The sequence below is a fragment of the Vicinamibacterales bacterium genome (assembly GCA_036504215.1).
Classification (GTDB): domain Bacteria; phylum Acidobacteriota; class Vicinamibacteria; order Vicinamibacterales; family Fen-181; genus FEN-299.
This window is the reverse complement of the sequence record DASXVO010000030.1, coordinates 1-57,671: the sequence shown is the minus strand read 5'-3', so window position 1 is coordinate 57,671 and position 57,671 is coordinate 1. Positions and strand designations below refer to the sequence as shown.

Here is a 57,671-nt window from a genome sequence, read left to right as displayed (position 1 = left end):
TGACGTGATTCTGTCGGCGATCGATCTCCAGTTCGCGCGCGTGCGCCTCCTCACGCAGGGCGTTGGCGTGCGACTCGGCCTGCGCGAGATCCAGACGGGTACGCGCGAGGGATTCCTCCGCCGCGGACAGCCGGCCGGCGGCTGCGGCCTCCTCGGCTCTGCGCTCGGCCAGTCGCTGGCGCGTCGACTCGATCGACGCGGCCAGCACGCGGTAGCGGCGCGCGAACAGCACCTTCTCCCACCGCCGCAATTCCTCACGCAGTCGCTTGTAGCGACGCGCCTTGGCAGCCTGGCGCTTGAGCGCCGCACGCTGCTTCTCGACCTCGAAGATGATGTCGTCGATGCGCGTGAGGTTCTGTTCGGAGGCCTCGAGCTTGAGTTCGGCGGCGCGCCGGCGTGCCTTGTACTTCGTGACGCCAGCAGCCTCCTCGATCAGTTGACGACGGTCGCCAGGGCGCGAACTGAGGATCTGCCCGATCTTTCCCTGCTCGATGATCGCGTAGGCCTTGGCGCCGAGCCCGGTGTCCATGAGGAGTTCGTGGACATCCTTCAGGCGTACGATCTCACCGTTGATCAGGTACTCGCTCTCGCCCGACCGGTACAACCGCCGCGTCACCTCGACATCGCGCGCGATGACCGCGTCCGAATCCTCGCTGTCCGTCTCCGCGGGCGTCTTCGTGCTCGACGTCACCCCGGACAGCATCAGACGCACTTCCGCAGCGCCGGTCGCCTTGCGCGCCTCGCTGCCGTTGAAGATCACGTCCTGCATCTGGTCGCCGCGCAAGCTCTTGGCGCTCTGTTCACCGAGAACCCACACGATCGCGTCGGCGACGTTGCTCTTGCCGCACCCGTTCGGTCCGACGATCGCCGTGACACCGCGATCGAAGGCGAGCTCCGACCGATCGGAAAAGGACTTGAACCCGGAAATCTGCAACTTCTGCAAACGCATCGGAAGTGACCTGAACGACAGCACGCCACGCCATGGGCACCGCCCCGGAGGGACGAGGCGCCCGCAATTGGCGCCGCTCCGGGAACCCGTCATCGGCGCCGAAAACGGCGACAGCCGCCAGGAAGGGCGGCTGTCCACCGTCGGTTCGTCAGTCTAGCAAGTACAAGCTCTTGTGGCAAGCACCCGAAAGAACACCATACCTAGGGGGAATGCCTACTCGACACCCGGCTTCGCCGGCTTCGACCGGCGGAGTTCGGCCAGCCGCTCGGCGTCAGGGAACAGTTGCAGTGCAAACTGCGCCTGGGGATCCTTCGCAATCAGGTTGCGCCGGGCCTCGGACAGGCCGAACAGCGCCATGTCGATGTCGTAGTGGATCATCGCCCGGATGAATTCGCGATCCTGTGCGAACGCCACGTCGTCGACCTTGACCCGTTGCGTTTTCAGGAAATCCTTGAACTCCTGCACTGTCGGGTCGTCGACGACGAAGCCGCGCGCAACCTTCTTCTGGTCGGGGCGTGGCGCGATCCGCGTGTCGCCATCGGCCACGTACCGCTCCGCGAATACGCCGAACACCTGGCGCGCATACAAGATGCGACCGAACCTGGTCGGGTTGAAGCCCTCGACCGGGCCGTCGAGCCGGCGGTCCGGCTCGATGCCGCCGCCGCTGAACACTTTCCGCCCGCCCTCGGTGTACCGCAGGTCGGTCGCCGGGTGGGTCTTCGGCGTCTGATCGCGCAACGTGTAGTTCAGGTACTCGTCGAAGGTGCCGTCCCACGGGCGCTGGATCAGCCGCTTGCTCGGCGTGTAGTATCGCGCGGTCGTCAGGGCAAGTCCCGCGTCCTCGTGGATGCGGTACACCGACTGCACCAGCGCCTTGCCAAACGTCGTCTCACCGACGATGAGCGCGCGGTCGTGATCCTGCAGCGCGCCGCTGACGATCTCCGAAGCGCTCGCGCTGTTGCGATTCACCAGGACGATGAGCGGCATGTCGGTGAACTCGCTCCGGTCGGTCGCCACGTAGTCCTGCTCGGAGTTTGGCACGCGCCCTCGCGTGTAGACGATAAGTGCGCCCTGGGGCAGGAACCTGTTGGAGACCTTGATCGCCTGGTCGAGCGGGCCGCCCGGATTGCTTCGCAGGTCGAGCAGGAGCCTCTTCATCCCGTTGCCCCGCAGTTCGTGGAGCGTCGTCGACAGGTCGCGGTCGGTGTTCTCCGCGAAATCCTGAAGCCGCACGTAGCCGGTCTGGCCGTCCACCATGAACGCCGCCGGGATCGACGGGATGTTGATGTCGTCGCGTGGGACCTCGACATCGATCAACTGGTCATAGCCGGGCCGCCGGAGCGACACCTGGACCAACGTTCCTTTGGGTCCGCGCAGTTTCTTGACGGCCTGATCGCTCGTCCAGCCCTTCGCGTCCTCGCCGGCGATTCGCGCGATGATGTCGCCGCGACGGATACCCTTCTTGTAGGCGGGGGTCCCTTCGAAGAGAGAGACGACGGTGATGTCCCCGTCCACGACCACGATGGTGATACCCAGGCCGTAGTAGTGGCCTTCCTGACGCTCGCGCATCCGCGCGTAGGTCGCCGGATCCATGAAGCTCGAATGCGGGTCGAGCGTCTGCAGCATCCCGTCGATTGAGCGGTAGACGAGCCGCGCCGAGTCGACCTTGTCGATGTAGTTCGCTTCGACCGCGCCGAGCGCCGCGGCGTACGCGCGGTAATCCTGGAGGCGGTCGTCGGTGGCGAGTGCCTTGCGGCCGAACAGGCCGCCGACCAGCGCCGAGACGACGATCGCGAAGAGGGCGGCCGAAAAGACTCCGTACCTGCGCATGAATTCGATGCTAGCAGATAAACCATGGTGCCGCAATGAGTTCGGGCGCGCGGCTGGGCGCCCCTGCCTTGACCGTGCGGGAGGCGACCCCTATAATCCGAAGAAGAGGTTTCCCCGACACCATGAGACCCGTCGAAGCATGACAGTGTGCCGCCTGACCGGGCGGTGTTCCTTTCGCGTCACGGTCCATCAGCGCGGCGCGTGGAAGGTGAAGGAGCAGGTTCGATGTTTGGCTCAATCGGCATGCAGGAACTGATCATCATCTTCGTGATTGCGCTGATCATCTTCGGACCGCGCAAGCTACCAGAACTTGGCAAGTCGCTGGGCAAGAGCATCGCCGAGTTCAAGCGCGCGTCGAACGAGTTGCGCAACACGCTCGAGGAAGAAATCCGCGTGGATGAGCAGCGTCAGCCGCGGCCCGCCGCCCAGGCGCCGGCGCCGGCCCCTGAGCAGACCGTACAGGCCTCCACGACGGAGCCCGCCGCGGCGCCCGTTCAGCCCACAACTCCCGTCGCGCCGAGTGACGGTCCGACGCAGCACAGCTAATGGCGCTCGTTCCGTTCTTCGGCCATGGCGGCGTTCCGGCGCCCGGTGGACAGGACCCCGAGTCCGACCCCGAGGATGGCGTTGGCGCCAAGATGACGTTTCTCGAGCACCTCGACGAACTCCGGAAACGGATCATGGTCGCGGTGGCGGCCATCGGTGTCGCGTGCCTGATCTCCTTCGGGTTCGTCGACCGGATCTACCAGTTCGTGATGGATCCGCTGTCACGGCTGCTGCCGAAGGGAAGCACGTTCATCTTCACCGAGCCGACCGAAGCGTTCATCCTCTACGTCAAGATGGCGCTGCTGGCCGGCATCATCATCGCGATCCCCGTCGTGATGTGGCAGGCGTGGCTCTTCATCGCGCCTGGTCTGTACCAGAAGGAGAAACGGCTCGCCTTCCCGTTCGTCTTCCTGGCCAGCGTCGGCTTCATCGGCGGCGCAGCGTTCACCCACTACCTGCTCTTCCCGTGGATGTGGACGTTTTTCGCGAGCTTCGCCACCGACAAACTCCTCTTCGCGCCGAAGATCGAGCCGGTCTTCGAACTGTACGTGAAGATGATCCTCGGCATGGGTCTGGTGTTCCAGATGCCTGCCGTCATCTACTTCATGGCGAGGATGGGGCTGGTCACGGCACGCTTTCTGATCAAGAACTTCAAATACGCGATACTCATCATCTTCATCGTCGCCGCAGTCGTCACCCCGAGCGGCGACATGCTGACGCAAACGCTGTTCGCGGCGCCGATGATCGGCCTGTACTTGCTCAGCATCCTGATTGCCTGGCTCTTCGGCAAGAAGCGCAAATCCGCGCCTGCTGAAGAGGAGGCCTGACACTCGCGGGGGTCGCTGCCCTCGTTCATGCCGTTTGCGGTAAGCTACAGCCGTGGTCATCAAGCGATCGTCCGCCCGGGAGGTGTCGGGCCTGCTGCAGGACATCGAGGCGGGCCCTGACGTCGCGCGCGAGGCCGCCGTCGCGAGGCTGTCGGTCATCGGAACACGGGCGGTCGAGGGCCTCCTCGCGCTGCTGACCTCCACCAGGGTGCAGGCCGCCCGGGTTGCGGCGCTCGCCGCGCTCGAAGCCATCGGCGACCATCGGGCCATTGAACCGGCCCAGGCGTGTCTCGAAGGTCCGGACGACCTGCTGCGAGGACCAGCGGCCGGCCTGCTTCGCCGGCTTCTCGACTCGCCGCAGGGGACGGCCGTCCTCGACCGGTTGACGGCGGTGGTCCTGGACACGCGACGGCCAGCCGCCGTTCGGCTGGCTGCGCTCGACGCGCTGCGGAACCTCCCGGCTCCGACGCTCGAACCGCTCAGGAACCGCCTCCGAGAGGATCCGGACGAGGGCATGCGCGCAGCCGGGGCCGAGGAGGGGGGAACCCCAGCCGCGCAGCCCCCCCTGGAAGCGCTGGACCAGGCGGCTGCGGCCGGCTTGCCGGACGATCCCGCGCGGTTGAAGCGGTGGCTCGCGGCGGATGGTGAGCGTGCGTCCCTGCCTACGCTGCACCGGCTGATCGAACGACTGCGCGAAATGGAATCGCGGACCGGCGATCCCACGCGTCGCGGCGAGTGGATGCTGGCTCGCGCATCCGTCCACCAGGCGCTCGCGGCGCAAGGCAGCACCGTCGCGCTCTACGATCTGCGCGAAACCATCGAGCAGACCGACCAGGCACCCGTCGAAATGCTCGCGGCAGTAGGGGCGATCGGCGACAAGTCGTGCCTCGAGGCGATTGCCGCCGCCTGTGCGCGGATGGCACCCGCGCATCCCCCCGACGCCCGCCGCGACTCCTCCAACGCCCTGCCGACCATGGCACAGCGCGGATCGACGAACTGGTGGCGCGACCATCTCATCGCGGCGTTCCGCGCCATCGCGGAGCGGGAGCGCCTCACCGAACGCCACGCCCTCACGCGCCGCATCAGGGCGCGGTGGCCCGACACGGCGGCCGAGCTGCTCGGCCCACCGAAACGGTAGCTGTCGGGCAGGCTGCTGGCGAAGCTTCGCCTCACACCACCGAACTCGCTTCCGCCCCTGGAAGATGTCTAGTACGACTTCGCGAAGTGCGCGCGGGCGATCCCGGGCTTCCCGCAGCAGATACACTCGCCTCCCGCGCTGTCCTCAATCGGCAGGTTGCGGATCGTCGCCTGGGTCTCGGCCTTGATCCGTGTCTCGCACTCGCCGCTGCCACACCACGGCGCGATGACGAAACCGGGGCGGCCTTCCAGGGTCTGCTTGAACTCGTCGTACGACGTCGTCTCGGTCGTATGGTCCGCGCGGAACTGGATCGCGCGCTCGAACAGCACACGCTGGATGTCCGCCAGCAGATCCACGATGCGCCCGGCGAGCCCGTCGCGTGAGGCCGGCAGCTTCTCGCGCGTGTCGCGACGCGCCAGCATCACCTGGCCCTTCTCGATGTCCTTCGGCCCGATCTCGAGCCGAACCGGCACGCCGCGCATCTCCCATTCGGCGAACTTCCAGCCGGGCGTGTAGGCGTCGCGGTCGTCGAGCATCACGCGCACACCCTGCGCCGTCAACTCGTCGAAGATCGCCTTGGCGTGCGGCAGGACCGTCTCGCGCCAGTTGCCGCGCGGGATCGGCACGATGACGACCTGGTGCGGCGCGATCCGCGGCGGAAACACCAGCCCGTTGTCGTCGCCGTGCGTCATGATCACGCCGCCGATGAGGCGTGTGGTGATGCCCCATGACGTGCCCCAGATGTGCTGCAGCGACTTGTCGCGCGCCTGGAACTGGATCCCGAATGCCTTCGCGAAGTTCTGGCCGAGGTTGTGCGATGTCCCCGCCTGCAGGGCGCGGCCGTCCCCCATGAGCGCCTCGATCGAGTAGGTGCGCGATGCGCCCGCGAACTTCTCGCTCTCGCTCTTGCGCCCCGCGATGACCGGCATCGCCAGCTCGGTCTCGCAGAACTCCTTGTAGAGGCCGAGGATCTTCAGCGTCTCTGCCTCGGCCTCCTCGGCGGTCTCGTGCGCCGTGTGGCCTTCCTGCCAGAGGAACTCGGTCGTCCGCAGAAACAGCCGCGTCACCTTCTCCCACCGGACGATGTTCGCCCACTGGTTGATGAGCACCGGCAGGTCGCGCCACGACTGGATCCACTTCGCGTACATCGTCCCGATGATCGCCTCGGACGTCGGCCGGATGACGAGCGGCTCCTCGAGTTCCTCGTCGCCGCCCTTGGTCACCCACGCGACCTGCGGCGCGAAGCCCTCGACGTGGTCGGCTTCCTTGGTCAGCAGGCTCTTCGGGATCAGCAGCGGGAAGTAGGCGTTGACGTGCCCGGTCGCCTTGATGCGACGGTCGAGTCCTTGTTGAATCAGCTCCCAGATCGCGTAGCCGTACGGCCGGATGACCATGCAGCCCTTGACCGGCGAGTAGTCCGCCAGTTCGGCCCGCCGGATCACATCGGTGTACCACCGCGAGAAGTCCTCCGATCGAGGCGTAATCTCGGTCACCTGTGCCTCGCCGCCACCCTTCTTGTCGCCGCCGCCCTTCTTGCCGTCGCCGGTGTTCGTCATCGTCGTTCCTTCGCATGCGTGCGCCGTTCCCCAGGAACCGCGCGAGAATCAAACAGTGTAAGCTATCCTACCTGGCTTCGCCCGCGGAAGTCCAAAGGCCGGGCTCGAGAGGACCCATGCACCCCGTTCGAATCGATGTCACCACGGCCAGCGGGGCGTACGCCGTGCTGGTCGGCCCTGGTCTCGCGTCGCAGATCGGTTCACTGCTCGACGAACGGCGCATCGGCCGCCGCCGGTTCGTCGTGACCAACCCGCTCGTCTGGCGCCTGCACGGCGAACCGATTGCCGCGGCGCTGCCAGGTGCGGAGGTCATCCAGATCCCGGACGGCGAACGACACAAGCACCTGCAGACGGTCGGCCGCGTCTACGACCTGCTCGTCAAGGCGCAAGCCGATCGCGGCAGCGTCATCGTGACGGTTGGGGGCGGCGTGATTGGCGATCTCGCCGGATTCGTGGCCGCCACATTCATGCGCGGCATCGGTCTCGTGCACGTGCCAACGACGCTGCTTGCGCAGGTCGATGCCTCCATCGGCGGAAAGGTCGGCGTCAACCTCGCGGCCGGGAAGAACCTCGTCGGCGCCTTCTACCCTCCACTGCTCGTCGTCGCCGATCCCCGGTTCCTCGGCACTCTCCCGCGACGGGAGTTCCGGGCCGGCATGTACGAGGTCGTCAAGTACGGGATGGCGTGCAGCGAGACGCTCTTCACACGGTTGCAGCGCGACCGCCGCAGTCTGAGGGACGCAGCCTCCGAGACGCTCGGACCACTGGTCGCGGAATGCGGGTCGATCAAGGCCGCCATCGTGTCCGCCGACGAGCGCGAGTCGGGCCTCCGTCGCGTGCTGAACTTCGGCCACACGGCCGGACACGCGATCGAATCGGTCACCGGGTACCGGCGGTTCAGGCACGGAGAAGCCGTGGCCTGGGGCATGCTGGTCGCGGCCGACGTCGCCGTCGCACGCGCGCTGCTCGCGGACGACGAGCGGGCGCAACTGAGCACGCTCATCATGCAACTCGGCCCGCTACCGCAGGTAACGGACCTCGCGATCGGCGACATCCTGGACGCGATGCAGCGCGACAAGAAGGTCACCGACGGCGCGCTGCACTTCGTGCTGCCCACCGGAATCGGCAGGGCGTCGGTCGTGACCGACGTCAGGGTCGAAGAGTTGACCGCGGCGTTGCGGCGGGTGGGATTCCGGGCCTGATTCGATCAGCCGTCGCCCAGACGATGCTCCTTGATCTTGGCGAGCAACGTCCGGTACGCGATGCCGAGCATCTCCGACGCGAGACCGGCGTCGCCGCTCGCCTCGGCCAGCGTCCGCACAATCTTCTCTCGCTCGGCGTCACGAAGCACCCGCCCCATCGCGCCGGCGAGCGAACCGGACAGGTCGATCGCGCCCCAGGGGTCACGCGCCTCCGCCGCCCCGGGGGCCTCCGCGCCCAGGAGGTTGAGGTGGTGCGGATGGATGACGGGGCCGTCGGTCAGGATGACCGCCCGTTCGATGCAGTTCTGCAGTTCTCTGACGTTGCCCGGCCAACCGTATTGCATCAGCGCGGCCTGCGCGTGCTCGGACAACGACATCCCGGGCTTCTTCATCTCGCGGCAGAAGCGGTCGATGAAGTGCCGCGCGAGCAGCACGACGTCTTCGCGACGGTCGCGGAGGGGCGGGATGGATATCGGGAATACCGACAGCCTGAAGAACAGGTCCTGGCGGAACTGCCGCGCCGCAACCGCGGCCCGAAGTTGACGGTTGGTGGCGGCCACGACGCGCACGTCCACGCGAATCGTCGCGGTCCCACCCACACGATCGAATTCGCGCTCCTCGAGCGCACGCAGGATCTTTCCCTGGAGCGCCAGCGGCAGGTCACCGATCTCGTCGAGGAACAGCGTCCCGCCGTCCGCCAACTCGAACTTGCCGAGCTTCCGCACCCCGGCGCCGGTGAACGCGCCCTTTTCGTGGCCGAACAACTCGGTCTCGAGAAGTTGTTCGGGAATGGCCGCGCAGTTGATCGCCACGAACGGACCGCCGCTGCGCGGACTCAAGGCGTGGAGCGCGCGGGCGAACAGTTCCTTGCCCGTCCCGCTCTCGCCCTCGAGGAGCACCGTCGTCTCCGTGCCGGCTGCCCGCTGAAGTGCCACCGACACCTGCTTGAGCGCCGGAGCATCGCCGACGATCTGCGGCAGCCCCCGGTGGGACGCCAGTTCCTCCTTCAGCAGCAGGTACTCGGCCACGAGTCGCCGCTGAGCCATCGCGCGCTCGACAATGAGCAGAAGATGATCGGGATCGACGGGTTTGGCGAGGAAATCGAGGGCACCCTGCTTCATGGCCGCGACGGCGTCCTGAATGCTGCCGTAGGCGGTCATGACGACGACCGGCAGATCGGGATCGAAGGCCTTGGCGACCTTGATGACGGCGAATCCGTCGCCGCGGGGCAGACGCAGATCGGTGAGGACGAGGGCGGGTGCTGCGGCGCGCAACTGCTCGGCAGCCTCCGGCTCGTCACGTGCCTCGACGACCGCATGGCCGTGGGATTCGAGCGCACGACGGAGCATCGTGCGGAGCGAATCCCGGTCCTCGACGATCAGGACCGGGGCGCGGGCCACAGGAGGCGAAGCCGCACGGACTGCCATGCCGCTCCTACCGCAGCCAACCCGGCGGCACGCCGGCACGGCGCGCGTCATCCTGGATCTTGTTCAGCTGTCTGGTGGAGTCCGCGATGTCCTTCTTGAGACGCTCCATCTCCTCGAGCGCCTTGGTGCGCTGGTTCCAGAGCTGCGTCCGCTGTGCGGGATCGTCGCGAGCGTAGAAGTCGGCGGTGAGCCCGTTGACGCGACTCTGCAGCGCCTCGAGGAACGACTGGCTGCGCTCGAGCTGGGTGCGGGTCTGGGAGAGCAGGTTCCTCCAGTACGCTTCGCCCTTCTCTTCGGTGGCCGCCTGCTCCTTCGCCTGCGCTGCAGCCCCAGCCTTGGCGTCAACTGCGCCCTCGGGCTTCACTGTCGTGTTGCCCGCACCTGCAGCCGCCTTGTCGCCCTCCGAGGCAGGCGCGGTGGAGACTGGATACCTCTTCAAGTCGTCGTTCGTGTACACCTTGCCCGACGTCTTGAGGGCCTTCCGCCGTTCTTCTTCCTTCCGCGCAACGTCTGCAAGCGTCTGTGCCCGGGCCACTTCCGTCACTCCCAGCGCGGCAAGCAACACCCAGGCAAGCGTCGAGATCCTCATGGCGACTCCCAGCCGGCTCTTGCCGACACTCACTCGTATTCTGTATCGGCCGATCCCGGCAATACTGCAGTCCCCCGTCGCCCATCCTACCGCACCTCGCGCCAGGAGAGAATCCTGAGCCCCGCGACGCCTGCCTCCTCATTGTAGTGCTCGGGATCGCCGAACACCTGGATGGTGTTCCCGGTTGCCAGGAACAGATGGCGGTCGGCCACGACGGGAGCCGTGGCTCGCCGGCGGGGAACCACGGCGACTGGTTGCCTGTCACCGGCCTTTGTCCGCGGTTTTCCCCCACGCCCGTAGGCAGTACCGCCGTCATACGTGAGGGCGTACAGCCGGGCCTCCGGTTCGATGCAACGAGTCCCCCGAGGAATTCCATTTGTCGTGAAGAACACCACATCACCCGCGAGTGCCGGCAACGCGGTCACCCGCTCGTCCACGCCGTTCACATCCGCGGTCTCGAGCGGAATCTCGAACCCGAGCCTGCCGGCCCCATCCGACTCGGTCAGGCCGAACATCCGGTAGGCGTGCGTGGCCCCCGTGGCCGGGAGCAGATCGCTGCCGCTCCCAACGAACAGGAACGACGCGCCCGCGCCAATCTCGACCCGCGCAACGGCGGCAAAGAACGGGTGGTCGGCACCGGCGTCGAAGACCAGACGGGGCGACCCGGCGAACGCAGGCGCGCCGCCGTCACCTGACTTCAGGTCGAAACGCCACAGATGGCCATCGAGGTCGCCGAGATAGGTGCTCGCCAGGGAGGTTCCACCGACGCGAGAAACGGCCAGGGGATCGCCGTGCAGGGCATTCTTGAGCCGGTCACAGCTGGAGGCCGCGCATCGATCCTGGTCTTCCGCGACACCGTCCTCACCCACATCGCGCACATCGAGGGGCGCGCCCGTTTCGACGTCGAGCAGATACAGGCGAGTGCCGGCCTTGGTGCCGCCGCGATTGACCTGCCGCTCACGGCTGCGCGCGAGGAAGCCGGAACCAACGATGGCAACAAACCGGGCGTCGGGCCCAACGCCGACGCGGCCGATGGCCGGCGTGGACCATGTTTCACCCACGGTCTTCTCGAGGTCACTCGCGTTGGAGCCGATGTCGCCGTGGTCGGGCAGCGTGGCGTCGAAATGCGCGTAGTCCGGGAAGCTCCACCGAAACGGTATTCGCTGCGGATTACTGAACCACTCGAGCAGATCGTTCGGTCGATCGACGTCCGGCGGCACGGCAGCGGGCAGACCTTCCAGCGTGACGTCGAAGGCTTGATAGAACGTCCCTCCCGGGCCCTCACCGAACACCAGCAGCGTGTGCCATCTGTCCGACCACCGAACGTCGGCAAGCTGCGGCGAGCCACCCACGAAGAAGTGGAAGTCGTCAACCGGCTGGCCGCCCATGAGCGCACCAAGCCTCGGCAGCAGGTTGAACGGAATGACGGCCCACACCTCGAGTCCCGTTCGGGCGTCGAACGCGTGCAACATTCCGTCATCGGCACCGACGAAACAGAACGCCCGGCGGTCGCGCAGCGAGTCGGCAAACACCCGATAGTCGGCATCCGCCAGCCCCGACGACGGCGGCGTGAGCACGGCAGGTGTGGAGGTGGTCACGGCACCGGGCGGCAGCGCACGGACGAATTCAATCAGCGCGCCGACGTCGTCCACACCGAGATAGGGCGCGAGCGCCTGCGCATTGCCACGGGCGAAGGGCACGACACCGCGGCCCGGCAGGACGGTGAAGACGTTGCGACGATCCGCGGGAGGAGCGTTGGCCGTCCAGATCGAGGTGCCGTCGGCCACGAAACGATAGCCCGTGGCGGATGCCCGGTCCGCCACAGGGTGATGAACTCTGGATGCGCGGACCCGACCGTCGAAACCCGGCAGCCCAAGGGCGGTCGTGATGACGACGTTGGAGCGCTGGAGCAGCACCGTACCGTCCGGTGACACGATACGCGTCCCCTGAAGCAGTTGCCCGTGTGCATCCATCGCGTTCGCGAGATTGACCGTGGCGACCACGGGGCCTGCGGTTGGGTACTCGGAGAGTGGTCCGAACGGCAGCAATGGCGTTGGGCCGGTGTTGAAGTCGGTGAACGTGACGAAGGCATGTTGGACGGCGGTGTTCAGCGCGCGCACGATGTCCGGAACAACCGGAGGCGCCCCGGCCGCGTCGATCTGGCCCGGTGTGATCTCAACGTACCGCCCGCCGCTCTCGCTGGCCACCCGGCGCAATTGCTCCACGGCATCGGCAGCGGGTGCCACGGCGACGACGTAGACTGGGACGCGTCGAGCGCCAACCCGTGCGAACCTGGCGGACCGCCTGGACAGATCCGGGACAGGCGGAGGCAACTCCCCCCGCCGACAACCAGCACGATCACGGTGTTGCGGCACGTCGTATCGGCCTTGATGAGACGCTCGGCCTCAGCATAGAGGTCGTCGAGCAGCCCGCCCAACGGAGCGTCCTCCGACGCCGGCGTGTCTGCCCCCGCCGGCACGAGGCCGCCGGCATCGCGCACGTCCTTGCCAAGGAGACCCAGGATGACCCCGTTCGCGTTGGCAGCATCGGCGCGGACGACCGGTGCACCCGGCGGCGCTGAAGCCGCGGCGGCTGCGACCACCGGAAATCCGGCGCTCCAGACGCCGGACTCGCCGGTATCCGTCGGACTGGCGCGACGAAGGTCGTCCACGAGCACGCGCGGACGATCGTCGCCAGCCGGCCGCAGGGGCAGCCGGGTCGTCAGCAGGCCGAAGCGTGTCGAGTCGCGGTTCCCCTCGATCGCCCGAATGACGGCCCGCCGGGCAAGGGACCACCTGGTGCGGTCGTCAAAGCCGGCATAGCCAGGTTCCTGGTCGCCCAGGACCTCGATGCTGTCGGCGGTGGCCCTCGGCCCATCGAAGGGGTCAAGCCACCGCAGCCCCACGTAGCGCCGCCGGTATGCAGACACGGCGATCGCGCTGTTGAGTCCGAGTGTGGCCTCGAAGGCTTCGCCCTGCCGGCGGTAGACCACGGGGTCGTAGTACCGCTCGTGCTCGTCACGCAGCATGCGACTCGACAGGTCGAGACCAATGAGCACGTTCGGCCGAGTGCCCTTGAGGAACAGCAACGGATCGAGCTGAGCGAGCGCCGGGCGCGCCGAACAGCCCACCACCACGAGCAGGACGGTTGTCCGGATGCATCGTCGCGTCATTGTCCGCCGGGGCCTCCCGCCGGCACGGCCCATTCGGTCCGATTGATCGTCCCGCCAGGCACCTGAACGGACTGCCTGGCCGCGCCGTCGGATGACGACCGGCCCGCGCCGCGCTGCCCTCCGTACCCGACTTCTGGCGCATCGCGGTTCAACCGCGCAATCGTGGCCTCGACCACGCGGTGTGCGTGGTTCGGCCCGAAGGCCTCGGCGCGAACCATCAGCACCCCCGCACCCGGGTTTCCAGGCCCGCGTCCGTCCCGCACTGGATCGTCGTCGTTCTCGGACGGATCGTCGGCAACGAGCACGACCAGGTACCCGTCGTCCTCCGCGCCACCCAGAGCCGAGAGCGGCGCATGCGCGAACAACTGCCATCGCGGGTTGTTGTGCCCCCACGGCCTGTCCTCGCTGACCATGTCGAGCATCGACTCGGAACAGCCCGACGCCACGCTGCAGTTCGCGAGGTTGACCAGCGACTGCAGGTCGAGCGTTCGACCGTCGGAAAGCTGTCGCGGGCCGGACGAAGGGCCATCCTTGAACCCGGATGTGATGGCGCCCGACAGTACGGCGTCCCAGTCCGGCGCCCGCAGCAGGTCGGGCAGCACCCGTTCGACGCCTGCCTCGGCGGCCCACAGCGTCACACGGGCGCTGCGCACGTTGGTCGTGGAGAGCGTCTCCACCATCGTCGCGAGCAGCATGGACAGGGCCATCGCCGACAGCAGCAACAGCGCCATCAGGACGACGATGAGCGCGCTGCCCTCGGCCGACCCGCTACCTTCCAGTCGCCAGCGTTCGCGGAACCACATCGAACACCACCTGTTGCTCGGGGACGAGACTGCCAGACGCGCGCGGCGAACTGGAGGCAGCCTCGACGCGCAGACACACGCGGATCCGCCGGATCCGCAGCACGTCGGCGTCGTACCGGTTGGCCGTCGACCCATCGCGGCACCATGGGCCGTCGGTCAGGTTCGCCGACGAGAGCGGAACCAGCGCCGGCCGGCCGCTTCCCAGGAGGGGAAGGCGCGGGACGATCGCGCCGCTGGCGGCCGTGAACGTGCAGTTCTCGCCAGCCTGCCAGGCATCCTGGTCATCGTCCACTCCGAAGGGAGGCGGCGCCGGTCCGTAGGTCGTGACCGGCTCACCGGCGCGCGGCGCGACCCGCATGCGCGGGGGCTGTGGCTCTCCGAAGTACTCGAAGGACAACCAGGCGACGTGGTCGATCTGAGGCATCTCCGGCTGCTCGCCGTCGCCGTGCACGAGTTGCCGCCCTTCCTCCGCGCCACCGGTGCGCAACGCATAGACGTCGATGCCAACTGGCACGACCCAGGACCCGGCGGGAAAGACCGCCCGTGAAACGGCCCCTCGAGGCGCGAGTTGCAGCCGGTCGGACGACACGTCCGCCACCGAGAACAGGTCGGCGTGGCCGTGGCCATCGACGAGTATCACCGCACTACCTGCCTTCACGCCGCACGCTGGATCGCCCGCCGGACAGGCGGGTACCCAGTCGAGGCGCGCCCACGACGTGGACCCGGAGGCGAACGGGTCGCGCAACGGAACCGCGGCCGCGCCGGGCAGGGCGGCGATGACGGTGATGGCATCCGATCGATCGACACCGACCGGATCGCCACGAGATCCGACCCGATACGGCAGTACCGACGGAACGGTGTGCCCAAGAGGAGCGCCGAAGAGCCCGTTGACCGGCCCCGAGCCTGCCTGTGACAGGTCTGCGATCAGCACCTCGGCCGCCGTGCGAAGGCGCTGCTGCATGTCGAGCTCTGTGGGCTGTGTCCGGAAGGCACGCTGCGACGCGCTGGCAACCCCGAAGAGGCCCGCCATGATCAGCAGCATGATCGTCGCGGCCAGTAGCAATTCGACGAGCGTGAAGCCGGCAGTTCTTCGCACCATCAGGCCGTCCTCCGCGCACGCACCGCGACGACGCGCACGGTCTGGCTGGCATGGGCCGTGTCGCACGGATTGCCGGATGCCCGGCAGGCGATCACGAGCACGCGGAGGACGAGGGTGTCGGCCGGACTCTCGGCGAGCGGCTCGATGGACCATCGGCGGACGAACCCGGTGCCGAATGGTGGCGAGGCCCCGTTACCAATCCATCCGCCATCTGCGTCGAGGTAGTCCACGAACCCCGGCGTGTCGCGCGACAGCGCGTCGGGCGGCGACGCGGTGAGACCCAGCCCGCCGTCTGGCCGATCGGGCCACACGGAGATGTCACTGGTCGTGTCCTGTGCTCCCTGGCCGTCAACGTCGTATCCCCACGCCAGGGCGCGCAACTGCTCGCACTTTTGTGAAGCCAGCGCGGTCGCCACGCCGCTCGCGCGGGCGAGCCGTGCGGCGTTGGCAGACACGAGGAACAACTCCGCGACGACGAAGACGCCGCCGGCCAGGACGGCGAGTGCCACCGTGACCTCGAGGAGAGTGAATCCCGCGTCGCGCGGGACGCTGCGAGGAAGCGCCTCCATACTCGCCGATACCCAGTGCAACTGGCACTCCATCAACCGACAGGCCGGCCGGGCGGCGAGTTACCGAAGGAATCCTGCAATCGAGGCTGGAGGGTGGCGAGACGGATCGTAGTCCGCGCCATACCCGGAGCAGCGGAGAACGGCAGAAATGGCACCGTCGTCGGTTTCAGGACCCCGCGCGCCGGCGCCCACCCAAGAGTTGAACCCGGTGCTAGCTGGCGCCGGACAGCGGGAGGACGATCTGGAAGGTGGCGCCGCCCGTTTCGCTCTCGGACGCCGCGATGCGGCCGTTGTGGGTGACGATGATCTTCTGCACCAGGGCGAGGCCAAGGCCGGTGCCATGCCCCTTGGTCGTGAAGAACGGCCGGAACACCTTTTCGCGCATGGCCGGGTCGATACCGGGGCCGTTGTCGCAGACCGAGACGCGCAGGAGGTGTTGAGCGGGATCGATCACCCCGTCCACGACCAGTCTCGGAGCGACGGCCGTACCGGCGCACGCGTCGAGGGCGTTTCGCAGCAGGTTGGCGAAGGCCTGCCGGAGCAGCACCTCGTCGCCGTCCACGGTCGAGAACGTCCCGCGCATCTCGAGCGTCCCATGCCGCGCCTCGACCTCGGCACGGAATTCGTCGGTCACGCGGGCGATCAGATGCCCGATGTCCACCGGCACGAGCGTCAACTGCGCCGGCTTCGCGAAGTTCAGGAAATTCGTGACCACCTGCCCGAGCGCCTCGGTCTCGTCGCGGATCCCCTGGACGTAGGTTGCGGGGGCCGGCGTGAGTTGCGATGGGTCGATGAGCCGGGCATAGCCGTGGATGGTCGCCAGACCGTTGCGGAATTCGTGCGCCAACCCCGCCGTCAGCTCGCCCAGCCGCGCCAGCGTCTCCTTCAGCCGCAGCTGTTCCTCGAGCTCGACCACCGCCGTGAGATCCGAGAACAGGCAGATCGCCCCTTGCAGCGAACCCTGTTCGTCGCACAGCGGCGAGGCGGTCACGCCGACGTGCATGACGCTGCCGTCCGGCCGCCTCAACGGCACGGCCCGTCGAACGATTGGGCCGGCGGTGGTCAGGCACTCGTCCACAAGGTCCGCCAGCGGTGCCGCATCGGCCAGCAGCGCCCTGAACCCGATGGCCGGCGAGACCGTCGTCAGTCGCAGGATCCGCCGGCCCGCCGGGTTCAGCATGCGCACGTCGCCGTCGAGGCTGACGACGAGCAGGCCGCTGGCCAGGCTCGTGATGATCTCGGCACTGAGGCGCTCGGACGTCTCGGCGCGCGCCGCCATCGCGCGCTCCTGGTTCTTGAGGTTCCGGAGCGAATCCTCGAGCGCGGCGGCAACGAACGCACGCTCGGCATTACCCTCGTGGAGTTGCCGACGCACGTCGCGAACCGCCGAACCGAAGCGCAGGACCGCAAAGACGAGTGTCCCCACGAGCGCGGCCACGAGCGCGGTCAATCCGACGAGGGCATAGGCTGATGGGTTCATTGTCAGTCGATGTTGCTTGTCAGTCGATGTTGCCGGGTGGTCGTCGATCCGCTAACGGTAGAGCGTGACGTACCAGTCGATGATGGCCTGTCCGCGCAGGCAGACCGGCACCGCGGCCAGCGCCAGGAACGTCCCGAGCGGGAGTCTCGACTGCGAATCGGCGCGACCGGCCAGCAGGAGCGCAACGGCCACCAGCGAGCCCGTGAGCGACGCCGCCATGAGCGTGAGCAGCATCAGCTTCCAGCCGAGGAACGCGCCGATCATCGCCAGCATCTTGACGTCGCCAAATCCCATGCCCTGCCGGTGCCGCAGTCGCTCGTACCCCCAGGCCACGAGCCACAGTGCCCCGCCGCCCGCCACCGCACCGATGACAGCCTCAGCCAGCCCCGGCTCGACGAACGTGCTCGCCGCGAGGCCCACCACGATGCCCGGCAGCGTGATTTCGTTGGGCAGTATCTGGTGCTGCAGATCGATGACGAACAGCACGATCATGGCGCATCCGAACAGGAGACGTACGGCGAACAGCGGCGTCGCGCCGAACGCCGCGTACGTCAGCGCGAAAACGACCGCCGTCGCAATCTCGACGATCGGGTAGACCACGCTGATCCGCTCACCACAGGTCCGGCATCGTCCGCCAAGGACCGTCCAGCTCAGGACCGGGATGTTCTCGTACCAGCTGAGGTTGCGATTGCAGGTCGTGCACCGCGACGCGGGCCAGACGATGGAGAGGTTGCGCGGCAGCCGGTAGATGCAGACGTTCAGAAAGCTGCCGATGATCAGGCCGAACAGCGCGGCGATGGCGACAGGCATCGGCCCCTTCAGCGGGCGGGCTGATCCGCGTGCGCGCCCACGGGCAACGGGTTGAGTGGCGATTGGGGCGACAGCGTGACCGCGCCGCTGCCGGCGTCGATCGCGAACGGCACACCGGCCGGATCGAGCGGCGTTGCCCTGACGACTCCAAGGCGGATCAACGGCTCCCACGAGTCGGGCACCCGCCCCGTTCTCGACGCGTAGTCTCGCACGACACGCGTCAGGGCGTCGATGGCATCGAGCGCGTCGAGTTGCCCGAGCCGAAGGACGGCATTATTGCGGATCCAGTCGTTGTCGGCCGTGTCGCGCAGCGACTGCCACAGCATCCGCGAACTCCGACGGTCGCCCCCCTGCGTGGCCGTGACGGCCGCCAGCGACCGCAGCCACCACGGCGTCCCCGGGATCTCACTGGCCTTCGCGAACCACATCGCCGCCTGGCGGTAGTCATTCTGCCACCAGTAGTAGATGAAGCCGATATCCTGCAGGTACTGCCACCGATCCGGGTTGGCTTGAAACCCCTTCTTCAGCAGAGCCACGGCCTGGTCGGTCCGCCCGGCGCCACCCGGAAACGGCTCCGCCAGGAAGATCGACCCGAAGCGGTACGCGATGTTGAATCGCGGATCGAGCGTCGTCGTGATCTCAAGGAACGGATACAGCAGGTCGTAGCGCTTCGCCGGGTCTCGGGAAAGGCGGGTGCCGCCGTAGTACTGCACGGTGCGGATCCAGTAGACGTCGGCCAGCGCCGCGGAGTAGGAGAGGGACAGGCGCTGGAGCGTCCGACCGGATTGGACGTAGAGCAGCGTGTCGCCTGGCGCGGGCTCGCCGTACACGCGGTCGCGCCACACGACCAACCCCACCGCGGCCCCGACCAGCGCGAGGAGCAGCACGGCCAGCGCGAACGATCTGACCCGGCGTCGGCGCGTCACTTCAGGTCCCGCCTCGAGAAGATGATGGCGCCGCCCACGAGCAGCACCGCGATGTAGACGCCGGCGTACGCGAGCGTCATCGCGATGTATCCGCCCGCCACCGCCTGGCCGTGCACCACCGGCGCCTTGATGTCGAACGGCGCGAGGTTCGGCAGCACGTAGTACATCACCCGCAGGAGCCACACGAGCGGCTGGGAGGTGAGCACCGCGTCGAAGTGTTTCAGGTCGGCGTTGAAATGGCCAATCACGTACAGCCCGAAGGTCAGCACCGCGGCGACCATCGGGCCCGAGAAGGTCGAGAAGAAGAGCGCGATAGCCGTGACGAGCAGCAACTGCGCGTAAATCAGCAGGAAGACCTTCAGCAGCGCCGGATCGACCGCCGGCGCCTCCCACGACCGGCGCAGGCCCTCGCTCGCCGCCCAGTTCATGTACGCGAGCAGCGCGTAGAGCACGGCCGCCATCACGACCACGTTGCACAACAGCGTGAGCGCCAGCCCCAGGTACTTCCCCAGGACCAGCTCCGGCCGGCGAATCGGCTTGGCAATCAGGCTGTAGACGCTCCGCCGCTCGACTTCCTTCCAGACCAGGCCGATGCCGACGAATACCGCAATGAACAAGCCGAACAGCGACGTCGCCGCGAGGCCGAGATCCTTGATGATCTTCACGTCCTGGCCGGCCGTCATCTGCCCCATCAGGAACGAGGCGCCCACCAGCAGGACGGCGAACAGCAGCAGGTTGTAGAACACCTTGTCCCGGACCGACTCCCGAAACACGCTCAGCGCGATGGCAGAAAGCACCATGTCAGAGCACCACCCGCTGGTTCCCGTGCGCCGCCACCTGGCGCACGAAGAAGTCCTCGAGCGTCTCGCGAACCGGGTTGAGCGAGACCACGACGCCACCGGCCTGCGTGACGTCGGACACGAGGGACTCCGGCATGAGCGACGGCGGCAGCTCGAATGCCCCGCGCCCCTCGGCGATCCACGTGGTCTTGGTCGCCATGCGCTGCAGGCGTTCCCTGATCGGCGCGTCGAGGCGATCGGCCACCAGTTCCCACCCCTTCACCTCGAAGGCGAGGATCTCGGTGAGCCGGCCGGCCGAGACGAGCCTGCCGCCCGCGACGATCGCGACGCGGCTGCACAAGGTTTCCGCATCCCCCAGGATGTGCGAGCTGAAGAACACGGTCGTTCCGCGGTCGCGCAGGGAGAGGATGAGCTCGCGGACCATCCGCCGGCCGATCGGGTCGAGGCCCGACATCGGCTCGTCGAGGAAGACGACCGCCGGGTCGTTCAGCAGCGCTTGCGCGAGGCCGACCCGCTGCAACATCCCCTTGGAGTACCGGCGCATCTGCAGGCGCCGCTCGGCCCCGAGGCCAACGAGATCGAGGAGGCGCGCGGCGCGGGGCCCGCGCTCCGACGCGGGCAGGCCGAACAGCCGGCCGAAGTACACCAGCAGTTCCTCGGCGGTGAGGTGGTCGTAGAAGTACGGATTCTCCGGGAGGTATCCAATCCGGCGGCGGACCGCCACGTCACCGACAGGGCGTCCGAGGATGCTCGCGCGGCCAGCGGTGGGAAACACCAACTGCAGCAGCAGTTTCAGCGTGGTGGTCTTGCCGGCTCCGTTCGGGCCGAGGAAGCCGAAGATCTCGCCAGGCTCGATCCCGAGTGTCAGGTGGTCGAGCGCGCGGTACGGACGCTTGCGCCAGAAGCCGAGCGCGTAGTCCTTCGTCAGGTTGTCGGTTTCAATGGCGAACACGTGGTTACTTGATTCGTCCGGCCTTCTTCAACTCGAGCGCGATTGCCATGTCGAACATCTGGGGCGTCGGCGCCTCGATCTTCACACCGTTGATGAAGAAGGTCGGCGTCGAACGAACGTTGAGCAGCCGCCCGAGCCCCACGTCGGCCTTGATCTGCTCGACCACACGCGGATACTGCTGGTCGAAATCCTGCACTCCGCCCACCGCCACCGCCGCCTCGCGCACGGAAGCCGGGCTCATCTGCGGCTGGTGCGAATAGAACCACTCCTCGAGCACGTCGCCCTTGCTGCCCGCCCGGGCCATCCGGACGGCCGCCGCCGCCTCGCACGCAGCCGAATGGATCGGCCGCGGCACGTTGGAGTTGCAGTCCGGCTGCAACGGGTAGTCCTTCACCACGTACTTCACCGCGCCGGGATACTGCGACTGGTATTTCGACAGGATGGGGCGGTTGGCGAAGAACGACTGACCACACGAGGGACACTGCATGTCGGTGAACTTCACGATGACCACCGCCGCACCGTCGCTCGGAACCGGGATGGTGGTCCTCGGCAGCGACTCGTAGTAGCGCTCGAACTCGCTACGCTGGTCGGCCGTGGCTGGCTGCTGGGCCTGCTGCGCCACCTGCCGGGCGCCCAGGGCCTTGAGCGCCTCTTCGCGCGGGAAGAACGCGAGGGCCGACACCGCGCCCGCCGAGAACAGCAGGACGACGAGCAGGACGGCTGGGCGGCTGGACAGCGACCGCAGATCACCGAAGACGCGCCGGGGCAGACTCATCATAGGTGGCATGGCATTCACAAGGCCCGACACGATGAACAGCCCAATGACTGCGGCATACGTGGTCAGGCACATGACGCACACCGCATTGAGCAGGAAGAACGCGGCGTAGCCGAGATACAGGATCACGGCGAGGCCGATCGTGCACCAGACGAACAGGTAGGCCGGCACGCTCTCCCGAAGCCGCTCGGGGCCCGCCGCGGCTGCGAACGCCATCACGAAGACCGCACCGAACCAGATCGCGCCGAGAAGCGCGACCGGCACGCCCAGGAAGGTGCCGTACCGGCTGAGATACGCCTGCTGACAGCTGAAGGTCTGATTGATGTCGCAAAAGCTCGTGTACCCTGGATGCGTCAGCATCTGGTAGTGCACGTACAGCGACGTGAGAGACGCACCAAGCCCCACGAGCGCGAGCACCCACACGAGACGACGGGCGAGAGGAGACATCGGTTTCGCTCCGAAGCCTATTATACGGGCGAAACGGCCGTTCCCGGCGGGAAGGAGCGCGCGAAGGCGGGCGCGAGGGAAATCAACGCGCCGAAGACAGCGGGATCGCCGGCGCGGCCGGCGGCGCCGCGTCGGGCGTCACGCTGTACATCGTCTCGGTGGACTGATAGATCGCACCTGTCGTATTCGACGCGAAGAACCGAACGCCCTGGCCCGGGCGCGGGTCGGCGGTTACGTGATAGCTGATCACGACGCCGCCCCCGTTGCAGCTGAACGCCGTCCCGGGCGGGAAATCGCTCGACATTTCGAGTTCGTACCCGCTCTTCACCACCGGCGGCGGACCGCCGAGGTCCATGCTCACATATCCTGGCGCGCCTGCCACCGGTGCGGCGAGATTCTCGAGCGAGGGCGAGTACATCCCGTACCCGCAGCTACTCCAGAACACTTGCTGGCCGCTGTTGATGGTGCGGATCGACCCGATGGTCGAGGACTCATTGCCGGCCAGCCGCGCCTGCCCCAGCTTGGGAAAGGCGATAGCGGCCAGCAACGCGATGATCGACACCACCATCATCAATTCGATCAGCGTGAAGCCGTCGGGGCGTCGGGTGCTGTTCATCATGCCATATCCAAGAGCGCGGCGTCCGGTGACGCACGGTGTTCGGTGGAACTCCGTAGCAAAACTGGCGCCGCGGCGGCATCCTGTCCGCAGTGACACTCCAAGTCGCTTCATACCAACAAGTTCCGCCGTTTGCCCCGCGCTCGAACTATCTGAGACATCGCCTGCTTGACAATATGTGTCGGCGACCGGCCCGTGCAAGCTGACAAATTGTGTCAGCCAGGAAACCCGCGACGGTGCCCTCTCGACCGGAGCCAGGCCGGCCGAAGCCGCGTCAGAAATCCGTCGTGTAGTTTCTCGGTTCTACCGACGCCGCACGACAGCCCCGAGCACCACCCCCCGCAATCAGCGCGCCGTCAACCGGGCGGCAGGCGATCGGTGAGCCGGCGGGCGGAATTCGTCGGTTATACTACCCGCGCATGGGCATCCGTCCCAACCCGCGCGTGGTCGTGATCGTTCCCTGCCTCAATGAGGAGTCGACCGTTGGCGGCGTCATCGACGCCTTCCGGCTGGCGCTGCCCGACGCGGAGGTGTTCGTCATCGACAACGGGTCGGACGATGGAACGGCGGCGGTTGCGGACCGGCACGGCGCCACCGTGCTCCGTGAGAGCCGCCGCGGCAAGGGCAACGCCGTTCGGCGGGCGTTCCGCGAGATCGACGCCGACATCTACGTGCTGGTGGACGGCGATGCAACCTATCCGGCCGAGCGCGTCCGTGACGTGATCGCCCCCGTGCTCGACGATCGGGCGGACGTCGTGGTCGGCGCGCGGCTCGACGCCGACTCCCGCAGCGAATTTCGGACGGTCAATCGGTTCGGAAACCGCCTCCTCCTGAGGGTGGTCAATACGGTGTTCGCCGCCCATATCACCGACCTGCTGTCGGGCTACCGCGTCATGACGCGTGAGTTCGTACGGCAGGTGCCGGTGCTCTCCGTCGGATTCGAGGTGGAGACCGAACTGAGCATCCTCGCCTTGGAGAGAGGGTTCCGCACAGTCGAGGTCCCGATTCGGCTGGCGTCGAGGCCGGAGGGAAGCAGATCGAAGATCCGGATCTGGCGAGACGGCTTCCGCATCCTGAACGCGATCTTGACGCTCTTCAGGGACTACCGGCCGCTGACGTTTTTCGGCACGCTCGGGGTGCTGTCGATGCTGACGGGGCTTGCGCCGGGCATCGCCGTAACGATCGAATTCGTCGAACGCGGCACCGTTCGCATTCCCACCGCGGTGCTCGCGACGGGCCTCGAAATCGTCGGCTTCACCTTCGCACTGACCGGTATCGTGCTGGGTGCACTCAGCCGACGGTTCCGCGAGCTCGACTGCCGGCTCGACCGCATTCAGTCGGCGACCGAACCGTCCGGCGGCCTCGCCAACGACGGCAGGGATCGTTCGTCGTGAGGCCTCCAGCGCAGCAGGGTCGCCGTCGCCTCGCGCACGGGCGGTCCACGCCGCTCGATCCGGCCTGGCTCATCGAGCGCCACCTCAATGCCGACGTCGCCCGCGAGCTCGCGGCGCACGGTCACGGGGTTGTCGTCGACGTCGGCTGCGGCGGACGCCCGTACGAGGCGTTCGTCCCTCCTGACGGCCGCTATGTCGGGCTCGACCTGACCCCGACCCTCGGGAGTCGCCCCGATTGCTGGGCGCGCGCCGACGCCCTCCCGGTCGCGGACGCCACCGCTACGCTCGTGCTGTGCACACAGGTGCTCGAGCACCTCCCAAATCCTGAGGAGTGCGTGGCCGAGATGGCGCGGGTACTCGCGACCGGTGGCCATCTCGTGCTCACGGCGCCGCAGGCGTGGAATCTCCACGAGGCCCCCCACGACTACTTCAGATTCACACGATACGGGCTGACGGCCCTCTGCGCTCGCTCCGGCCTCGAGGTCGTGGACGTGCGGCCGCAGGGCGGATTCGGCGCGCTGCTCGGGCTTTCGATCCTGATGTTCGTCGGGGCCAAGACCCTCGGTCGCGACAGCCTGCCTGCGGAGAACGAGCCACGCTCGTGGCTGGCGAACGTGCTCCGGTGGCCGCTGGCCCTGCACAACCTCGCCTTCGCCGTGCTCGACGGCTGGGTCGGGCGCGGCGCGGGCGCAGGCGCGTTTGCGGTCAATCACATCGTGGTGGCCAGGAAGAACTGAACGAGGGCTGGCTGCCGATCGCCTGTCAGCCGAGTGTCTCGAAGAGGGCCTCACAGCGTGCGATCATCACGTCTCGGGTCCAGTTCGCCTCGGCGAACACACGTGCAGCGGCACCGAGCGTCGCACGACAGTCGAGCGCGTGCCGCATCGCGGCGTGAAGTGCGGTCGGCGTGCGGGCGGACGTGACGCACGCGCCAGCGATCCGGAGCGGTTCGACGTACACCTCGTCGTCTGAAACCACGCACGGAAGCGCGCAGCTCATGGCCTCCTGGACGACCAGGGGCAGGCCTTCGCCACGAGAAGGCAGCAGCACCAGGTCGGCGGCCGCATACAAGTCACGCATGGCGCGAGCGTCCACGGATCCGAGCCACCTCAGATTCGGGCTGACGTGACGAAGCAGGCCGCGCAGCGGGCCGTCGCCGGCGACAAGGACATCGAACTCGGTCGCCAGTGATGCAGCTGCTATCACGAGCGGCACGGACTTCTTCTCCACCAGCCGGCCCGCGAACAACGCGACAGGCCTGTCGCCAGCCACGCCGAGCGCGGCGCGCGCGGCCGCGCGCGCCGACGCCGTCGGCGGTCGCAGGTCTTCGGTGTCGATCCCGATTGGAAAACTCGACGTCCACCGAGGCGCCTGCCCGCCGAACATCCCTCGCACCCACGCCTCCGCCGTTGGCGTCGCGAGCACCACGTGCGACGCCCCGCGCAGGACCGCACGGCCAATCGTCTGGTAGGCGATCTGTTCGAGCGCGCGAACCCACGCGCGCTTGTACGGAATGAACCCGATGTTCTGCGAGAGCAGGACCGGCCGGCGCCTCGCCCGCGAGGCGGCCACCGCGAGCGCGCTGGTCACGTACAGGCACTCGAGCACGTGAACGCCGTCGGCCCACTCGACGAGCGCCCGCAACTCCCGGATGGCTCCCGGTCCCCAGATGGGCACCGGGATCCCGAACCAGTCCTCGGCGAAGTTGAGACAGGCTGTGCGAACGATCGTGCCCTCGCGCTCCGGCAGGCCGCGCGGCACGCGGCTCGTCAACCACCGGACCTGGTGCCCGCGTGCAGTGTAGCCGTCGAACAGGTGCTGCGCGATTGTCTCGATGCCGCCCAAATGGGGCGGCATGTAACTCGTGACCAGGGCGATACGCATCGTCGACTTCGTCCCCCACTCGACTCCAGCCAGCGGAGAGCCCACAGGCCAGTCCACCGGCCGCGTTACAGTTTCATCAGCTGAGCCCGGCATCCGCTCCACGTCAGAAGGTATCCCACCCGGTCGGGGAAATACCGCATCAGCTGGTGATCCTGCTCCCACCCGAGGTGGTTCACCCAGAGCACGTCGTTCTTCAGGTCCGGATCGTTGTTCGGGCGGAAGAGGACGAAGTGTCGCGTCGGCGTGATGCATTCCTGGGGCGCGAAGAAGCCGGTCGTGAAGATGACCGCGTTCGAGATCCTCGCCTCGCGGACGGCGTCGGCCGGTGCGTTGACATTGGACGCGATCCGCTTCAGCGCGTCCAGCCGGACGGGAGCGAACCCGACGAGCGACACGAGCACCAGCGAGGCCACGATGGCCAGCGGCCACGACGCCGGGGCGGCCGGGCGCCACTCGCCCACGAGCACGACCAGCCGCGCGAACCCGATCCCGCAGAGCAGCAGCAGCGGCAGCGACATCTCGTAGAAGTGGACCGGCCCGTAGCTGTCGATACCGGCTTCGCTGAGGAAGAAGTGGACGAGGACGTAGCTCAGCGCGGACAGCCACGCCAGCCGTGCCGATCGCACCGCCCATGCGAGGCCAACGAGCACCACGCACAGGGGCGACCCGAACAGGTCGAACACCAGCCGCACCAGCGCGACCGTCGTCGCCGCCAGTGCCCGCCCGACCTCACGGTTCGGGAGGATGTAGTCTCGCAGCGCGAGCGGCGGACTCTGAGGCGACCAGCCGACATTTCGATAGTTGACTTCTCGCATGTAGTCCTGCAACCGCGCGTAGGAGGCCACGAAGGGTGAGCCGTTCTGCGCCACGTTGACGCCGAGGAACAGCGCGGCCATGACCAGTGTCGGGGCGGCGAAGGACAGGAGCGCCACGCGCCGCGTGTTGGCGGGCCATCGCGTGAGCGCGACGAGCCACCAGATGACGACCGGCAGTCCGACGCCGAGCGCCGAGATGGGGCGCACCATGAATGCGAGGCTGAAGAAGAAGGCGACGCCCGCGTGCGTCCACCAGGCAGCGGGCTCTTCCTGTGCGCGCAGCAGGAAGTAGATCGACCACGCCAGGGCCATCATGCACGACTGGTGCGCCATTTCCGTGGCGGCGCCGACCATGAGCATCGGGGAGGCGAGATACAGGAGCGTGGCCACGCGGCCGGCAGCCGACCCGGCCAGGCGTCGCACGACCGAGTACAGCGCGGGCACGGTCAACGCCGAGTACACGGCGTTCATGTAGCCCGTCGCACCCACGTACACCCCGGGGACCATCAGCGCCGACCAACCGACGAAGTACTGACCGTAGAACTTGCCGTCGTTGATCATGAACGCGCGGTCGAAGAAGGCCTTCAACGGGTGCGACGGGGTCCACAGCCGTCCCGTTGCCAGGAGTTGCGCCGTGAACCGGTATGCACTCTCGTCGTCGGTCAGGGCGGCGCCGCGAAGCACGAATGTCCGGACAGCCCACGCGATCGCAAACGCAGCCGCCATGGTGATCCCGATCCAGGTCCACCGGCTCGCGGCCCGCTCATCGCCGGTCGCTGCGGCGCCAGCGGGCGCCAGGGCGAGGAGCCGCTTCAGGCCCACGATCAGAAAGAATGCCGCGAGCGAACCGAGGAGGGTCCAATAGAACAAGAAGCAGGTATGCCTGATGTTGGGGAGCCCCAAGGACCCCAAGTCAAGAACGTAGGAAGCCAGGAACGTGTCGCCAATGGCGTTGAACGCGGCCAGCGCGACTACGCACGCCGCGATCGGCCACAGGGCACTCAGCAGGGGTACCGATAGCCAGCGTCCGCCCATGTCAGTCCTCTCGTCCGTTCCAAGTCGGGGCCCGAGTATTCTCTCTCACATCACGCGTCGGCGACCGACGCGTAGCAGCAGAACCACAACGATCAGCGCGACCGCCGACACCGCGGCCCCGACGACGAACGATTCCGGCAGATACCGGAAGTGGACGATGTGCCGCCCGGGCGCGAGGCGGACCGAGCGGAAGAGCGCGTTCGCGCGGTAGAGCGTCCCGGATGCACCATCCACCGTGACCCGCCAGCCGGGCGAGAACGAATCGAGCATCAGCAGATACCCGCCAGCCGCAGGCACACCAGCTTCGACCGTGACTTCGTTGGCTGACTCGCCAACGACGCGAGCGGAGGCCTCGACGGGCGGCCCCGGCCGTCCCCAGAGCTCCTGTGCGGGCGTGGTGAGGGCCACGGTGTGCGCGGGATCGAACGTCGGGCTGAACAACTGCGCGACCTGCTCGCGCACGTCCGGCACGACGGTCGCCGTCGGTACGACGCTGACGCGAGGGAACACGGGCCCCCAGTCGAACAGCCTCAGGTCGTTGAAGTACTTGATTGGCACCGCTGGCCGGCTACCGCCAATCCGCGTGGGCACGATGCGGTACCGCACGCCCGACCGCCACAGAAACCGGTCTCGGGTCGCGCGGTCCGATTGACGGAAACGGGACACCACCAACTCGAACGGGCGCGGCCAGAGAACGGCGAGGTCGTAGGACAGCATCTCGCGCGCACGCCAGGCCGCGGGCACGAAGACCGTCTGCACCGACAGCGCGCCGCGGCCGTCGAGCGGCGACATGTCGAACGGCCGAACGAAGTTCTGGGGTGCATCCAGATCCCGCATGTCCACGGTGCCGTCCACCTTGCCGCCGAAGTAGAAGCGGCTCTGCTCGTTCCCGCGCGTCGCGGTGATCCAATCGGGCTGGCGATAGTGGACGGCGTCGAACGTCGGGTTGATGCCCCACGCAGCGGCGACCAACTCGACGCCGATGAGGGCGAACAGCGTCACCTGCGAGAAGCGGGCTTCGCGGCGACGGGTGGACGCGACGCCGAGGAAGAGCGCCGCGCCGAGCGAGAACAGCATCACACGACTCGCGGCTGCCGGCAGTGTCTTGAGCAGGTAGTCCGCGCCATCGACGGCGTCGAACACACCGACGTACGCGGCCAGGCGCAGGAAGGCACGACCGGCGGCCTCCGGGAAGTACACGCACGCACCCGAGAGGACGTACGCCGCGCCGGCCAGGATCACCGCAACCACAACACCGCTGATCTGCGCACATCGGTAGCGGCGCGGGGCCGCCGTCCGGCGCTCCTCCCCGCGCAGGGCGTCCCAGCCCGACGCGGCAAGCGCCGCCAGCGCGAGCGCCACGACGAGGAGATACTTGACCGGGAAGCGGAACGACGCGACCACGGGCACGTGCTCGCGCACGAACGGGTAGAACGGCGTGTGGGGCCCGAACGCCGCAAACACCGCGACGACGCTCATCGTCACCCAGAAGCCGGACCAGGAGCGGCGCCAGCCGGCCACGGCCCCGAACACCGCGAGCGCGATCAACGCCGTGCCGAAGTAGATCGAGAAGAAGAACGGATCGCGACCACTGTTGAGCGGCGGCATCCAGGGCAGCACCGCGAAGTACGAGCTCGTGAAGTAGTCGCCGAACAGGTGCGGCGAGACCATTTCCGCCAGCGCGAGCGGATGCAGCGCCCAGAAGTCCTTGCCGGCCCCGTAGACCCGCCACGAGTCACGGACGGCGGCCGACAGCGGCAGCAACTGGATCGCCGCGCCCATCAGTCCGAGCGCCAGCCCCGCCGTCACACCAGCCAGACCGCGGAACCGCACGGCCATGGATCGATCACCTTCGCCCGATCCCACCCAGAGCGCGTACAACAGGACCAGGCCGCCCGTGGCCGTCAGTGATACCGGCTCGCCAGCCAGCGCCTGGAAGGCCAGGGTGACGGCCAGCCCCGCGACGGCCCGCATCCCGCCGCCCGCCAGCACACGGTCCGCTGCCCAGAAGACCCACGGCATCGCCGCGACGGACCACGACAGGTTCGGAAAATTCCCCGTCGAGATCACCGGACCGCACACCGAGAACGCGATGGCGCCAAGCGCCGAAGCCTGCGCCGAGAACCGCCAACGGAGGAAGACGTACGCTCCAAGCGCCGCGATCGGAAACGGCAGCGCCACCCACAGATTGAAGCCCACGATTTCGCTGCCGATCAGCCGCAGAGCCAGCACGGGCAGGAGGAACATCTGGTTGAGCGCGTCTGCAACCGCCGACTGCCCTGCCCCCATGTAGGGATCCCACAGGGGCCATTCGCCAGACAGCAGACTGCGCCGGAACCAGATGTGGCGACCCCAGAAGAAGAGGCAGAGGTCGCGGACGTGAAAGACGCGGTGCAGGGAGAAGACGCCCGCCACGGGCACCGTGGCGACGGCCACTGCGAGCATCGCCCACCAGCCCCGCAGGCGGTGCGCTGGCGCCGCCGGCGCGGACCGGTCCGACACCGCGGGGGGGGGCGTGCGGACGGGTGGTGAGGCCATCGGCATCGGGAGGCCGAACAACGAAACAGGACGGCTGCCGGTTGTCGGCAGCCGTCCTGCATATTACCCGGGAACGAACCGTGGGCCTACTGAATCGGCGTGCCGCCCGACGGAGCCGTCGACGCCTGGATCCCGCTCAGCGACGCCGTGCCCTGCCAAATCGTGCCGGTGGTGTTGGTGCCGAAGTACCGCGTGCCGGTCGAGCTGCTCTGCGCATCCGCCCACGCCGCGTAGCCGGCCGCGTTGCCCGCGGTGCCGTTGCACGCCGTCGCCGTGCTCGTCGCCGCGCCGCCCGCGCCGACGGTGATCAGGTAGCCGCTCTTGACCACGCCGTTCGTGTTCAGGTCAGGGCTGATGAAGCCAGCGCCCGAGCCGCCCGCACCGAGCACCAGCGTCGACAGATTGACGGCGTAGTTGCCCTGCGCGCACGAGGAGGAGAACGTGGACTGCGCGCTGTTGATCGCGCGAAGCGACCCGATCGCCGACGCCTCGTTGCCCGACATGCGCGCGCGCATCAGGCCCGGCACTGCGATGGCTGCGATGATACCGATGATCGCGACGACGATCAGCAGCTCGATGAGTGTGAAGCCTTCGTTCCTGCGGGTTCTCATGGTGTCTCTCCTCGCTGATTAATCGCGGCTTGCCGGGCCTTGCCGGCGACCAGTAAGGGCGGTTGGCCTTTGCCGCGAACCCGGCCAGCGCCTGCTTCGTGTCCCGGCCAACAGAGGAGCAACCCTGATGCCAACGCAAAACGCGAGATGGTCACGCCATAAGATATTGACACATAATAACTTATGCTGACGTTGCGAACGACGGCGGCGGGCGGGCACGGGGAAGAGTGACAATTGATGTCACTCGAGACTGACAAACTTCGTCACCGATGCAGTTGGTGCCAGCCAGGGGTGCCGACACAAGAAAAAAGGTGACACTGACCTTCTCCCGTGCCGTGCACGGAGAGGCGAGTGTCACCTTCCTTACTGTCTCGCGGCCGCCGCTCGAGGATCTACTGAATCGGCACGCCGCCCGACGGAGCCGTCGACGCCTGGATGCCGCTCAGCGACGCCGTGCCCTGCCAAATCGTGCCGGTGGTGTTGGTGCCGAAGTACCGCGTGCCGGTCGAGGTGCTCTGCGCATCCGCCCACGCCGCGTAGCCGGCCGCGTTGCCCGCGGTGCCGTTGCACGCCGTCGCCGTGCTCGTCGCCGCGCCGCCCGCGCCGACGGTGATCAGGTAGCCGCTCTTCAGGACGCCGTTCGCATTCAGGTCAGGACTGATGAAGCCGGCACCCGAACCGCCAGCCCCGAGGACGAGCGTCGCCAGATCGACCGCGAAGTTGCCCTGCGCGCACGAGGAGGAGAACGTGGACTGGGCGCTGTTGATGGCGCGCAGCGACCCGATTGCCGACGCCTCGTTGCCCGACATGCGTGCGCGCATCAGGCCCGGCACAGCGATGGCTGCGATGATACCGATGATCGCGACGACGATCAGCAGCTCGATGAGGGTGAAGCCTTCGTTCCTGCGTGTCTTCATGGTGTTCTCCCCGCTCGTTTGATGGCGGCCCGCCGGGCCTTGCCGGCGACCAGTAAGGGCGGTTGGCCTTTGCCGCGAACCCGGCCAGCGCCTGCTCCGTGTCCCAGTCCCCAAAGAGCATGACTGATGCCACTGGAGCCCCGAGGGCACTCGGGGCGTCAATGCCTCGTTCGGCAGGTACTTGCGACAATCGCCCGAGAGCAGCCGCCTGTCCGCCTGGGCAACCGATGACAACTGTGTCGATCGCCAGTTACGATCTCAATTGCGGCGGTCGTGGAGGAGCCGAACCCGAGCCCAGAACCCGCCCGGCCTATTTCAGCTGGTACTTCTTGGCGTAGTACCGGAACGACCGGAAACTCATACCCAGGATCTCGGCGGCGCGGGACTGGACGCCACCGGCGCGGCGCAGGGCCTCCGACAGGTAGCCGCGCTCAACCTGCTGGACGTAGTCCTCGAGGTGGAACCCGCTGTCGGGCAGGTCGACGAGCGACGTGCTCTTCGGCGCCATCTGGCGCACGGCGAGCGGCAGGCTGTCCGGCAGCACGACGGGTGTCTGCTCGAGCGCCACCGCCCGCTCGACGACGTTCTCGAGTTCGCGGATGTTGCCGGGCCAGTGGTAGTTCTCGAGCAGTTGCATCGACTCGCGCGAGATCCCCGTGATCTTCTTCCCCATCTGGTCGCGGAACCGGCCGAGGAAGTGCTCGGCGAGCAGCACCACGTCTTCCCGGCGCTCGCGAAGCGGCGGCAGGTGGATCGGGATCACGTTGATCCGGTAGAAGAGATCCTCGCGGAAGCGGCCTTCCGCGACGGCCTTCTGCAGATCCTGGTTGGTCGCAGCGATGATGCGGATGTCGGCTTCGATCTCGTCGAGGCCGCCGACCCGGCGGAAGCGCCGCTCCTGCAACACGCGAAGCAGCTTCACCTGCATCATCGGCGTCATCTCGGCGATCTCGTCGAGGAACACCGTGCCCCGCTCCGCCACCTCGATGAGGCCCTTCTTGTTCACCGCCGCCCCGGTGAACGCCCCCCGCACGTGGCCGAACAGCTCCGACTCGAGGAGGTTCTCGGGCAGCGCGCCGCAGTTGAGCGCGAGGAACGGCCGGTCGCGACGCGGCGAATTGAAATGGATGGCCCGCGCCACCAGTTCCTTGCCCGTGCCCGACTCGCCGGTCACGATGATGGTGCTCGTCGTCCCCGCCACGGTCTCGATCAGGCGGAATACCGCCACCATCGAGTCGCTGCGGCCGATGATGTTGCAGAACTGGTGCGCGGTGCCGAGCGTGCGCTTGAGCAGCAGGTTCTCCTGCTGCAGCTCGCGCCGCTCGCGCCGGAGCTGCCGCTGCTCGAGCGCCTTCCGGACAACCTCGACGACCTCCGCCGGAAACTCCGGGCCGCCCTTCTCGACGTAGTTCGACGCACCCAGGCGCAGCGCCTCGACCGAGGTCTCCTTCGACGCGAACGCGGTGATGACGATACCGAGGATGTCCGGGTCGAGCTGCTTGGCCGCCCGCAGGACCTCGACGCCGTTCATGTCCGGCATCCGGATATCCGAGATCAGCAGATCGATCCCGCCGGCCTCGAGCGTCTTGATCGCCTCCCGCCCGTTGGCCGCGAGCAACACCTCGTACCCCTCCCTTCGCAACCGATACAGCAACAGCTGCCGAATGGAGGGTTCGTCGTCGACGAGGAGCAGGCGCGGGGTTTCGGTCATGGACGGATCAGTGCCTTCCTCCCTCAGTTGCCAGCCGCCGGTGGTTCAGTGCCAGCCTGTCGCTCCCCGCGCGACTCCCGCCGCACGCTGCGACAATACCACGAGATCATGCCTCAATCTGCTCTCTACCGGCAGGCGGCGGCGGCCAGTCGCACCGCCTTCTGCCACGCGCGCAGCCCCCGATTGGAATTGACCACGCTGCCACGAGGCCTGTCGGCGTGATCCACTGACGACCATTCGCTGGCACCTATCCGCCGAGCCCGGCTGCGGGAGCCCCCAGCACCACCCTGAACCTCGTCCCACGCCCCACGGTCGAGGTGACATCGATCTCGCCGTTGTAGTCGGTGACGATGCGATAGACGATGGCGAGGCCAAGGCCGCTGCCGCGGCCGAAGGTGCCGTGAAACGGCTGGAAGATTCCGTCGAGCTCCTCGGGAGGGATGCCGACCCCCTCATCCTCGATCTCCAGGACGGCGGCTCCGTACCGGTCGGCGGGCGACGAACTGGTAGCCGAAGGCGGGAGGGCGGCCAGCACCGCGAGGCGGAGTCGGCCGCCGGACGGCATCGCGCGCAGGCCATTGGTGGCCAGGTTCCAGACGATCTGTCGTATCTGCCCTTCGTCCGCGTCGAACCAGACCGGGTCGGCCGCCACGTCCACGTCGATCGCGTGGCACGCCAACACTTCGGTGCTGTTCCTGAGCAGCAGGGCCGTGTCGGCCACGGTCTTTCGCAGGTCGAGACGCTCGACCGCGGCGCGCTGCGGCCGCGCGTAGGCGAGGAAACTCCGGATCGTCTCGTTGAGCCGCTTCGACTCCCGGAGCACGATGTCCATCAACTGTGCCTGGTCCTCGTTCAGCGACAACTCCTCACGCAGGACCTGGATGGATCCGGCCATCGACGCGAGCGGGTTGCGAATCTCGTGGGCAATGCCGGCGGCCATCTCGCCAACCGCCGCGAGCCGCTGCTTGACCCGCGCATCTCGCTCCAGCCGCCTCACGTCGGTGATGTCCTGGAAGGTGAGCAGGTAGCCCATTCGGCCGCCTGGCGCGAGAAGGTGAGCGACCACGAGGCCGATCTCGATCGTCCCTCCGGTCGGCATCGGATAGGGAAATTCGGCGCGCCGCGTCCGCTCCCCGTCGAGGTCGTTCGTCAACGCGCTCCTCACAGCGTCGGGAAGATGGAGGACATCGGCGGCAGCGCGGCCGACGACCGACTCGTACGACTGCCCGGTAATCTTCTCGGCCGCGTGGTTGAACGACAGGATTCGGCCCGCAACATCGATGCTGACGAGGCCGCTCATCAGGCTGTCGATGACGTCCTGGTTGAACGCCTGGAGGTTCGCAATCTCGGTGGACGCGCGCTCGAGGCGCGCCCCGGCCCGTTTGAGCCGCTCGGCCAGCGAGCCGGACAGACTCGCGACCGCCACGAAGGCGAAGACGTTGATGGCCACCGTGTACTCGGCGACACGCGTCGGCGGCAGCTCGGGCGGCTGCGGAAACCACGCGGACATCGCGTTGAACCCGCCATGGTACTGTGCGGCGACGAGGCCGACATAGATCAGCGAGGACAGCACGCTGATCGTCACGGCGCCGCGCCGTCCCTGCACGGTGCTGGCGGCAATGATCGGCAGCACGTAGAGCAGCGAGAAGTAGCTCGTCACCCCGCCCGTGACGGCGATGAATCCCGAGACGACGAAGGCATCGCCCACCAACTGCGCGTCGGCCATCCAGAGCCAGTGATCCGCGTACGGCAACGCGAAGGCGTAGAGCGCCGTGAAACCGAAGGTGAGGCCGATCAGCAGGTAGAACGGCGTGAGCGGCAGGACGCCCGGCGCGTTGATTTCAATCAGCACGCCCGACCCGAGCAGGACCGCACTGATCGCCGCCCGGATGGCGATCAGCCAGGCGAGCCGGCGGCGCCTATCGGAGGGTTCCATGAGCACAGTGGCACGCTGTAAGCGGCTCGTGGCCGGGTGTGGGTCAGCCGTGGCGACTGCCCTTACGTCAGCTTCGAGATCATCGAGAAGATCGGCATGTACATCGCGATGACGATGCCGCCGACGATGATGCCGAGGAAGGCAATCATGATCGGTTCGAGCAGCGTCAGCAGGCCGGCGACGGCGGTGTCCACTTCCTCCTCGTAGAAGTCCGCGATCTTCGACAGCATCGTGTCGAGCGCACCCGTGGCCTCGCCGACGCCGATCATCTGCGTGACCATCGCCGGGAACACCCCGGTTTCCTTGAGCGGCGCCGACACCGTCTCGCCGCGCTCGATGCTCTTGCGCGTGCTCATGATGCCGTCCTCGATGACCGCGTTACCCGCGGTCTTGGCGGTGATCTCGAGGCCGTCGAGGATCGGCACGCCCGAGCTGATGAGCGTGGATAGCGTGCGGCAGAACCGGGCCACGGCAATCTTGCGGAGGATCATCCCGAGCACCGGCAGGTTCAGCATCAGCCGATCGATGGCGCGGCGCCCCCCGGCGGTCGTGTAGTACTGCCGAACGCCAAACACGGCGGCCACCATGCCGACGATGATGAACGGCGCGAACCGCACCAGCCCGTTGCTCAGGGCGATGACGACGCGGGTCGGCAGCGGGAGATCGGCGCCGAGGCCGGCGAACATCGTCGCGAAAGTCGGGATGACCTTCCACAGGATGATGGCGACAACCCCGAAGGCGATCACGAGGACCGCGACCGGGTAGATCATGGCCGACTTCACTTGCCCCTTCAGCTTGACGTTCTTCTCGATGTAGACCGCGAGACGTTTGAGGATGGTGTCGAGGATACCGCCTGCTTCGCCGGCGGCAATCATGTTGGTGAAGAGCGGGTCGAACGTCTTCGGGTGCTTCTTCATCGCGTCGGCGAGCGACGACCCGCCCTCGACGTCGGTCCGCGTGTCGTGGATGGTCTTCGCGAAGTGCTTGTCCTCCTCCTGGCTCCCCAGGATGTCGAGGCACTGCACGAGCGGAAGGCCGGCGTCGATCATGACCGAGAACTGGCGCGTGAAGACCGCGAGGTTCTTGGCGGCGACCGCCCGGCCCTTCGACCCCTTCGCGGGCGTCTCGGCCTTCGCCCTGACCGGGGCGATCTTCGTGACGAGGATCTGCTCGCGGCGCAGTGCGGCGGTGGCGGCCTCGATGGTCTCGGCCGCGCGCTCGCCCGTCACCGTCTCGCCGCCGCGTCTCCGTCCCGTGTATGCAAACGTCGCCATGGCACGTGCTCCCCGTGTGCAACGACCGTCCCGCTGAGGCCTACCGCTTGCGAACCGGCGGCGGCACGACGCCCGCCGACCGCCCGAGCCCGGCGCCTTCGACCACGCCGACCCCGCGGTTGATCATGTCCACCAATTCGTCCTTGTGCGAGGAAGCCTGAAGCGCGACGTCCATCGTGATCTGCCGTCGCAGGTACAGCGTCGCGAGAGACTGGTTGAGCGTCTGCATGCCGACCTTCTCCTGCCCCGCCTGCATCGACGAGTAGATCTGGTGGACCTTGTCCTCGCGGATCAGGTTTCGGATGGCCGAGGTCGGGATGAGGATCTCGAGCGCGACGACGCGTCCCGGCTGGGACGCCCGGGGCAGCAGCGTCTGGCAGATGATGCCCTCGAGCACGAGCGAGAGCTGCGTGCGGATCTGCCCCTGCTGGTGCGCCGGGAAGATATCGATGATGCGGTTGATCGTCTGCGCGGCGGAATTCGTGTGCAGGGTGGCGAACGTGAGGTGGCCGGTTTCCGCGATCCGCAGCGCGGCTTCCACCGTCTCGAGGTCACGCATCTCGCCGACAAGCACGATGTCCGGGTCCTCGCGGAGCGCGGCCCGCAGCGCCGCCCCGAAGCCGGCGGTGTCGCTGTGTACTTCGCGCTGGTTGACGAGACACCCCTTGTGGTTGTGGATGTACTCGATGGGGTCTTCGACGGTCAGGATGTGCTCCTGACGTTCGCCGTTGATCTTGTCGAGCATCGCCGCCAGCGTGGTCGACTTGCCGCTGCCCGTCGGGCCGGTGACGAGCACGAGGCCGCGGGGCTTCTCGCACAGCCTGGCAATGACCGACGGCAGCCCGAGTTCCTGAAAGCCGCGAATCTTCTCGGGAATGAGCCGGTAGACGCCGCCGACGGCGCCGCGCTGGTTGAAGACGTTGCACCGGAAGCGCGCGATGCCGCGGATGCCGAACGAGAAGTCCAGCTCCATCGTCTCTTCGAAACGCTTCTTCTGCGCGTCGGTGAGGACGCTGTAGATGAGCTGCTTGGTGTCGGCGGCCGTGAGCTCGGGCATCGGAAGACGCTGGAGCTTCCCGTTCACGCGAACCTGCGGCGGCGTGTTCGTCGTGATGTGGAGGTCCGAACCGTCCATTTCCACGGTCTTCTTCAGCAGCTCCGGCAGTGTGGCCATCGATGATTCGTCCTTGAGGCTAGTTCACCGTCTCGCGCAGTACTTCCTCGACCGTCGTCACGCCGTCCTTGATCTTGCGCAGGCCGCTCTGGCGCAGCGTGATCATGCCGCGCTCGACGGCCTTCCGCCTGAGTTCGAGGCCCGACGCGCCGACCAGGATGAGCTCCTTGATCTCGTCGTCGACCTCCATGACCTCGTAGAGGCCGAGGCGGCCCTTGAACCCGGTGTTGTTGCACTTCTCGCAGCCCCGCCCTTTGAGCGGGGTGACCGAGGCGGCGTCCTCTGGCCCGAAGCCGATCTTCGTGAGCGCCGGGGCGGGCACCGGCACGGGCTCGCCACACGCCTTGCACACCCGGCGAACGAGACGCTGTGCGCAGATGAGATTGACCGAGCTGGCCACCAGAAACGGCTCGATCCCCATGTTCATCAGCCGGTTGATCGTGCTCGGCGCGTCGTTGGTGTGGAGCGTCGACAGCACGAGGTGCCCCGTGAGCGCCGCCTTGACGCCGATTTCCGCCGTTTCGAAATCGCGGATCTCGCCGACCAGGATGATGTTCGGGTCCTGGCGGAGGAACGCGCGGAGCGCCGCCGCGAAGTTCAGGCCGATGCCATCCCTGATCTGCACCTGGTTGATGCCGGGGAGGTTGAATTCGACAGGATCCTCCGCGGTCATGATGTTCGTGTCCGGGGTGTTCAGCTTGGCGATCGACGAGTAGAGAGTGTTCGTCTTGCCGCTGCCGGTCGGGCCCGTGACGAGCACCATGCCCCACGGGCGGCCAATCGCTTCCTCGTACCGCGCCAGCGACTCGGGTTCGAACCCGAGCTTCGTCATGTCGAGCATCAGCTTGTCGCGGTCGAGGAGACGGAGGACGATCTTCTCGCCAAAGAGCGTCGGGAGGCAGGAAACTCGGAAGTCGATCTCCTTGTTGCGGCCCGATTCGTTGAACCGGATCTTGATCCGTCCGTCCTGCGGGAGGCGCTTCTCCGCGATGTCGAGCTTCGACATGATCTTGACGCGCGAGGCGATTGGATCGCGGAACTTCATCGGCGGCGCCATGATGTTGTACAGCACACCGTCGATGCGGTACCGGATGCGCAACTCCTTCTCGTACGGCTCGATGTGGATGTCGCTCGCGCCCTTCTGGATGGCCGACATCAGCATCACGTTGACGAGCCGGATGACCGGCGCCTCCTCGCCCTGCCTGGCCAGCGCCTCGACGCTGATCTCCTCGAGTTCCTCGAGCACCTCCACTTCGGAGGCGTCCATCTGAGGCAGGTCCTGCAGCGCCGCCGTCGCGAAATCGAGCGCGCTCTGCCCGCCGACACCGTTGCCGTTGCCCCCACTCCCCTTGGCCGCCAGTTTGTAGTAGCGCTGAATGGCGTCCATCACGGCGGCTTCGGAGGCCACGACCGGCTCGACGTTGTACCCCGTCATGAACTTGATGTCGTCCATGGCGAAGACGTTCGTCGGATCGGTCATCGCGATCGTGAGCGTCGCGCCCGCGCGGCTGAGGGGAAGGATCTGGTATTTCTGGGCGGTTTCGGCCGGCACGAGCTTGATCACCGACCCGTCGATCTCGAATTCGGCGAGGTCGATCGACGGCACACCGTACTGCCGGCTGAGCAAGGCGGTGATCTCCTCGTCCTTCACGAACCCGAGCTTGACGAGGTTCAACCCCAGCTTGCCCCCGTTGGCCTTCTGGTAGTTCAAGGCCTCCTGGAGTTGGTCGGGGGAAATCCGCTTCTCCTTGAGCAGGAGCTCACCAATCCGAACGGGCATGATCGGCTACACGCTGAGAGACTGCTGTTGACACACTAACCACTGGCAACGACACCCCGAGAGCACCCGTCTGATCCCACGCCTGACCGGCCGCCGCGCGCCGCGAGGGACTTCGGTCACACGTCCCGCGTTCCGTGATCTTGTCGGTCGTCCGGCCCTCTTACTGTAGAGGCAACGCGCAGGCCATTGGACGCCCACAGATCTGAACGACGAACGGTCACCATGGAGCGGAGCTTGCGGCATTCCGCATCCCGGTGCCCGCAACCTATTGGAAACACAGCGACATACTGGACTGCCCGCGGCAGCCTCACCGCGCCGGCCGGCCACACGTCCCCAGCGCACACGCTACTCCCTCTGTACCATACGGCACGCCGCCAAAAATCATGAACTCAGCGGGCAAGATTGGGATACGACAACGGAGAGGCGGCCGCAACGGGTTCCCCCGGCAATTCCGCGTGGGCGCAGAAGCCGTAACGCCGTCAACCATTTGTGCGCTGTTCGGAAAACATCGGGGAAACATCCCGACGCTTCCCCTCGTATATTCGTGAGACGGGGTAGAATTGTGCGTTTGCCCCCGAAGGAAAGGCGCCGCGATATGAGCCAGACCACCGTTCCGCCCGACGCTGTGCCCCAGGCTGACACCACGGTGACTGTGTCGTCCGTGCCCCCGAAGGGGCTCGTCACCAGGTTGGTTGGCGTGATCACCTCGCCGCGCGACACGTTTGCGGCGGTTGTCGCCCACCCGCAATGGATTGGGATGGCGCTACTGGTCATCCTCGTGACCGCCGGGTCCGGCGCCTGGTTCCAGTCGACCGAGGTCGGCAAGCAGGCGACGCTGGACGAGGCCATACGCCAGGTCGAAGCCTTCGGCATGACGGTCAGCGGCCCGATGGAAGCGGAGATGCGCAAGGGCATCATGGATCCTTCGCTGGGCCGTCAAGTGTTCTCGATCGCGATGATGGCGATCATGCCGCCGATCGTCTGGGCCGTCATCGCCGGCCTGGCGATGTTGGTGTTCGGCGCGCTGATGGGCGGCAAGGGGTCGTTCAAGCAAGCGTTCGCGGTGGTCGTCCACTCCAGCGCGATTGGCGTCATCGGAGCGCTCGTGCTCACCCCGGTGAACTACCTGCGCGAGTCGCTCACGAGCGCGACCAACCTCGCGGTCCTCATGCCGTTCCTGCCGGAGGGCAGTTTCCTCGCGCGGCTTCTCGGCATGGCGGACATCTTCCGTATTTGGTGGGTGGCGGTGCTGGCGATCGGCATCGGCATGGCGTTCCAGAAGAAGACAAGGACGGTGGCCTTCGTCTTGTTCGGGATCTACGCAGTGATCGCGATCGGCTTTGCGGCTTTCATGGCCGCCCGGAGCTAGTTCATGACGCGCAAGAAAGTCTTCATCGGGTTGGGTATCGTCATCCTCGTCGGCGCCATGATCTGGGCCAACTTTGCGTTCAAGAAGACCGAAGGCCCGACGGTCACCGTCGAGGCCATCAAGCAGCGCGACCTCGAGTCGGTCGTCTCGGCCTCCGGCAAGATCCGCGCGCGGCGCACGGTCAACATCACCTCCGAGGTGTCGGGCAAGGTGATGAAGCTGGCCGTGGAAGAAGGCGACCGGGTGAAGACCGGCCAGTTCCTGTTGCAGGTCGACCCCCGCAACGTGCGCAGCCGGCTCCAGGTCAGCCAGGCGTCGCTCGAACAGCAGCGGATTTCGCTGCAGCAGGCGCGGACCCAGCTCGAGAACGCCCGGGTGAACCTGAAACAGGCCACCGAGGAACTCCAGCGGCAGCAGCGGCTGGACAAGGACAGCCTGGCCACCAAGCAGGCGCTGGAACAGGCGGAGAACGCCGTGGCAATCCGGCGGGGCGAGGTCAAGAACGCGGAACAGGCCGTGTCCACCGCCGACCAGCGGATCCGAAGCCAACAGGCCGACCTCGAGTCGGCGCAGCACGATTTGAGCCGAGTGACGATTGAGTCGCCGATCGACGGTCTCGTCATCAAGCGCAACGTGGAAGAGGGCGAGACGGCGGTTGTCGGGTTCACCAACAACCCGAGCGTCGTGCTGCTCACCGTGGCCGACATGTCCGTGATCGAGGCCGAGATCGAGGTGGACGAGACGGACATCCCGACCGTGCAGCTTGGTCAGAAGACGAAGGTCACGATCGACGCGCTGCCGGATCGGTCGTTCGCGGCGAAGGTGACCGAGATCGGCAACAGCCCGATCAACGCCACGTCGGCCAGCGTCGGCGGCGTCCGACAGGCGACGAACTTCAAGGTGGTGGTGACGATCGAAGGCCAGATTCCTGACGTGCGTCCCGGATTCACCTGCACGGCGGACATCACCACCGCGACGCGCAGCGGGGCGATCTCCGTGCCGATCCAGGCGCTGACCGTCCGCGAGCTGACGTACGACGCAAAGGGCAACGTCGTGAGACAGCCGGCGCCGGAAAAAGGCCGCCGTCCTTCGACTGCGACCACGGTCGAAGCCGCGGAGCTCAAACCGGGACAGACGAAGAAGGAGACCGAGGGCGTCTTCGTCGTCGACAAGGACAACAAGGTGACCTTCGTTCCGGTCAAGACCGGCATTGCCGGCGACAAGTACTTCGAGGTCCTGAGCGGCCTGAAGGCGAAGGATCGCGTCATCACCGGCCCGTTCACCTCGGTGCGCAATCTGGCCGATGGCGGGCAGGTGAAGATCGAGGACGCCAAGAAGTAGCGGCGCCATGAACCAGCTCTTCGAGTCCATCACGATTGCGCTCCGCGCGATCTGGGGAAGCAAGCTCCGGTCGTTCCTGACCGTGCTCGGGAACATCGTGGCCGTCACCTCGATCATCGCCGTCGTGTCGCTGGTCCAGGGCATCAACGACTACGTGACCGACGCCATCGTCACCGAGCTCGGCGTGGGGACGTTCACCATCGATCGGTACGGCGCCATCACGAGCGAAGAGGAGTTCGACAAGGTCGCGGGCAATCCGCCGATCACCGAGCGGGACGCGACGGCCGTCCGGCTGGCGGGCGTGCCGATCCAGGCCGTGATGAGCCAGTCGGAGTCCCGGGGCGAGGTGCGTTACAGGGATCGCGTCATCGACTCGGTGCAGATCCAGGGCGTCAGCCGCGACTACGTGCAGTTCGGTGCGTACAAGGTGGAGCGCGGCCGGCTGGTCACGCCGATGGAGATCGAACGGAAGCGGCCCGTGACGCTCATCGGGTGGGACGTCGCGGACAAGCTCTTCCTCGACGAAGACCCGCTGGACAAGATGATCACGGTTGCCGGGATGCACATGCGCGTGGTAGGCGTGCACGAGAAGAAGGGGTCGGTGTTCGGCAACTCGCAGGATCAGTTCGCGATGATTCCGATCGCGGTCAGCCAGAAGCTGTTCGGCGCGCGGCAGTACATCCAGTTGACCGCCAAGCCGTTCGACGCGCAGGACACCGTCAGGGCGATGGACACCGCGACGGCGGCGCTGCGCATCGAGCGCCGGCTGAAGCCGAAACAGAAGGACAATTTCGGCCTGTTCACGTCCGACACGTTCCTGGGCATGTTCAAGCAGATCACGAGCGGCATCTTCGGCGTCCTGATTGGCGTCGTCGCGCTGTCGCTGGTCGTCGGCGGCATCGTGATCATGAACATCATGCTGATGGTGGTCAGCGAGCGAACCGCCGAGATCGGCCTCAGGAAGGCGCTCGGCGCCCGCAAGCGCGACATCATCTTCCAGTTCCTGGTCGAGTCGGTGACGCTGTCCACGATGGGCGGCGTCGTCGGGACCGGGCTCGGGTTCTTCGCCGCGTGGCTGGTGACCAAGTTCACGCCAATGCCGGCGTCAGTTCACTTGTGGGCCGTCGTCATCGGCATCGGGATGACGGCCGTGGTGGGGCTGTTCTTCGGGCTCTACCCGTCTGTCAAGGCGGCCAAGCTCGATCCGATCGAGGCGTTGCGTCGCGAGTAGCCGGATTCTCGATCCTGGATTCTCTGTTCTAGATCTCGGTTTTGATGTCTCGCTCCTGACTCCTGACGAGTGTTACCCATGGCGGTTCGTCTCGCGCTGTTCGCCGACACGATTGGGATGGCCCTGGGCACCATCAGGGCCAACAAGATGCGTTCGGGCCTCACGGTGCTCGGCGTGGTCATCGGTATCACCGCGATCGTCGGGATGAGCTCGATCATCCGTGGCTTCGACAATTCCTTCCGCGATCTCATCCGGGAACTCGGCCCGAGCACGATCATCGTCGCCCGCGTGAGCTTTGCGAGCGCCGGATCGGGGATCGACCGCAAGGAGCTGATGAAGCGGCCGAATCTGACGATCGAGGATGCGCGGGTCCTCCAGGCGGAGATCCCCTCGCTGCAAGCCGTGGATGCCTGGGTCCAGGGGCAGGAGCGGATGTTCTATCGGAGCGAGAAGACCCAGTCGATCAGCATCCTCGGCGCGAGCGAGAAGTTCACCGACATCAACTTCCTGAAGATCGAGCAGGGCCGCTTCTTCACCGAGAACGAGGTGACGCACCGCCGCAACGTGGTCGTGATCGGGCAGGTGCCGTTCAAGGCCTTCTTCGGCAACACCGACGCGCTCGGCAAGGTGATCCGGATCGGCAGCACGCAGTACACCGTGGTGGGCGTGGCCGCACCGCGTCCGAGCATCGGCGGCCTCGGCAATCAGCAGGACGCGCTCGCCGTCATCCCGTACACGACATTCGCCAAGCTGTTCGGCACGGTCGCGACGGGCGGTCGCCGCCGGACCGGACGCTCGGCACAGATCTTCTGCGTGCCGAAGGAGGGCGTCTCGCGCGAGGCGGCGATGCGCGAGGTCGAGACGGTCATGCGCATCCGCCACAAGCTGAAGCTGAACCAGCCGAACGACTTCGACGTGGCGACGCAGGACATGGCCCTGAAGTTCTTCGACCAGGCGACCGGCGCGATCTACCTGGCGCTCGTCGTCATCTCGTCGATCGCGCTCATGGTGGGCGGCATCGGCGTGATGGCGATCATGATGATCTCGGTCACCGAGCGCACGCGGGAAATCGGCGTGCGCAAGGCGCTTGGCGCACGCCGCCGCGAGATCCTCTGGCAGTTCCTGCTGGAGGCCGTCGTCCTCACGTCGGTCGGCGGGATCCTGGGCGTCATCATCGGCGCGGCCGTTGGCGTGTCGGTTCGCACGTTCACGCCGCTCCCCGTCTCCATGCCCTGGTGGTCCTTCGCCATCGGGTTCGCATTCTCGGCCTCGGTCGGCATCTTCTTCGGACTGTTCCCCGCGTTCCGAGCCTCTCGCCTCGACCCGATCGAGGCACTGCGATACGAATAGGCGGATAGGGGGAAGGCGGCCTCCACGCCTCTCCGCCTGTCCGCCTGGCTGCCTATTGATAACCCGCCACGTATCCCTTGCGCGCGCGAACCTCGACGCCCTTGCGGGCCACCTTCACCTCGATCTTCCGGAACTTCCCGTCGGCCGTGGACTGGGTCGGCCGGTACCCGATCACGTAGTAGCTGCTCGTGTCGCGATCGATGTCCGACAGCACGTCGGCCATGTCGTTCCGGCGCATGACGGCGTACCCGCCGGTTGCGGTCGTCAGCTCGGCCAATCCGTCGTACGCGATGTCGGGCGAGCGCATGGTGCCGATCGCCTCCGGCTGGGTCTTCGTGACGATGTCCCCGTCGAGCGTCTCGTTGTTCAGCCCTCGCGTGTCGATCGCATAGATGCGGACGTCCGCCCGTGCCGCAGCCGCCTCCACGTCCCGCAGCGGCGCCCAGGCCTCTTCGACGACGAACCCGTCCGAGAGGAGGATGACGGTCTTGCGTCCCGGCATTCGCGCCAACCCCCGGGTCAACGTGCTCAGCATCGTGATCGTCTCATTCGTCGCGCGGCGGAACTCGTCCACACCCCGCTGCGCCTTGGCGCTCACACGCTGGTCGGTCGCCTCCCTGGCCTCGTTGTCGCCCGTCGTCGTGACCACGTCCGCCGCCTTCCCGAGGTCCTGGCTCGAGGCCAGGCCGCCCTCGGACAACGCGCGGGCCACCACCCCCTGCTTGATCGACGCGTCGCCACGCCAGACGTCCCACAACTCGGCGAGGTCGCGGAAGCGAGGCCATTCCCGGAAGTACTCCGAGTACAACGCCATCGCATCGGGGTTCATCTCGACGCCGTTCACCGCGGAGACCAGCTCGGATCGATCACTGGTGAGACGCCGGTTCGTCATGCGGTTGCCCACCACCACACCCGCCAGGTCGCCCGGCCGCAGTTGGCCGCGCAAGAACGTCAACGCCGCCTCCCTGGCGCGGCGTCCGTTCCCGAAGGCGAGGTGCGGTTGATCGAAGGCCAGCACGAAGACCCGTTGCTCGGGTGACGAGACCGGCACGGGCTCCGCCTTGGCGCCGTCCTTTGGGGAATCCTGGGTCCACGGGAACTCGGCATCCATCTCCTGGTCGGCGACCAGGTAGAACTGGTCGATCCGCTGCGGCACGCCGTCCTCCAGGACCTGGAAGTCCGCCTTGCGGAGGTCGGTCACGAAGTGGCGCCCACGCCCTCGCACGATCACGTCCACCTGGACGAGCGTCGTACCGCTCCGGAACGAGGGAGCCTGCGTCTGCGCAGCTTGGTCCGGCCCGATCGCATACAAGGCACGGTCGGCAACGACGGAAGCAAGCCCGACGAGCAGTAGACCGAAGAGAAGCCGGCTCGCGTGGCGCACACGTTCTCCCTTCTCACGAAACGCATTGTGAAAGGCGATGCCAGGACTTGATTGTACCCCCTCGTATTCCCGAAACAGCCGTAATGTGACCGGTCGCGGCCGGACTGACTTTCCTGGAGAATTTGGTGCCGTCTGACGGTTTTGTCAGCATCCCTGAAAAATCGTCCCGACTCCTGATCCCCTGATATGATTGGGGTTTATGCCCCTCGCGCCGGAGCAGGAGGATTCCCGTCTATGAAGGTCTATGACGCCGCCACCATTCGTAACGTCACACTCGCCGGCCACTCGGGCGCCGGCAAAACGCAACTCGCCGCGGCCGTCCTGTTCGACACCGGCATGATGAACCGGTTCGGCAAGGTTGACGACGGGACGACGCTGACGGACTTCGACGAAGAAGAAGTCGCGCGCAAGCACACGCTCGCCGCCAGCCAGGCCTACGCCGAATGGAACAAGCACAAGATCAACCTGATCGACACGCCTGGGTTCGGCAACTTCCTCAGCGACACGCTGGCCGCGATGCGTGTGTGCGACGCCGCGCTGCTGGTCGTCGATGCCGTGTCGGGCGTCGAGGTGCAGACCGAGAAGGTCTGGGAAGCAGCCGAGGAATTCGAACTGCCCCGTCTGGTCGTCGTCAATCGGCTCGACCGTGAGCGCGCGAGCCTGAGCCGGACGCTCGACTCGCTGCAGGCTGCATTCGGCCGCACGATCATCCCGGTGCAGATGCCGATTGGCGAGGAGAAGTCGTTCAAGGGCGTGGTCGATCTCGTCGGCATGAAGGCCTACGTCTACGACACGGACGGCAGCGGCAAGTTCAAGGAAGAAGCGGTCCCGGCGGCTCTCGAGGGTGACGCGCAGGCGGCGCGCGACGCGCTCATCGAGATGGTGGCCGAGGCTGACGACAAGCTGATGGAGAAGTTCTTCGAGGCCGGCACGCTGACGCAGGAAGAATTGGTCGGCGGCCTGCGGAGCGCAGTGCTCGGACGCCGTATCTTCCCGCTGTTCTGCACCTCCTCCATCCTGAACGTCGGCGTGCAGCCACTGCTCGACGCCGTCATCGCCTACGTGCCCGCGCCGTCCGAGCGCGCCGTGAAGGGCACGAGAGGTGGCGAGGAAGTCAGCGTCACCGCGTCCGAATCCGGCCCGTACGCCGCGTTCGTCTGGAAAACCGTCGCCGACCCGTTCGCCGGCCGGATCACGATGTTCCGGGTGATGAGCGGATCGCTCAAGGCCGACAGCACGGTCCACAACCTGACGAAGGAGACGACCGAGCGCCTCGGCCACCTCGTACTGCTGCAGGGCAAGACGCAGGCCGACGTGCCCGAGATCAAGGCGGGCGACATCGGCGCGGTCGCGAAGCTCAAGGAGACGGTGACCAACGACACGCTCGCCGACAAGGGCGGCGTCGCGTTCAAGCCGATGAAGTTCCCCGAACCGGTGTTGTCGTACGCCGTCGAGCCGAAGAGCCGCGGCGACGAGGACAAGATCAGCGGCGCGCTGCAGCGGTTGCAGGAGGAGGATCCGACGATCCGCTCGAGCCGCGATCCGCAGACGAAGGAACTGCTGCTGTCGGGCCAGGGCCAGCTCCACATCGAGGTCACGGTCGCGAAGATGAAGCGGCGGTTCGGCGTCGAAGTGAACCTCAAGCCACCGAAGATCCCGTATCGTGAGACGATCACCGCGGCGACCGACGCGCACGGCCGCCACAAGAAGCAGACGGGCGGACACGGTCAGTTCGGCGACTGCAGCATCCGAATGGAGCCGCTGCCCCGCGGCAGCGACTTCCAGTTCGTGGACGACATCTTCGGCGGCGCCATTCCGCAGACGTTCAGGCCGGCGGTCGAGAAGGGCATCCAGGAGACCCGGTTGCGCGGCTACCTGGCGGGCTACCCGGTCGTCGACTTCAAGGTCACGCTCGTGGACGGGAAGTACCACGACGTGGACTCGAACGAACTCTCGTTCAAGATGGCCGGCCGACTCGCGTTCAAGGACGCCATGACGCGCTGCCGGCCGACGATCCTCGAGCCGATCATGAACGTCGAGGTCTACGCGCCGTCCGACTTCGCCGGCGACCTGATGGGCGATCTCAACGGGCGGCGCGGTCGCATCGCAGGCATGGACACGCGCGGCGGCATGACGGTCATCAAGGCGCAGGTTCCGATGTCGGAGATGCTGACCTACGAGCAGCAACTCACGTCGGCAACCGGCGGCCGCGGCTCGTATCACATGGAGTACTCGCACTACGAGGACGTGCCGAGCCACATCCAGTCGAAGATCATCGCTGCCTACAAGGCCGAGAAGGGCGAGGCGGCGGAAGAGGAAGAATAGGGATAGTCGGGGATCCGTGTCAGTCGGGGTCGAACGTCAGTCGAGGTGACGCGTCAGTCGACGTGGACGGCCGGGCCGGGAGATTGTGACGATCTCGCGGCCCGTTTCTTTGTACGTAACTGGCGGAAGGGGGGCGGCAAACTGTAAGATTGGCGCACCGGAGGGGAGAGATGGCTCACGACAGCTCGAACCCGTACCGCGACCACGACCCGCAGCCGCCGGCACCCGCGCAGGAGCAGGCGGGGCTTCCGCTCCCGCCCTGGGAGAAGACGAGGATCGTCGGAACCAGACAGCCGCGCATCGATGCCTACGCCCGCGCCAGCGGGTCTGCGGAATTCACGCTCGATGTCAGCCTGCCCGGCATGCTGCACGCCGCCATCCTTCGCTGCCCGCACGGGCATGCGATGGTGAAGAGCGTGGACGCTTCGGCGGCGCTGAACGTGCGCGGCGTCCACGCGGTCATCACCCCGGACCAGGAGGACGCCGGCATCCCCTGGTACGACGAGGCGGACAAGGGCGCCCAAAGCCGGCTGCTCGATCCGCACTGCCGCTATGCGGGCGAAGAGGTGGCCGCAGTGGCGGCCGAGACCCCGTACCAGGCGTTCGACGCGCTCCGCGCCATCACGGTGCAGTACGACGTCCGCCCCTTCGTCGTGGACATGGACGAGGCCCTGAAGCCTGGGGCGCCACTCGTGCACGAGGGCGGCAATGCGGTGAGGCCGCCGTCGACGTACGGGCGTGGCGACGTCGCCAAGGGGTTCGCCGAGGCGGACATCGTCCTGGAAGACACCTACCGGACGAGCGTGGAAATCCACTCTCCCATGGAGACGTACGGATCGGTGGCGCAGTGGGAGGGCGGCCAACTCACCGTGTGGGATACCACCCAGAGCGTGTTCGACGTCCAGCGCGCTCTCGCCAAGGTGCTGCACCTTCCGCTCAACCGTGTCCGCGTCATCAGCCACTACATGGGCGGGGGCTTCGGCAGCAAGCTGGGGCTGAACAAGCACACCGTGCTGGCTGCGCTGCTCGCGCGCAGGACCGGACGGCCCGTGAAGGTCGTCGTCCCGCGCGAGGACACGTTCACCTGCGTGGGCAACCGACCTGCCAACACGATGACGATCAAGGCGGGCGTGACGAAGGACGGCACGCTGACCGCGATCCAGATGGTGAACCGTGGCGTGGTCGGCGCGTACGCGAGCTGGGCCGACGCCAGCTTTCTCGCGCAGTCCCTCTATCTGTGTCCGAACGTCAAGACGGAGGACCTGGCGGTCTACGTGAATGCCGGACAGGAGCGGGCGTTCCGTGCGCCGGGTTTCCCGCAATCCGCGTGGGCGCTGGAACAGATGATGGACGCGCTTGCCGACCGCCTCGTCATCGACCCCGTCGGGTTCCGTCTGAAGAACACGGCGACCGGCCTGCAGCCATACAAGAACGTGCCGTACACGTCGAATGGCCTGTCGCGCTGCCTGTCGGAAGGCGCGCAGGCATTCGGCTGGGCGGAGGCGCGGAAGCGGCCGCGCCCGTCGGGCACGCTCCGCCGCGGGGTTGGTGTGGCCGCGTGCATGTGGGGTTATCCTGGCGAGCCGGTGTCGACCGCCATCGCACGGCTCTCCGCGGACGGCAGCTTGACGCTCAACTTCGGCGCCGTGGACATCGGCACCGGGACGAAGACGGTGATGGCGATGGTGGCGTCGGAGGAACTCGGCATTCCGCTCGAGCGAATCCGGATCGAACATGCCGACTCCGGCACCTCGCCGTACGCCGTCGGATCGGGCGGCAGCCAGACGGTTCTCGTCAACGCCCCCGCCGTTCGCCAGGCAGCTGTCGAACTCCGACGACAGATCCTGCAGATGGCCGCGGATCAGTTGAAGGCACCCCAGGCGGAGTTGTCCTTGTCGGACGGCGCGATCACGCGTTCCGGTCACCCCGAGACGAAACTCCCACTCGGCGACCTGAAGGCCCTCCAGCAGCAGCAGGCGATTGTCGCCGTTGGGACGCGCCACCCGCATCCGGCCGGAAAGGTCGCGCTTCCCTTCGGTGCGCAGTTTGCCGAGGTCGAGGTGAACACGCGAACGGGCGAAGTCCGCGTGCTTCGCCTGCTGGCCGCGCACGACAGCGGCCGCCCGATGAACCTGCTGACCTACGAGAACCAGGTCTTCGGCGGCATGACGATGGGGCTGGGGTTCGGGTTGACCGAGCAGCGGGTGATGGACGCGCAGACGGGTCAGGTGCTGACCGCGAACCTGCACGACTACAAGCTGCCAACCGCGATGGATGTGCCCGCGGACATGACGTGCCTCCCGATCGATCCGCACGACACCGAGTGCAACACGGTGGGCGCGAAGGGCCTCGGCGAGCCGGCCACGATCCCGACTGCGGCGGCCATCGCAAATGCAATCTTCAACGCCACCGGCGTGCGCCTGACCGATACGCCGATGAACCCGATGCGGATGGTGACGGGTGGGAGGCACCCGTAGCACCTCCAGCAGCCGTGGCACCTCCAGCACCTTTCGTCCAGTCTACCGCCCCGGCCTGTACTGCCTCTCTATGTGCCCCTCGAGCTGCGGGCGATAGAAGTAGACCTCCCTCAGGTTGCCGGTGGCGTACCGCGTGGCCTGGTCGTTGAAGTGTGGCGACGTGGGGTCACCGCTCTCGCCCCCGGCTGTCACGGCCCTGGCCCGGACGCGTTCGCCGAATTCCACAACGGCCACGAAGCTGTTCCCGGAGGTGCCGTACATCTTCTTCGTGCCCGTGTAGACCCGCGCGCCGAACGCCGCCAGCGAGCCCCATCGCGACGAGGTGAAGCCCACGGCGACGCTGGGTGCAGAGTCGTTGAAGGGCTGAACGATGTCGCCGGTCAGGCGCTGGTAGCGGTTGACATCACCCCAGGGGGTCTTCCAGGTCCCGAAGTCGGTCGCCAACCTGTCGGTGGTCGCCGACAGGGCCTCGATCAACTGCTCGGACGTGGTGTTGGTCACGATGTAGGCTTCCGTCGACACGCCAGCCTTGCGGGCCTCGCCACCCACCCGACGCGCAATCTCCTCTCCCCAATAGACCGCCAGAGTCGTCGGAACCGAGTCCGCCGACCACCGGAGGTCCCAGGATCGCAAGAGCGCGATTGGCTCCGCAACCTTCGTCTTCAATGCGTGTTCGGCCGGCAGGCGGTCCCAGGCCTTCAGCAGCGCAGGAATCTGCTCCTGGAACGCCGGAAGCTGGCTATCGTATGCCGCCGCAATCAGCGAATCGAGCGTGAAGTCCGTCTTGTCCTTCAAGACCCGGATCGCATGGGTGCCGCGCGGGTTCTCGCTGCCGCTGTCCACGTACAGGGGGTAGTCTGCCCTTTTCGGACTGCTCGAACCGGCCGCGGTCCACGGCCAGTTGTTGGTGTTGTAGAGCCAGCCGCTCGCCGGGTTGAGCAGGTGCGGCGCCTCGTCGATCGAGAGCAACCCGCGCCACTCGGTTGCCGGGTCACTGCCGTCCACCGGGTGTGTCCAGTCGAACCTGGGGTCGCGCTTCGGGATGAAGTTGCCGTGGAAGTAGGCGATGGTTCCGTCGGCGTCGGCGTAGATCGTGTTGTTCGACGAGTTGGTGTGCAGTTCCATCGTGTCCCGGAACGCCTTGTAGGTTCTCGCCTTCGTCCGGCGGTAGGACTGCATGAGGGCCTTCAGGGGCTCCTGCATCAGCTTGACGCTCACCCACTTGCCGCCGGACTCCCGGACGATTGGACCGTGGTGGGTCCGATAGACCGTGAATTCTTTTCGGGCCATGCCGTTGGCCGTGGCGTAGGGCACGACGATGGTCTGGGCCCGGATCGGACGCTCCTCGGATCCGTAGCGGTAGTACCACGCGTCGCCCCGCTTCGCCACCGTTTCGAGGTACTCGTCCATGTCGTCAACCGCGCTCGTCGTGTGCATCCAGCCCGCGCGCTCGTTGAACCCCTGGTACACGAAGAACTGGCCCCATGTGACCGCCCCGTAGGCGTTCAGCCCTTCGTCGCTGACCATCTGCAGTTCGGCGCGGAAGAAGAACGATGTGTGCGGGTTGATCAGCAGCAGCGCGTGGCGGTCGGCCGTGTTCGATGGCGCGATCGCAATGCCGTTCGACCCCGATGGTTCCGCGTACTCGGTCTCCTCTTCCGTCGCCGCGCCGGGCTTCGGGCCGCCTCCGTAGAACGCCTCGAGTTGAGCCACATTGACCCGCTCGATGTCGCCGCCGATGCTGCCCTCGGTGAAGCTCAATGCCATCCAGGGCTCGAACCGCTTGATTGCCCGCGGCTTCACCGCGGGGTGCGTGTAGAGGTAGTAGTTCAGGCCGTCCGCGTACGCGTCCATCAGGGCTTTCAGCCACGCCGGGCTGGCCTGATACTGGACCTTGAGCGCGTCGGGATCGATGAAGAGTTTCATGCGAAGGTCCCGGTAGATAGCCGACTCCCCTTCGGCTTCGGCCAGGCGCCCCATCGCATTGAGGTAGTTCGTCTCGACCCGGTTGAAATCGTCTTCGGCCTGCGCGTACACGGCGCCGAACACCGTGTCGGCGTCCGTCTTCCCATAGATGTGCGGAATGCCCCAGGTGTCGCGGATGATACTGATGTTCTGTGCCCGTCGTTCCCAGGCACCGACCTCGTCGTCCGGAGCGGCCTGGGCCTGCAGCGTGAGTGCGGCACAGACGACTGCGAGAATGAGCGCGAGTCTCTTCATGAATCCCCCTGGCCGATCGTTGTCGCGCGGCCCCTGGCCGGCATCGGCGAGAATCGAACAGGTGCATTGTGCCACATCACGGCGGGATCGACCGTCGACGACGCATCGCGCCGGACGTTCCGTCGCCGGCACTCACGCGCTAAGATGGAAGCATCGCGTCCGGGGCGCGCGGCCAGACCTGGGCGCCGCCATCGTGCATGGCAAGGGAGAGCGTGTGGACATCAAGCGGGCAATCGTCGATCTGGCGCCGGCGCCAATCGTCAGGATCTTCGCGGCGCCGTACGTGGCAGGCAAGGGCGTGGAGAGCGGGGTTCGCAAGGCGGACGAGATGTGGCACGCGCACAAGCTGCATGCAACCGTCGATCTGCTCGGTGAGGAGGTCTTCGAGCGCGAGGACGTCGAAGCCACCGTGGCGCTGTACTTTCGGATGATCGATCAGCTCAACGGCCGGAGCTACACGAGCATCTCGCTCAAGCCCACGCAGTTGGGCATCCACGAGAGCGAGGCGTATTGCCTGGAGAACATCCGAAGGGTGGTGGCCTATGCGGCGTCCCACCACCTCCAGATCACGGTCGACATGGAGGACCACGACTTCACGGACGTCACCCTGCGCCTGTTCAAGGCCCTCCGCAGCGACTTCGACAACGTCGGCACCGTGCTGCAGTCACGCCTGTTCAGGACGAAGGACGACATCCTGGCGCTGCACACCAAGCCCTGCAAGGTGCGCATCTGCATCGGCATCTACAAGGAGCCGAAGGCCATCGCGTACACCGACAAGCCGGCGATGAAGGAGAAGTTGTTCGAGTACGTGCAGCTCCTGCTCGACAAGGGCCACTTCCCGGAGATCGCCACGCACGACGAACCGCTCATCCACCGCTGCCTCGATTATCTCGACAGGCGTGGATGCCCGAGAGACACGTACGAGTTCCAGATGCTGCTGGGTGTGCCGCGGGCCGGCATCCAGGCGCAGATCGTGAACGACGGTCGCGTCGTGCGCCTCTACGTCCCGTTCGCGGAAGAGTGGAAGTACGCCATTGCGTACTGCAAGCGACGGATGGCGGCCAACCCGATGATGGGGGCGTACGTGATGAAGAATCTGTTCAGGAAATCGATGTCCCAGCCGTGACGGGTCACTCGGCCTGCGGCGTACGTACGAAGGGCCGCGCGGTCGTGCCACGCGGCCCTTCGTCCGACTGTCGTTGGTCCGCCGGTCGGCAGACCCGCGCCGGGATGGTCTCTACTTGCTGCCGCTCGGACCACGCCGGCCGCCGCTCGATCCCTTGCGGGCCGCGGCGCGCGCCTGGCTCTTGGTTTCCTTGGCCGCGACGTCGCCCTCGGCCTCTTCGGCCTTGCGCTTGCCGCGCAACCGGTCGGCCGCCGCCTTCAGGCGCCCGCCCACCGACTTCGGCTTCGGCTTCGCGTCTTCCTTGGCGTCCTTCTCGGCCTTCGCCTTCGGGTCGTACTCGAACCCGAGCAGCTCGACCAGGGCCATCTCGGCCGCGTCGCCCTGCCGGAATCCGACGCGCAGGAGCCGGGTGTAGCCGCCCGGGCGCGACGCGTACAACGGCGCGATGTCGGTGAACAGCCTGGCCACCACGTCGCGGTCCTGGATGTCCACGAGCACCTCGCGGCGCGCGTTCAGCACCTTCAGGCTGCTGCCGTCGGCGATGCCGCGCTTGGCGATCGTGATCAGGCGCTCGACGAAGGGGCGCAGTTCCTTGGCCTTCGGCACGGTCGTCTCGATATGGCCGTAGCGCAGGAGCGCTTCCGCCTGGTTGCGGAGGAGCGCGATGCGGTGCTCGGTGACCCGTCCAAGCTTACGGTGAGCTACTCGGTGACGCATTGATGATCCTCAGTACACGACGCTGTCGATCGCGTCTCTATTCCGTCTGCCCCTGCGGCGCCGGCTGGTCGAGGCGCATGCCGAGGCTCAAACCCATCGTCTGCAGGATTTCCTTGATCTCGTTGAGCGACTTGCGGCCGAAGTTCTTGGTCTTGAGCATTTCGGCTTCGGTCTTCTGCACGAGTTCGCGGATCGTCCTGATGTTCGCGTTCTTGAGGCAGTTGTACGAGCGCACCGAGAGTTCGAGCTCCTCGACGCTCTTGTCGAGGTTCTCGTTCGATACGGCGCTGTGGGGCGCCTCGGCCGGTGCGTCCTGCGCCTGGTCGGCGGTGTCCTCGACGTTGATGAAGATGTTCAGGTGCTCGCGCACCAGCTTCGCCGCGTTCGACACGGCGTCGCGGGGCGTGATGGCCCCGTTGGTCCAGACGTCGAGCGTCAGCTTCTCGTAATCGGTCGTCTGTCCGAGACGGGCCGCTTCGACGAGGTAGTTCACCTTCTTCACCGGTGAGTGGACCGAGTCGACCGGAATCCAGCCGATGCCGAGGTCGTCGTCGAAGTTGCGGTCCGCGGCCACGTAGCCGCGCCCGCGTTTGAGCCGCATCTCCATCAGGAGCGTACCGCCCTCGGACACAGTGGCGATGTGGCCGTCGGGCTCGAGGATCTCGACGTCGCCGTCGGCGACGATGTCCTTCGCCTTGACCTCGCCCGCCTTGTCGACCTTGATGTACAGGGTCTTGGTCTGATCCGTGTGCAGCTTGAGGGGGATTTGCTTGAGGTTGAGGATGATGTCGGTCGCATCCTCGACCACACCGGGAATGGGCGAGAACTCGTGCAGCACGCCTTCGATCCGGACGGCGGTGACCGCCGCGCCTTCGATCGAGGACAGGAGCACGCGTCGCATCGCGTTACCGATGGTGGTGCCGAACCCGCGCTCGAATGGCTGGGCGTGGAACCGGCCAAACCGATCAGTCAGCGTCTCGCGATCGAACTCCAGGCGCTTGGGGCGCTGGAAACCTTTCCACAGCATCGAGTCAGTCCTTTCTTGCACCTACGGCCGCGTTTCAGCTACATGATCGGACAGGAAGGCGTTGGTCGCCGCCTGCCCATAGCCTATCGCATCCCGGCCGACACGGGCTCGGCCGACCGTCCGCTACTTCGAGTAGAGCTCGACGATCAACTGCTCCTGAATGGGCAGGTTGATCTGGGCCCTGGTGGGCAGCGACACGATCCGCCCCTCGAACTTCTCGGGCGCGAGCTGCAGCCACTCGGGGATCCCGCGGCCCTTCACTTCTTCCATGGCGTGCTGGATCCCGACGTTCTTCTGGCTGCGCGCCTTGACGATGACCGTGTCTCCGGCCTTGACCAGGAACGATGGGATGTCGACCTTCTTGCCGTTGACGGCGAAGTGGCCGTGACGGACCAGTTCGCGCGCCTGCGGCCGCGAGGTCGCCAGGCCGAGCCTGTAGACCACGTTGTCGAGCCGCCGCTCCAGCAACTGGAGGAGCACCTCGCCGGTGATCCCGCGCTGCCGCTCGGCCGACTCGAAGTACAGGCGGAACTGATCCTCGAGCACGCCGTAGATCCGCTTGACGCGCTGCTTCTCGCGGAGCTGGAGGCCGTAGCCGGCCAGCTTCTGCGCGCGCCGCTTGCCGTGCTGTCCCGGGGGGAAGTTGCGCTTCTCGATGGCGCACTTCTCCGTGTAGCACCGCTCCCCCTTGAGGAACAGCTTCATGCCTTCACGCCGGCACAGGCGACACACCGGACCACTGTATCTGGCCATTCTCGGTATTCCTCCAGGACTCGGGACGACTCCCGACTCCTGACTCCTGACCCTTCGACTTCGCTCAGGGTCACCCCGAGCCGTGTCGAGGAGTGAATCCTGACTCCCAGTCCCCGTTAGACCCGTCGCCGCTTGGGCGGACGGCAGCCGTTGTGCGGAATCGGAGTGACGTCGCGGATCAGCTTCACCTCGATACCGACGGTCTGCAGCGCGCGGATGGCCGACTCGCGGCCGGCGCCAGGTCCCTTGACACGCACTTCCACCGAGCGCATGCCGAAGGTCTTGGCCGCGTTGGCCGCGTTGATCGCCGCCTGCGTCGCCGCGAACGGCGTGCCCTTGCGCGATCCCTTGAACCCGATGCCCCCGGCCGACGACCACGACACGACGTTCCCCTCGGTGTCGGTGAGGGTGATCACCGTGTTGTTGAACGACGCCTGGATGTGGGCGATACCGTGGTGGACGATGCGCTTCTCACCACGCTTCTTGAACGTCTTCTTCGCAGGCTTCTTGCCGGATTCCGGCTTTGGTCCCGCACCCTCGGTCGGATCAGTCTTGGCCATTCGGCTACACCGTCTTCTTCCTGGCTACCGCTCCGCGCCGCGGGCCCTTCCGCGTGCGCGCGTTCGTCTTCGTCCGCTGACCGTGGACCGGGAGGCCTCGACGATGGCGAAGTCCCCGATAGCACCCGATGTCCATCAGCCGTTTGATGTTCATCGAGATTTCCTTGCGCAGGTCGCCTTCGACCCCGCCCTGGTCCTCGATGACGCGG

At 66.8% G+C, this 57,671-nt stretch carries 46 protein-coding genes and 1 pseudogene (1 of these 47 running past the window's edge); 13 read left to right on the top strand and 34 right to left on the bottom strand.

Annotated features, from left to right (window positions below):
* Both smc and VGK32_07875 read right to left on the bottom strand, forming a co-directional pair.
* Window positions 1-949, bottom strand: partial view of a chromosome segregation protein SMC gene (gene smc / locus VGK32_07880; protein ID HEY3381671.1) — the 5' portion only. Its footprint begins 2,783 nt before the window's first position; the window shows 949 of its 3,732 coding nt (coding positions 1-949); the start codon lies at window positions 947-949; the stop codon falls past the left edge of the window.
* 213 nt (window positions 950-1,162) lie between these two features.
* Window positions 1,163-2,779, bottom strand: coding sequence for a S41 family peptidase (locus VGK32_07875; GenBank protein HEY3381670.1), 1,617 nt, complete (start codon window positions 2,777-2,779; stop codon window positions 1,163-1,165).
* Between the two features lie 225 nt (window positions 2,780-3,004).
* On the opposite strand from VGK32_07875, the gene tatA reads away from it, so the two are divergent.
* Genes tatA through VGK32_07860 form a run of 3 tightly spaced genes read left to right on the top strand, consistent with a single transcriptional unit; the run spans window position 3,005 to window position 5,290 of the window.
* A complete protein-coding gene (gene tatA, locus VGK32_07870; GenBank protein HEY3381669.1) occupies window positions 3,005-3,325 on the top strand; it encodes a twin-arginine translocase TatA/TatE family subunit in 321 nt (106 codons plus the stop codon).
* Window positions 3,325-4,152 (top strand): twin-arginine translocase subunit TatC, encoded by an 828-nt coding sequence (gene tatC, locus VGK32_07865; GenBank protein HEY3381668.1) that lies wholly within the window; start codon window positions 3,325-3,327, stop codon window positions 4,150-4,152. The genes tatA and tatC overlap by 1 nt, the downstream gene beginning before the upstream one ends.
* A 52-nt stretch (window positions 4,153-4,204) precedes the next feature.
* Window positions 4,205-5,290 carry a hypothetical protein gene (locus VGK32_07860; protein HEY3381667.1) on the top strand — a complete coding sequence of 362 codons (1,086 nt, stop codon included), beginning with the start codon at window positions 4,205-4,207 and terminating at the stop codon, window positions 5,288-5,290.
* A gap of 68 nt (window positions 5,291-5,358) precedes the next feature.
* Here the strand turns inward: VGK32_07860 and proS are convergent, their stop codons facing one another.
* Window positions 5,359-6,846, bottom strand: a complete 1,488-nt coding sequence (gene proS / locus VGK32_07855) for a proline--tRNA ligase (GenBank protein ID HEY3381666.1) — start codon at window positions 6,844-6,846, stop codon at window positions 5,359-5,361.
* Between the two features lie 116 nt (window positions 6,847-6,962).
* On the opposite strand from proS, the gene aroB reads away from it, so the two are divergent.
* Entirely contained in the window at window positions 6,963-8,048 is a 1,086-nt protein-coding gene (aroB, locus tag VGK32_07850) for a 3-dehydroquinate synthase (GenBank protein HEY3381665.1), read from the top strand.
* Window positions 8,049-8,053: 5 nt separating this feature from the next.
* Here the strand turns inward: aroB and VGK32_07845 are convergent, their stop codons facing one another.
* The 14 genes from VGK32_07845 to VGK32_07780 all read right to left on the bottom strand — a co-directional run bounded on the left by VGK32_07845 (window position 8,054) and on the right by VGK32_07780 (window position 22,516).
* Window positions 8,054-9,475 (bottom strand): sigma-54 dependent transcriptional regulator, encoded by a 1,422-nt coding sequence (locus VGK32_07845; protein HEY3381664.1) that lies wholly within the window; start codon window positions 9,473-9,475, stop codon window positions 8,054-8,056.
* Between the two features lie 7 nt (window positions 9,476-9,482).
* Window positions 9,483-10,064: a hypothetical protein gene (locus VGK32_07840; GenBank protein HEY3381663.1), complete on the bottom strand. Its 582-nt coding sequence runs from the start codon at window positions 10,062-10,064 to the stop codon at window positions 9,483-9,485.
* A gap of 86 nt (window positions 10,065-10,150) precedes the next feature.
* Entirely contained in the window at window positions 10,151-12,271 is a 2,121-nt protein-coding gene (locus VGK32_07835; protein HEY3381662.1) for a hypothetical protein, read from the bottom strand.
* Window positions 12,172-13,236 (bottom strand): hypothetical protein, encoded by a 1,065-nt coding sequence (locus VGK32_07830; GenBank protein ID HEY3381661.1) that lies wholly within the window; start codon window positions 13,234-13,236, stop codon window positions 12,172-12,174. Before VGK32_07830 ends, VGK32_07835 begins: the two co-directional genes overlap by 100 nt.
* A complete protein-coding gene (locus VGK32_07825) occupies window positions 13,233-14,039 on the bottom strand; it encodes a hypothetical protein (GenBank protein HEY3381660.1) in 807 nt (268 codons plus the stop codon). The genes VGK32_07830 and VGK32_07825 overlap by 4 nt, the downstream gene beginning before the upstream one ends.
* Window positions 14,005-15,138: a prepilin-type N-terminal cleavage/methylation domain-containing protein gene (locus VGK32_07820; protein ID HEY3381659.1), complete on the bottom strand. Its 1,134-nt coding sequence runs from the start codon at window positions 15,136-15,138 to the stop codon at window positions 14,005-14,007. The genes VGK32_07825 and VGK32_07820 overlap by 35 nt, the downstream gene beginning before the upstream one ends.
* Window positions 15,138-15,707 (bottom strand): type II secretion system protein, encoded by a 570-nt coding sequence (locus VGK32_07815; protein HEY3381658.1) that lies wholly within the window; start codon window positions 15,705-15,707, stop codon window positions 15,138-15,140. The genes VGK32_07820 and VGK32_07815 overlap by 1 nt, the downstream gene beginning before the upstream one ends.
* A gap of 211 nt (window positions 15,708-15,918) precedes the next feature.
* The gene (locus VGK32_07810; GenBank protein ID HEY3381657.1) at window positions 15,919-17,187 is read right to left on the bottom strand and encodes an ATP-binding protein; all 1,269 of its coding nucleotides are present in this window, start codon (window positions 17,185-17,187) and stop codon (window positions 15,919-15,921) included.
* A 51-nt stretch (window positions 17,188-17,238) separates the two neighbouring features.
* Window positions 17,239-17,997: a prepilin peptidase gene (locus VGK32_07805; GenBank protein ID HEY3381656.1), complete on the bottom strand. Its 759-nt coding sequence runs from the start codon at window positions 17,995-17,997 to the stop codon at window positions 17,239-17,241.
* A gap of 8 nt (window positions 17,998-18,005) precedes the next feature.
* Window positions 18,006-18,923 carry a hypothetical protein gene (locus tag VGK32_07800; GenBank protein HEY3381655.1) on the bottom strand — a complete coding sequence of 306 codons (918 nt, stop codon included), beginning with the start codon at window positions 18,921-18,923 and terminating at the stop codon, window positions 18,006-18,008.
* On the bottom strand, window positions 18,920-19,723 hold the full coding sequence (locus VGK32_07795; GenBank protein HEY3381654.1) for an ABC transporter permease subunit: 804 nt from the start codon (window positions 19,721-19,723) through the stop codon (window positions 18,920-18,922). The genes VGK32_07800 and VGK32_07795 overlap by 4 nt, the downstream gene beginning before the upstream one ends.
* Before the next feature lies 1 nt (window position 19,724).
* Window positions 19,725-20,675, bottom strand: coding sequence for an ABC transporter ATP-binding protein (locus VGK32_07790; protein ID HEY3381653.1), 951 nt, complete (start codon window positions 20,673-20,675; stop codon window positions 19,725-19,727).
* Window positions 20,676-20,679: 4 nt separating this feature from the next.
* Complete coding sequence (locus tag VGK32_07785) at window positions 20,680-21,897, bottom strand: vitamin K epoxide reductase family protein (GenBank protein ID HEY3381652.1); 1,218 nt, start codon at window positions 21,895-21,897, stop codon at window positions 20,680-20,682.
* 82 nt (window positions 21,898-21,979) lie between these two features.
* Window positions 21,980-22,516: a type II secretion system protein gene (locus tag VGK32_07780; protein ID HEY3381651.1), complete on the bottom strand. Its 537-nt coding sequence runs from the start codon at window positions 22,514-22,516 to the stop codon at window positions 21,980-21,982.
* A 416-nt stretch (window positions 22,517-22,932) separates the two neighbouring features.
* Here VGK32_07780 and VGK32_07775 point away from each other — a divergent pair, with 416 nt between their 5' ends.
* On the top strand, window positions 22,933-23,907 hold the full coding sequence (locus tag VGK32_07775; GenBank protein ID HEY3381650.1) for a glycosyltransferase family 2 protein: 975 nt from the start codon (window positions 22,933-22,935) through the stop codon (window positions 23,905-23,907).
* The gene (locus VGK32_07770) at window positions 23,904-24,644 is read left to right on the top strand and encodes a class I SAM-dependent methyltransferase (GenBank protein HEY3381649.1); all 741 of its coding nucleotides are present in this window, start codon (window positions 23,904-23,906) and stop codon (window positions 24,642-24,644) included. Before VGK32_07775 ends, VGK32_07770 begins: the two co-directional genes overlap by 4 nt.
* 25 nt (window positions 24,645-24,669) lie before the next feature.
* On the opposite strand, the gene VGK32_07765 is transcribed toward VGK32_07770, so the two are convergent.
* The 10 genes from VGK32_07765 to pilB form a co-directional block, all read right to left on the bottom strand.
* Window positions 24,670-25,791: a glycosyltransferase family 4 protein gene (locus VGK32_07765; protein ID HEY3381648.1), complete on the bottom strand. Its 1,122-nt coding sequence runs from the start codon at window positions 25,789-25,791 to the stop codon at window positions 24,670-24,672.
* Between the two features lie 65 nt (window positions 25,792-25,856).
* The gene (locus VGK32_07760) at window positions 25,857-27,641 is read right to left on the bottom strand and encodes a glycosyltransferase family 39 protein (GenBank protein HEY3381647.1); all 1,785 of its coding nucleotides are present in this window, start codon (window positions 27,639-27,641) and stop codon (window positions 25,857-25,859) included.
* Window positions 27,642-27,686: 45 nt separating this feature from the next.
* Entirely contained in the window at window positions 27,687-30,179 is a 2,493-nt protein-coding gene (locus VGK32_07755; protein HEY3381646.1) for a YfhO family protein, read from the bottom strand.
* A gap of 86 nt (window positions 30,180-30,265) precedes the next feature.
* Complete coding sequence (locus VGK32_07750) at window positions 30,266-30,790, bottom strand: prepilin-type N-terminal cleavage/methylation domain-containing protein (protein ID HEY3381645.1); 525 nt, start codon at window positions 30,788-30,790, stop codon at window positions 30,266-30,268.
* Window positions 30,791-31,182: 392 nt separating this feature from the next.
* Window positions 31,183-31,707, bottom strand: a complete 525-nt coding sequence (locus VGK32_07745; GenBank protein ID HEY3381644.1) for a prepilin-type N-terminal cleavage/methylation domain-containing protein — start codon at window positions 31,705-31,707, stop codon at window positions 31,183-31,185.
* A gap of 310 nt (window positions 31,708-32,017) precedes the next feature.
* Window positions 32,018-33,418: a sigma-54 dependent transcriptional regulator gene (locus VGK32_07740; protein HEY3381643.1), complete on the bottom strand. Its 1,401-nt coding sequence runs from the start codon at window positions 33,416-33,418 to the stop codon at window positions 32,018-32,020.
* A gap of 247 nt (window positions 33,419-33,665) precedes the next feature.
* Window positions 33,666-35,354: an ATP-binding protein gene (locus tag VGK32_07735; GenBank protein HEY3381642.1), complete on the bottom strand. Its 1,689-nt coding sequence runs from the start codon at window positions 35,352-35,354 to the stop codon at window positions 33,666-33,668.
* 62 nt (window positions 35,355-35,416) lie between these two features.
* Window positions 35,417-36,628, bottom strand: coding sequence for a type II secretion system F family protein (locus tag VGK32_07730; protein ID HEY3381641.1), 1,212 nt, complete (start codon window positions 36,626-36,628; stop codon window positions 35,417-35,419).
* Window positions 36,629-36,668: 40 nt separating this feature from the next.
* Window positions 36,669-37,802: a type IV pilus twitching motility protein PilT gene (locus VGK32_07725; protein ID HEY3381640.1), complete on the bottom strand. Its 1,134-nt coding sequence runs from the start codon at window positions 37,800-37,802 to the stop codon at window positions 36,669-36,671.
* Window positions 37,803-37,821: 19 nt separating this feature from the next.
* A complete protein-coding gene (pilB, locus tag VGK32_07720) occupies window positions 37,822-39,582 on the bottom strand; it encodes a type IV-A pilus assembly ATPase PilB (protein HEY3381639.1) in 1,761 nt (586 codons plus the stop codon).
* Window positions 39,583-40,177: 595 nt separating this feature from the next.
* Here pilB and VGK32_07715 point away from each other — a divergent pair.
* The 4 genes from VGK32_07715 to VGK32_07700 all read left to right on the top strand — a co-directional run bounded on the left by VGK32_07715 (window position 40,178) and on the right by VGK32_07700 (window position 44,873).
* A complete protein-coding gene (locus VGK32_07715; protein HEY3381638.1) occupies window positions 40,178-40,951 on the top strand; it encodes a YIP1 family protein in 774 nt (257 codons plus the stop codon).
* A 3-nt stretch (window positions 40,952-40,954) separates the two neighbouring features.
* Window positions 40,955-42,292 (top strand): efflux RND transporter periplasmic adaptor subunit, encoded by a 1,338-nt coding sequence (locus VGK32_07710; protein HEY3381637.1) that lies wholly within the window; start codon window positions 40,955-40,957, stop codon window positions 42,290-42,292.
* A 7-nt stretch (window positions 42,293-42,299) separates the two neighbouring features.
* Entirely contained in the window at window positions 42,300-43,523 is a 1,224-nt protein-coding gene (locus tag VGK32_07705) for an ABC transporter permease (GenBank protein ID HEY3381636.1), read from the top strand.
* A gap of 78 nt (window positions 43,524-43,601) precedes the next feature.
* The gene (locus tag VGK32_07700) at window positions 43,602-44,873 is read left to right on the top strand and encodes an ABC transporter permease (GenBank protein ID HEY3381635.1); all 1,272 of its coding nucleotides are present in this window, start codon (window positions 43,602-43,604) and stop codon (window positions 44,871-44,873) included.
* Between the two features lie 52 nt (window positions 44,874-44,925).
* On the opposite strand, the gene VGK32_07695 is transcribed toward VGK32_07700, so the two are convergent.
* The gene (locus VGK32_07695; GenBank protein ID HEY3381634.1) at window positions 44,926-46,257 is read right to left on the bottom strand and encodes a VWA domain-containing protein; all 1,332 of its coding nucleotides are present in this window, start codon (window positions 46,255-46,257) and stop codon (window positions 44,926-44,928) included.
* A gap of 234 nt (window positions 46,258-46,491) precedes the next feature.
* On the opposite strand from VGK32_07695, the gene fusA reads away from it, so the two are divergent.
* Together fusA and VGK32_07685 are read left to right on the top strand one after the other, a co-directional pair.
* Entirely contained in the window at window positions 46,492-48,582 is a 2,091-nt protein-coding gene (gene fusA, locus VGK32_07690; protein ID HEY3381633.1) for an elongation factor G, read from the top strand.
* Window positions 48,583-48,752: 170 nt separating this feature from the next.
* On the top strand, window positions 48,753-51,059 hold the full coding sequence (locus VGK32_07685; protein ID HEY3381632.1) for a xanthine dehydrogenase family protein molybdopterin-binding subunit: 2,307 nt from the start codon (window positions 48,753-48,755) through the stop codon (window positions 51,057-51,059).
* A 42-nt stretch (window positions 51,060-51,101) separates the two neighbouring features.
* Here the strand turns inward: VGK32_07685 and VGK32_07680 are convergent, their stop codons facing one another.
* The gene (locus tag VGK32_07680; protein ID HEY3381631.1) at window positions 51,102-53,279 is read right to left on the bottom strand and encodes an acylase; all 2,178 of its coding nucleotides are present in this window, start codon (window positions 53,277-53,279) and stop codon (window positions 51,102-51,104) included.
* Window positions 53,280-53,493: 214 nt separating this feature from the next.
* Here VGK32_07680 and VGK32_07675 point away from each other — a divergent pair, with 214 nt between their 5' ends.
* Window positions 53,494-54,405, top strand: a complete 912-nt coding sequence (locus VGK32_07675; protein HEY3381630.1) for a proline dehydrogenase family protein — start codon at window positions 53,494-53,496, stop codon at window positions 54,403-54,405.
* A gap of 345 nt (window positions 54,406-54,750) precedes the next feature.
* On the opposite strand, the pseudogene rplQ reads toward VGK32_07675, so the two are convergent.
* From rplQ to rpsM, 5 genes and pseudogenes are all read right to left on the bottom strand, one after another.
* Window positions 54,751-55,122 (bottom strand): annotated as a pseudogene (rplQ, locus tag VGK32_07670) (50S ribosomal protein L17).
* 37 nt (window positions 55,123-55,159) lie between these two features.
* On the bottom strand, window positions 55,160-56,149 hold the full coding sequence (locus tag VGK32_07665; GenBank protein ID HEY3381629.1) for a DNA-directed RNA polymerase subunit alpha: 990 nt from the start codon (window positions 56,147-56,149) through the stop codon (window positions 55,160-55,162).
* A gap of 123 nt (window positions 56,150-56,272) precedes the next feature.
* Window positions 56,273-56,902 carry a 30S ribosomal protein S4 gene (gene rpsD, locus VGK32_07660; GenBank protein HEY3381628.1) on the bottom strand — a complete coding sequence of 210 codons (630 nt, stop codon included), beginning with the start codon at window positions 56,900-56,902 and terminating at the stop codon, window positions 56,273-56,275.
* Between the two features lie 116 nt (window positions 56,903-57,018).
* Complete coding sequence (gene rpsK / locus VGK32_07655; protein ID HEY3381627.1) at window positions 57,019-57,462, bottom strand: 30S ribosomal protein S11; 444 nt, start codon at window positions 57,460-57,462, stop codon at window positions 57,019-57,021.
* 4 nt (window positions 57,463-57,466) lie between these two features.
* The coding region (gene rpsM / locus VGK32_07650; GenBank protein HEY3381626.1) for a 30S ribosomal protein S13 at window positions 57,467-57,671 on the bottom strand (205 nt) is incomplete at its 5' end.

Bases quoted from the DNA above. Each gene is read 5' to 3' on its own strand.
- VGK32_07680 (HEY3381631.1), bottom strand. From the start codon at position 53,279: ATGAAGAGACTCGCGCTCATTCTCGCAGTCGTCTGTGCCGCACTCACG.
- VGK32_07665 (HEY3381629.1), bottom strand. From the start codon at position 56,149: ATGCTGTGGAAAGGTTTCCAGCGCCCCAAGCGCCTGGAGTTCGATCGC.
- VGK32_07840 (HEY3381663.1), bottom strand. From the start codon at position 10,064: ATGAGGATCTCGACGCTTGCCTGGGTGTTGCTTGCCGCGCTGGGAGTG.
- VGK32_07740 (HEY3381643.1), bottom strand. From the start codon at position 33,418: ATGACCGAAACCCCGCGCCTGCTCCTCGTCGACGACGAACCCTCCATT.
- tatA (HEY3381669.1), top strand. From the start codon at position 3,005: ATGTTTGGCTCAATCGGCATGCAGGAACTGATCATCATCTTCGTGATT.
- VGK32_07760 (HEY3381647.1), bottom strand. From the start codon at position 27,641: ATGGGCGGACGCTGGCTATCGGTACCCCTGCTGAGTGCCCTGTGGCCG.
- VGK32_07755 (HEY3381646.1), bottom strand. From the start codon at position 30,179: ATGGCCTCACCACCCGTCCGCACGCCCCCCCCCGCGGTGTCGGACCGG.
- VGK32_07685 (HEY3381632.1), top strand. From the start codon at position 48,753: ATGGCTCACGACAGCTCGAACCCGTACCGCGACCACGACCCGCAGCCG.
- VGK32_07725 (HEY3381640.1), bottom strand. From the start codon at position 37,802: ATGGCCACACTGCCGGAGCTGCTGAAGAAGACCGTGGAAATGGACGGT.
- VGK32_07765 (HEY3381648.1), bottom strand. From the start codon at position 25,791: ATGCGTATCGCCCTGGTCACGAGTTACATGCCGCCCCATTTGGGCGGC.
- VGK32_07715 (HEY3381638.1), top strand. From the start codon at position 40,178: ATGAGCCAGACCACCGTTCCGCCCGACGCTGTGCCCCAGGCTGACACC.
- VGK32_07775 (HEY3381650.1), top strand. From the start codon at position 22,933: ATGGGCATCCGTCCCAACCCGCGCGTGGTCGTGATCGTTCCCTGCCTC.
- VGK32_07730 (HEY3381641.1), bottom strand. From the start codon at position 36,628: ATGGCGACGTTTGCATACACGGGACGGAGACGCGGCGGCGAGACGGTG.
- VGK32_07780 (HEY3381651.1), bottom strand. From the start codon at position 22,516: ATGATGAACAGCACCCGACGCCCCGACGGCTTCACGCTGATCGAATTG.
- VGK32_07815 (HEY3381658.1), bottom strand. From the start codon at position 15,707: ATGGAGGCGCTTCCTCGCAGCGTCCCGCGCGACGCGGGATTCACTCTC.
- VGK32_07710 (HEY3381637.1), top strand. From the start codon at position 40,955: ATGACGCGCAAGAAAGTCTTCATCGGGTTGGGTATCGTCATCCTCGTC.
- proS (HEY3381666.1), bottom strand. From the start codon at position 6,846: ATGACGAACACCGGCGACGGCAAGAAGGGCGGCGGCGACAAGAAGGGT.
- VGK32_07810 (HEY3381657.1), bottom strand. From the start codon at position 17,187: ATGAACCCATCAGCCTATGCCCTCGTCGGATTGACCGCGCTCGTGGCC.
- VGK32_07875 (HEY3381670.1), bottom strand. From the start codon at position 2,779: ATGCGCAGGTACGGAGTCTTTTCGGCCGCCCTCTTCGCGATCGTCGTC.
- VGK32_07785 (HEY3381652.1), bottom strand. From the start codon at position 21,897: ATGTCTCCTCTCGCCCGTCGTCTCGTGTGGGTGCTCGCGCTCGTGGGG.
- VGK32_07750 (HEY3381645.1), bottom strand. From the start codon at position 30,790: ATGAGAACCCGCAGGAACGAAGGCTTCACACTCATCGAGCTGCTGATC.
- VGK32_07845 (HEY3381664.1), bottom strand. From the start codon at position 9,475: ATGGCAGTCCGTGCGGCTTCGCCTCCTGTGGCCCGCGCCCCGGTCCTG.
- aroB (HEY3381665.1), top strand. From the start codon at position 6,963: ATGCACCCCGTTCGAATCGATGTCACCACGGCCAGCGGGGCGTACGCC.
- VGK32_07700 (HEY3381635.1), top strand. From the start codon at position 43,602: ATGGCGGTTCGTCTCGCGCTGTTCGCCGACACGATTGGGATGGCCCTG.
- VGK32_07735 (HEY3381642.1), bottom strand. From the start codon at position 35,354: ATGGAACCCTCCGATAGGCGCCGCCGGCTCGCCTGGCTGATCGCCATC.
- VGK32_07705 (HEY3381636.1), top strand. From the start codon at position 42,300: ATGAACCAGCTCTTCGAGTCCATCACGATTGCGCTCCGCGCGATCTGG.
- fusA (HEY3381633.1), top strand. From the start codon at position 46,492: ATGAAGGTCTATGACGCCGCCACCATTCGTAACGTCACACTCGCCGGC.
- VGK32_07745 (HEY3381644.1), bottom strand. From the start codon at position 31,707: ATGAAGACACGCAGGAACGAAGGCTTCACCCTCATCGAGCTGCTGATC.
- rpsK (HEY3381627.1), bottom strand. From the start codon at position 57,462: ATGGCCAAGACTGATCCGACCGAGGGTGCGGGACCAAAGCCGGAATCC.
- VGK32_07825 (HEY3381660.1), bottom strand. From the start codon at position 14,039: ATGTGGTTCCGCGAACGCTGGCGACTGGAAGGTAGCGGGTCGGCCGAG.
- VGK32_07795 (HEY3381654.1), bottom strand. From the start codon at position 19,723: ATGGTGCTTTCTGCCATCGCGCTGAGCGTGTTTCGGGAGTCGGTCCGG.
- VGK32_07830 (HEY3381661.1), bottom strand. From the start codon at position 13,236: ATGACGCGACGATGCATCCGGACAACCGTCCTGCTCGTGGTGGTGGGC.
- VGK32_07805 (HEY3381656.1), bottom strand. From the start codon at position 17,997: ATGCCTGTCGCCATCGCCGCGCTGTTCGGCCTGATCATCGGCAGCTTT.
- VGK32_07820 (HEY3381659.1), bottom strand. From the start codon at position 15,138: ATGGTGCGAAGAACTGCCGGCTTCACGCTCGTCGAATTGCTACTGGCC.
- rpsD (HEY3381628.1), bottom strand. From the start codon at position 56,902: ATGGCCAGATACAGTGGTCCGGTGTGTCGCCTGTGCCGGCGTGAAGGC.
- pilB (HEY3381639.1), bottom strand. From the start codon at position 39,582: ATGCCCGTTCGGATTGGTGAGCTCCTGCTCAAGGAGAAGCGGATTTCC.
- tatC (HEY3381668.1), top strand. From the start codon at position 3,325: ATGGCGCTCGTTCCGTTCTTCGGCCATGGCGGCGTTCCGGCGCCCGGT.